Genomic DNA, 44670 nt, shown 5'->3' on the forward strand with positions numbered 1-44670 from the left:
GGCCAGCAAGGCGCAAACCCGATCCCCGACTTGCCAGGACGAACCAGCCCCCACCTCGCTGATTACCCCCGAACACTCAAGACCCAGTACCTGACTGGCTCCCGGCGGTGGCGGATAAAGACCCGCCTTCTGTAACAAATCGGCGCGATTGAGACCCGCAGCCGCCACTCGAATCCGAACTTGTCCTACATCGCATGTAGGACTGGGCTCTTCAAGCCACTCCACTCGACCTTCAACGCCTTGCAATGCTTTCACAGTGCCTCCATAGTGAGTCTGGACTGAGCCCGTAGCTGTAGCGCCGGGCTTTCTTGCATTATGCGACCGGCCCTGGGGCCTATACGAAATCTAGCAGGCAGTTTTCGTATAGAACCTGGTGGTACCGGCGACTTCAAAGACGGCCTAATATGCGTGATCAATTGTCCCCGCGTCGAATCAGCATGAAGCATTTTTTCCCCAGCACCGCCCTAGCCCTATTCATTGGTATCGGTCTGTTGCCGATGTCGACCAATTCGTTTGCAGCCAATAGCTGGGACAAGCTTCAGCCTGATCGTGACGAAGTGATCGCCAGCCTGAACGTCGTCGAGTTGCTCAAGCGCCATCACTACAGCAAGCCCCCGCTCGATGACGCGCGCTCCGTGATCATCTATGACAGCTACCTCAAACTGCTGGACCCGTCGCGCAGCTACTTCATGGCCAGCGACATTGCCGAATTCGACAAGTGGAAAACCCAGTTTGACGACTTCCTCAAAAGCGGCGACCTGAATGCCGGGTTCACCATCTACAAGCGCTACCTGGACCGCGTCAAAGCGCGTCTGGACTTCGCCCTTGCCGAGTTGAACAAAGGCGTCGACAAGATCGACTTCACCACCAAGGAAACCTTGCTGATCGATCGCAAGGACGCCCCTTGGCTCAAGAACACCGCAGAGCTCGACGACCTGTGGCGCAAACGCGTCAAGGACGAAGTCTTGCGGCAGAAGATCGCGGGCAAGGACTCCAAGCAGATTCAGGAAACCTTGACCAAGCGCTACAAGAACCAATTGGCGCGCCTGGACCAGACCCGTGCGGAAGACATCTTCCAGGCGTACATCAATACCTTCGCCATGTCCTACGACCCGCACACCAACTATCTGTCGCCGGATAACGCGGAGAACTTCGACATCAACATGAGCCTGTCCCTCGAGGGCATTGGCGCCGTGTTGCAGAGCGACAACGACCAGGTGAAAGTCGTGCGTCTGGTGCCTGCAGGCCCGGCCGACAAGACCAAACAAGTCGCACCGGCCGACAAGATCATCGGCGTTGCCCAGGGCAACAAGGAAATGGTCGACGTGGTCGGCTGGCGCCTGGACGAAGTGGTCAAGTTGATCCGTGGGCCGAAAGGCACCGTGGTGCGCCTGGAAGTGATCCCGGCCAGCAATGCGCCGAACGACCAGACCAGCAAGATCGTCCCGATCACCCGCGAAGCGGTGAAGCTTGAAGACCAGGCGGTGAAGAAGTCGGTCCTCAACCTGAAACAGGACGGCAAGGACTACAAGCTCGGCGTCATCGAGATCCCGGCCTTCTACCTGGACTTCAAGGCTTTCCGTGCTGGCGATCCGGACTACAAGAGCACCACTCGCGACGTCAAGAAACTGCTGACCGAGTTGCAGAAAGACAAGGTCGACGGCGTGGTCATCGACCTGCGCAACAACGGCGGCGGTTCCCTGCAGGAAGCCACCGAGCTGACCAGCCTGTTCATCGACAAAGGTCCGACCGTTCTCGTGCGTAATGCCGATGGCCGGGTCGATGTGCTGGAAGATGAAAACCCGGGTGCCTTCTACAAAGGGCCGATGGCGTTGCTGGTCAACCGCTTGTCTGCCTCGGCTTCGGAGATTTTTGCCGGCGCCATGCAGGACTATCACCGTGCGTTGATCATCGGCGGCCAGACCTTCGGTAAAGGCACCGTGCAGACCATTCAGCCGCTGAACCATGGCGAACTGAAACTGACCCTGGCCAAGTTCTACCGGGTTTCCGGCCAGAGTACCCAGCATCAGGGCGTACTGCCGGACATCGATTACCCGTCGATCATCGACACCAAGGAAATCGGCGAAAGCGCACTGCCTGAGGCCATGCCGTGGGACACCATCCGCGCGGCCATCAAGCCTGCGATCGACCCGTTCAAACCGTACATTTCGCAGCTCAAATCCGAGCATGACGTACGTTCAGCCAAAGACGCGGAATTCGTGTTCATCCGCGACAAACTGGCCCTGGCGCAGAAACTGATGGCGGAAAAAACCGTCAGCCTCAATGAAGCTGATCGTCGTGCCCAACACGCCGATATCGAAGCCAAGCAACTTGTCATGGAAAACATCCGTCGCAAGGCCAAGGGTGAAGAACCGCTCAAAGAGCTGAAGAAAGAAGACGAAGACGCCATCGCGGCCGAGCCAGACAAGACCAAACCAGAAGACGATGCCTACCTGAGCGAGACCGGGCGGATTCTGTTGGACTACCTGAAACTCAATACCGCGGTAGCCAAGCACTAAGTTGTTACAAGCAAGATGATGGCAATTTAATGCTGACGCTCCCCGGAGCGTCATCAAACAGTCATCATTCTGTCGTGAAATAAAGGACTGGGAGCCCCTCTTCATCCAAGAGAGTGCTCCCAGTCCTTTTTTTATCGCCAGAGAAAGCCATGACCACCACAGAACAGCTGAGTGCCTTGAGTTCCATACTGACTCAAAGCGGTTTGCACAGTCTGTTCCAGCCGATCATTTCCCTCTCTGAACGACGTATTGTCGGTTACGAAGCCCTTAGTCGCGGCCCCTCCAACAGTCCGCTGCACTCACCTCTCGCACTGTTCGCCGTGGCCCGTCAGGCCGGCCGCCTGAGCGAGCTTGAAATCGCTTGCCGTCAAAGCGCCTGCCGACGTTTCAATGAGCAGCAACTGCCCGGCAAACTGTTCCTCAACGTTTCCCCTGAATCCCTGCTCGAAGCCGCCCACCAACCCGGTCGCACCCTGCAACTGCTGCAGGATTTCGGCATACCGCCAAGTCAGGTGGTGATCGAACTGACTGAACAGACCCCGACCGACGATTTCGAGCTGCTGCAAACCGCTCTGCATCACTATCGAGCGATGGGGTTTTCCATTGCTCTGGATGATCTGGGCGCGGGCTATTCGAGTTTGCGGCTGTGGTCTGAATTGCGCCCGGACTACGTGAAGATTGATCGACACTTCATCGACGGCATTCACCAGGACGCCCTCAAGCGCGAATTCGTCGGCTCGATCCTGCAAATTGCCAAGGCCTCACGGGCACAAGTGATCGCAGAAGGTATCGAGCTGCCGGAAGAACTCGCGGTATTGACCGAGATGGGCGTGGACCTGGTTCAGGGTTATCTGCTCTGCCGCCCCCAGGAACATCCACCTCGTGATGCCCGAGCCCTGATGCCCAAACGGGAAAGCACAGCGGTGGCGTTAAATGATGAAGTCAGCGACCTTAGCGCTTTGCTCAACGACCAACCGGCAGTGGGTCGCGATACACCGACCGCCACGGTGCTGGAAGCCTTTCGCCGCCAGGCCAACCTGAACTCCCTGGCAGTACTCGACGAGCAAGGTCAGCCCTGCGGCATCGTCCACCGGCATTCGCTCTCCGATGCACTGCTCAAGCCTTTTGCCACCGACCTGTTCGCCCGCAAGCCGATCAGCCGCTTGATGAGCGATGACTTCCTCGCCGTTGAGATGAGCCAGTCGTTGCAACAAGTGAGTCGCCTGATCACCAGCCGCGCGCGGCAGCGCATCGAAGAAGACTTCATCATCACCCTCAACGGCGGTTACCTGGGACTGGGCCGAGTGATCGACGTACTCAAACTGATTACCGAACTGAAGATCCAGCAAGCCCGTTACGCCAACCCGCTGACCCTGCTGCCGGGCAACGTGCCGATCCAGCAATGCCTGACGCGACTGCTGCAACAGCAACGGGAATCGGTGATCTGCTACGTCGACATCGACAGTTTCAAACCCTTCAACGACATCTACGGCTACGGCCGTGGGGACGAAGTCCTGCTGTGTCTGGCGCAATGCCTGAATGATCGCGTCGACCCTTCCCGCGACTTTGTCGGCCATATCGGCGGCGATGACTTCCTGCTGGTACTCGGCCCGGAAGACTGGCGCAAACGCTTGAACCAACTGCTGGACGACTTCCAGAGCCAATGCCGACGCTTTTATCGCAGCGAACATCTGGAAGCCGGCTGCTTCATTGCTCCAAACCGTCAGGGTGTGCGCCAGGAGTTTGCGTTACTGTCACTGTCGATCGGCGTGGTGCATTTACATCCACAGGCCTGTGGACAACTCGATGCAAGCCAGTTGGCGGAGATGGCATCGCAAGCCAAGCATCACGCGAAGAATGTGCCGGGGTATAGCGTGCATGTGATTGATAGTCTGGCGGTGCCTGGGAAAGAGGATGCCTTGCTGGAAGGTCAACGCTGAATTGTCTGACGCCATCGCGAGCAAGCTCGCCCCCACATTGGATCTGCGTCGTTCACAAATCCCCTGTGGGAGCGAGCTTGCTCCGGGCGGCGTTCCGACGATGGCGTCCGCTCAGACAACACAGGTTTGGGTTATTGCCCATGACCACGAGCCGCCAACTCTTTCAGCTTGAGCTCAGCCAACGGATGCCCGGCCTTCGCAGCCATCTCCCAAAACCGCGCAGCTTCAACCGCATCCGGCGCCTTGCTCGGCGTTCCGGCGAGACTGATCATGCCAACTTGATACGCCGCCTTGCCATCCCCCGCCAACGCCGCCAGGCGCAGCAATCGAACACCTTCCTCACGAGCCCCTAGACCGACGCCGCGAAAGGTCAGGATGTGCCCATAGAAGCTCTGGGCGCCGACATCACCCAGGTTCGCCATGCGTGCGAACTGGCCTTCGAGCCAGCTCCAGCCACGCGGCTGACGTACAAACCATGACCAGTGAAACAAGCGGCGAGCCAGCCAGTAGCTGGCCCGCGCCTTGAGTTTTAAAAACACTCAGGCCTCCGCAGATTCCGGGTACTCATACTCGAACACCCGAACCACTTCCGAGGCATGCCAGGACGCTGCGGCCACCCCATCGGACGGCCCGGAGAAACGCCCCAGACGCTCGACACATTCAAAGAACCCGGTACGCGGCAGGCGACTGGCGCCCTGACTGATCACCAGCGAACTGCGCAATGGCTGCTCGGCCTTGGCGTCCAGCGCGGCCAGATGCTCCAGGGCCGCTGTGAGGGTCAGCATGGCCGGCGTCGGCAATTGCAAACGCTCCAGCAGCGCCCGATAGGTCAAAAGATGTCGCTGACGGCGCGCCTGATCCAGTTCGCCCAGCAACCCGTCCCAATGTTGACGACTGATGCGTACGCTCACGATTCATCCCTCCACCCTGGCACCGTCAATTCCCAGGCCAGGCTGCGGCGAATCGCAGCGTCGGGCAGACGCTCGCCACTTTCGATCAAGGCCAGATAAGACGGGCTGATGCCTACCGTGCGGGCCAACGCCTCGATGGCGATGCCCTTCCCTTCGCGCAAACTGCGTAGTTGATCCAGACCCGGAAGAATCTGGTCTGGTGTTGCCGCCTGACGCTCTGGGGCGACCTGCGGCGGTTGTTCATTGATGCCTGCTGCTTTCAGTAGAGCCTGATATTGAGCCCATGGCAGAACCGCATACTCGGGCTCTCCTTCGCGTGTAATTATCTGAATATCCATGACTACCCCGTAGGACAACAACACTTAGCGAGTCGGCACTTTTCCCTAGAAGTGTAATCCTAACAGCGGCCAAGGTCGCGGGGGTATCAATCTATGGATGAGACTGAATCAGTTCAGTTTTTTTTCGGACCCTGAAGTTGAAGTTGATCCGGGGTATCGGGCAGGCGTTCAACCACTGCAAGCTTTTCCGGCAACTGACGCTTGCGCCAGGCGCGGAAGGCGTTGAGCTCATCGTCGAGAACTTTCATCAGCCAGGCCAGCACCGCGATGTCATCGAGCATGCCGAACACTGGAATGAAGTCCGGAATGGCATCCAGCGGACTGAGGAAGTACATCAGGCCTGCCACCACCGAAATCAACGCTTTGGGGCTGATAGCCCGATACTCACCGCGCCAGTAAGCCAGGCAGAGTGCCTGCAACAGGCGTAGATCATCCTTGAGCTTGCCCAGCCGGTTACCCTGGCTGGCACCTTTGCTGGCTACCGCGAAGAGCAAGGTCGGCAAACGTCCACGCGCGAGCAGGCGTCCGGCCAGAGGCAGGAAACGAGCGAAATTCCAGGGTGTTTTCATTTATTCCTCCCACTGAAATGTTATCCACACAAATTGTGGATAACCTTGTGAACAGAGCTGCTTTTCACGGCTGAAAGCCCCGTTTCATAAGGGCCCAACTCAGATCGGGCGTTTTTTACTCACATAAAAAAACCCAAGATTTCATTGACTTGGCGCTCTGGCGCGGCTAGCACGGGCGCCCTCAATGGCTATGACTCCAGCCTACAGCATCCGTTCGCTTTGTTTACCTTTGCTGAACGCCAGATGCAACAACGCCCCGCATAAGCGAGGCGTTGTTTTAGAGCAGACGCTGATTACTTGGCAGGAGCGTCTTGTTTTGCTGGATCCTTGATCGCCAGCAGTTCCAGGTCGAATACCAGCACCGAGTTGGCTGGAATCGCCGGGCTTGGGCTTTGGGCGCCGTAAGCCAGTTCGCTAGGGATGTACAGTTTGTACTTCTCGCCAACGTGCATCAGTTGCAGGCCTTCGACCCAACCCGGAATCACACCGCTGACCGGCAGATCGATCGGGCTGCCACGCTCGACGGAACTGTCGAAAACGGTGCCGTTGGTCAGGGTGCCGGTGTAGTGAACGGTCACTACGTCGGTCGGCTTCGGCTGTGCGCCATCGGCTTTTTTGACCACTTCATACTGCAGGCCCGAAGCGGTGGTGGTTACACCGGCTTTCTTGGCGTTGTCTTCGAGGAATTTCTTGCCGGCAGCTGCCGACTCTTCGCTCATTTTGGCCATACGCTCTTCAGCACGCTTTTGCAGTGCTGCGAAGGCTTCGACCAGTTCGTCATCCTTCAGCTTCTGTTCTTTCTTGCCGACGGCATCTTCGATGCCTTGGGCTACGGCTTTGGAGTCCAGATCATCCATGCCTTCCTGAGCCAGGCTCTTGCCCATGTTCAGGCCAATCCCGTAGGAAGCTTTTTGCGCCGGGGTTTTCAGCTCTACGCTGGTCTGCGAATCACAACCCGCAAGTACCAGGCTAACCAGGGCCACCGCCGCCGCCAACCGATGCTGTTTCATGCTATTTCCTTGTTCATGCGCCTAAAGGGCAATCGAGTAAAGCCGCGAGCTTATCAGGCGGCCACGACCAATGGCTACCGGCATGAGAGCAGGAAACTTCTGATAAGTTCAGGTGTTTTAACGCATTTCGGGAACGGACTGATGAAGCTTCTGTCATCTTGCGCTCACAGAGACCGATACCGGATCCCCCAACGTCTGGCGTAATGGCCACTTGCCGCACCTCAGGCACTGAGGCATAAGGAAGCTTCAAATCGACAAGGATGTTTATCTTGCGCCTCTTCTTTCGCTTGCTGGTTCTGTTCGCAGTCCTGCTGGGGCTGGGCCTCGCCGTGGTTCTGTACTATGTCGCCAACCCGAAACTGCCGGCCTGGTCACCCGTGCAGCAGGTGCATTACCTGGAGCAATGGAGCGCCAGTGACCGCGAGACTTACTACTTCACGCCCCAGGGTACTCAGGTCAAAGGCTTGCGCTATGACTGGTTCAAGGCCCTCGAACTGCCGTTCTCGCAACAGCGATTCGCCGCCCCCGAATACCTCGCCCGCTTCGGTTTTCTGATCGACCCCAGCCAGCGACCCACGCCCAACAATCCCGGCAATCTGCCCGTGGGCTTTGCCCGTCATCAGAACCCTGGAAGCCAGGACGAGTTTCTGGACATCACCTGCGCCGCCTGCCACACCGGCGAACTGCGCTTTAACGGCCAGGCCGTGCGCATCGATGGCGGTTCGGCGCAGCACGTTCTGCCATCCAGCGTTCCTACGTTGCGCGGCGGCAGTTTCGGACAAGCGCTGGTAGCGAGTCTGACGTCGACTTACTACAACCCGTGGAAATTCGAACGTTTCGCACGCAACGTATTGGGCCAGGACTACGATGCCCGGCGTCAACAACTGCGCAAAGACGTCAAAGTCTCTCTCGACACCTTCTTGAAGGTGGCCTGGAACGACACCCATCGCGGGCTCTACCCGACCGAAGAAGGCCCCGGCCGCACCGACGCTTTCGGGCGCATTGCCAACGCCAGTTTCGGCGATGCTATTTCCCCCGCCAACTACCGTGTAGCCAACGCTCCGGTCGACTATCCGCAACTGTGGGACATGTGGACCTTCGACTGGGTGCAGTGGAACGGTTCGGCGCAGCAACCGATGGCCCGCAACATCGGTGAGGCCTTGGGCGTGGGCGCCACGCTGAACTTCTTCGACGCTAACGGCCAACCGCTTAAAGGAGACGCCCGTTATCCGTCCAGTGTCCGCTTGCGCGATCTGCACCTGATCGAACAAACCCTGCAACGGCTCAAACCACCGGCCTGGCCGGAAGAACTGCTGGGCGCCATCGACAAAACCCAGGCCGCAAAAGGTCGTGAGTTATTTACCGAGAACTGCGCCGGCTGCCATGTACCTCGGTCGGTCCAAAGCGACGGGCGCTGGGTGCAACATCTGAAAATGCTGCCCGTGGAGTACGTCGGCACAGACCCGGGCGCGGCCAATAACATCGCCGACCATCGCTTCGACCTCACAGCCTTGAAATGGGACCCGGCAGAGCTGGCGCAACTGGATGTGCAATTGCAGCCGACGCCCGTTGAATCGCTGGATTTGAGCAAGCTCTCATCGGCTAAAGGGTTGGCCTACATCACCGCTTTCGTCGGAAACCAGGCCTACCGTGAAGCAAAAATTCCTGCGGCCGAACGACCGGGCATGGATGGCTTCGGCCTGCCGATTGGCGTGCGCGAATTGCGCGCCTACAAAGCGCGACCATTGGCGGGAGTCTGGGCGACCGCACCGTTTTTGCATAACGGTTCGGTGCCAAGCATTTATCAGTTGCTCTCGCCCCAGGATGAACGCACAACCACCTTCTACAAAGGCACTTTCGAGTACGACCCGAGGCACCTCGGCTATCGCACCGAGGCCTTCACCAATGGATTTTTATTCGACACGCGAATCACCGGCAATCACAACAGCGGCCACGAATTTCGGGCAGGCAAGCGTGGCAACGGCGTCATCGGTCGCCTGCTGCAACCAGAAGAGCGCTGGGCGCTGCTGGAGTATCTGAAAGTGTTAGGCGGCCCGTTAGAGGCACAATTGCCATGAGCAAACTCTGGATGCGTTTTGGCGCCTTTCTCGGAAAAACCCTGTTGTGGTCGCTGGGTCTTGGATTGCTCGTCTGGGGGCTGGCCACGGCGTGGTTTGCCTGGCAGCACAGCGGCCCGGTCTCGGCTGAAGAACTGGTCCCGGATGGCGAGCCAGCGATGACTCAAGACATCATCCAGACGGCCGTGCGCATCGTCGATCAGCACCGTGAAAGCACCCGCTACCTGCGCGACGCCCATGCCAAGGCCCATGGCTGCGTGAAGGCCGAGGTTCAGGTGCTGCCGGATCTGGCGGACGAACTGCGTCAGGGTGTGTTCAGCGAACCCGGCAAAACCTGGCAAGCGACGATGCGACTGTCCAACGGCAATGCCTACCCGCAGTTCGACAGCATCCGCGATGCACGGGGCATGGCAATCAAGTTGCTCGATGTGCCCGGTAAACAACTGCTGAACGATCAACAGAGTCGTGGCGAACAGGATTTCGTGATGTTTAGCCATCCGAATTTCTTCGTCAGCGATGTCGCCGAGTACCGTCAGAATGTAGCCGCACAGGCTGACGGCAAGAAGGTGATGGCGTTCTTCCCGGGTTGGGATCCACGGACCTGGCAGGTTCGCCATCTGTTTATCGCGCTGGCGACACTTTCACCCGCCCCGGAAAGCCCGACCCAGACGACTTACTTTTCGGTTTCGCCCTACAAATTCGGCGAAGCCAATGCCAAGTTCCGTGTCATGCCCGATCCGGCAAGCTGCCCGACTTACACCCTTCCCTCACAAAACCAGAAGTTGCCGAACTTTCTGCGCAATGCGCTGAACCAGCAACTGTCGACCGAGCGGATGCCGGCCTGTTTCGTCCTGCAGATACAACGCCAGGACCCGGCCAAGTACATGCCGATCGAAGACACGAGCATTGAGTGGCAGCAAAGCGATGCTCTGTTCGAGACCGTGGCGCGGATCAACGTACCCGCCCAGGACTTCGATACGCCTGCGCTGAACGTGCAATGCGATAACCAGTCGTTCAACCCGTGGTTTGGCCTTGAGGCTCATCGCCCCATTGGCGGCATCAACCGGTTACGCAAAGCTGTATACGAAGCCGTGAGCGACTACCGACACAACCGCAACGCCGAACAATAAGAAGGCAGAACGAAAAAAAGCGATCCGAAGGTCGCTTTCTTTCGTTGCGCCTCGGCAGAAGCCAAACCCCAGACAGCAAAAAGCCCGCATTAAGCGGGCTTTCTGTGGTGACCTGGCGTTCAGCGTTCCAGGTGACCGAATATGGCGCAGCGGACGGGACTCGAACCCGCGACCCCCGGCGTGACAGGCCGGTATTCTAACCGACTGAACTACCGCTGCGCGTAGCGTTGAAAGTAAGTGGTGGGTGATGACGGGATCGAACCGCCGACATTCTGCTTGTAAGGCAGACGCTCTCCCAGCTGAGCTAATCACCCTTTACCTTCGTTGCGGGGCGCATTGTGCCACAGATTTTCATAAAGTGTTGATTTAATTGAATAATTTTTCAAAAAAATCTGAAAACCCATAAAACGACGCGACCTGCAGGAACAACGTACAAACTTTTGACAGAAAAAAACCCGCGTTAAGCGGGCTTTTCCGTGGTGACCTGGCGTTCAGCGTTCCAGATAACCGAATATGGCGCAGCGGACGGGACTCGAACCCGCGACCCCCGGCGTGACAGGCCGGTATTCTAACCGACTGAACTACCGCTGCGCGTAACACTGGAAGCGAATGGTGGGTGATGACGGGATCGAACCGCCGACATTCTGCTTGTAAGGCAGACGCTCTCCCAGCTGAGCTAATCACCCTTCACTTTCGGTGTGGCGCGCATTCTACGTAGCGACCACACCTCTGGCAAGCACTTTTTTAATTAATTTTTTCAGGCCTTCCAAAGGCTTAGAGAAGGGTTGGCCTATGGCGCCGCGAAGAGAATAATGCCCCCCTTTGTATAAAGGAGAGACTCGCCCCATGTGGTTCAAAAACCTGCTTATCTATCGCCTGACCCAAGATCTGCCTTTTGATGCCGAGGCGTTGGAAACTGCACTGGCCACCAAACTGGCGCGTTCATGTGCAAGCCAGGAGTTGACCACCTACGGTTTCGTCGCGCCATTCGGCAAGGGCGAAGATGCTCCGCTGGTGCACATCAGCGGCGACTTTCTGCTGATCGCCGCGCGTAAAGAAGAGCGCATTCTGCCGGGCAGCGTCGTGCGTGACGCGGTGAAGGAAAAGGTCGAAGAGATCGAAGCCGAACAAATGCGCAAGGTCTACAAAAAGGAACGCGATCAGATCAAGGATGAAATCATCCAGGCCTTCCTGCCGCGCGCCTTTATTCGTCGTTCGTCGACTTTCGCCGCCATCGCGCCAAAACAGGGCCTGATCCTGGTCAACTCGGCCAGCCCGAAACGTGCCGAAGACCTGTTGTCCACCCTGCGTGAAGTGATCGGTACGCTGCCGGTACGTCCGCTGACCGTGAAGATGTCCCCTACCGCGACCATGACTGAATGGGTCACCACCCAGAAAGCCGCGGACGATTTCTTCGTGCTGGACGAGTGCGAGCTGCGTGATACCCACGAAGACGGCGGCATCGTGCGTTGCAAGCGCCAGGACCTGACCAGCGAAGAAATCCAGCTGCACCTGAGCACCGGCAAAGTGGTCACTCAGCTGTCGTTGGCCTGGCAAGACAAGCTGTCTTTCGTGCTTGACGACAAGATGGTGGTCAAGCGCCTGAAGTTCGAAGACCTGCTGCAAGACCAGGCGGAACAGGACGGTGGCGAAGAAGCCCTCGGCCAACTGGACGCCAGCTTCACCCTGATGATGCTGACCTTCGGCGACTTCCTGCCGGCGCTGGTTGAAGCGTTGGGTGGCGAAGAGACTCCGCAGGGGATCTAAAAGCTGGTGATGTCTAATGTGGGAGCGGGCTTGCTCGCGAAGGCGGAGTGTCAGTCAACATCATTGTTGAATGTCAGCCCCTCATCGCGAGCAAGCCCGCTCCCACATTGGTTTTATGGCGTTACTTAATAACAAGGATCAGGCCATGCGCGCACTGGCTGCATTGAGTCGTTTTGTCGGCAACACCTTCGCTTACTGGGTACTGATTTTCGCCGTCGTGGCGTTCCTGCAACCGACCTGGTTCATCGGCCTGAAGGGCGCGATCGTGCCGCTGTTGGGCCTGGTGATGTTCGGCATGGGCCTGACCCTCAAACTTGAAGACTTCGCCGAAGTCGCTCGCCATCCATGGCGCGTGGCCTTGGGCGTGGTTGCGCATTTCGTGATCATGCCCGGTGTGGCGTGGTTGCTTTGCCAGGCTTTTCACTTGCCGCCGGAGATCGCTGTCGGCGTCATCCTGGTCGGCTGCTGCCCTAGCGGCACCTCGTCGAACGTGATGACCTGGCTGGCCCGCGGCGATCTGGCGCTGTCGGTGGCCATCGCCGCTGTCACCACCCTCCTCGCCCCGCTACTGACCCCGGCGCTGATCTGGCTGCTGGCCTCAGCCTGGTTGCCGGTGTCGTTCATGGAGCTGTTCTGGTCAATCCTGCAAGTGGTGCTGTTGCCGATCGTGCTTGGCGTGGTTGCCCAGCGCTTGCTGGGTGATCGGGTTCGCCATGCGGTGGAGGTGCTGCCGCTGATCTCGGTGGTGAGCATCGTCATTATCGTCACAGCCGTAGTGGCCGCCAGCCAGGCGAAGATTGCCGAATCCGGCCTGCTGATCATGGCCGTAGTGATGCTGCACAACAGCTTCGGCTATCTGCTGGGTTACTTCACCGGGAGGCTGTTCAAGTTGCCACTGGCCCAGCGTAAATCCCTGGCGCTGGAAGTCGGCATGCAGAACTCCGGGCTGGGTGCGGCCCTGGCCAGTGCGCACTTCTCGCCGCTGGCGGCGGTGCCGAGTGCGTTGTTCAGTGTCTGGCACAACATCTCCGGGGCGCTGCTTTCGACGTATTTCCGCCGGATGAGCGAGAAAGAAGATCGGGAGGTGGCGGCTCAACAGGCCACCGACTGATCCGAAAACTTGATCCCTGGGTTAATGATGGGCACTCTATTGCAAAACGCGAGGACGACCTCGCGGCTCGATCGAGTCATTAATCTGGGGACGACCCCGTCAATCGATGGAGGTCTCTCATGTCCTGGATCATTCTGTTTTTCGCCGGCCTGTTCGAAGTCGGCTGGGCCGTCGGTCTGAAATACACCGATGGCTTCAGCCGCCCTCTCCCCACAGCATTGACCGTTGCCGCCATGGCCATCAGCCTTGGCTTGCTGGGCCTTGCCATGAAGGAATTGCCGCTGGGCACGGCCTACGCGATCTGGACGGGTGTCGGTGCGGTCGGGACGGTAATTGCCGGGATCATTCTGTTCGGTGAATCCATGGCGTTGTTCAGGCTCGCCAGTGTGGCGCTGATCATTTCCGGGCTGGTCGGGCTGAAGATCAGCGCCTGACGGTTTGCTGCCATTACGAAAAAACCCGCCCCCCCTATTGATATAGACAGGGGGAGCGGGCTTTTTCAATGGTGTGTATTAACCGATCAGCTCTCGGCCAGCTCCATGCGTTCACGCGCGACCGGGGCCTTTTGCGCATGCTCAAGCTGCATACAGCGCTCCAGGAACAGGAACATGTAGTCGTAGCTCTTGCAGACGGCCTGACGCAATTCCACTTGCAGGGATTTGCTTGGGTTCATCCCCGCCAGCGTGCAGATGATTTCCAGGGCTTCCCACGGATGGGCATCGTCGTACTGGGCATGCATCTTCAACCACTTCATGGCCCGCTTGCGATCTTCCTCAGGGAATGATGCCGCGTAGACGCCACTGGAACAGACCAGCGCCGACCACTCCCCGGTCGCACCTTCAATGGCGTAGTTGGTGGCGGCAATGGCAACGATCAGCGAATCCGACGAACTGGTGTGCCAGCACCAGTGGCTCAAGGCGTGAAGTTCAGGGTCAACCTTTTGCGCTTGCAGATCTTCCAGGCTGACACCGTGAGCACGGCTCCAGTGCACCCAGTAATCGGCATGGTTCAATTCGACGCGTATGTTACGCATCAGCCAGCGACGCGCCATGTCTTCACCTGGGTGGCGGGCAAAACGAGTCTTGCTCAGGTTCTGTGCCATATATAACGCGAACTGTTCGACTACCGGCCAGCCACCAATCAGGTACTGGCGCATGGTCTTTGCGCTGAGTTTGTTATCACGCAGACGCTTATACAGTTCGTGTTCGACAACCCGGCGTTTGCTCTCGCTGCAATCCTGGATCAGGCTTTGAGCCCAGGCGGGATAACTTGCAACGTCCATGAGCGGTCCGGTTCGGTTGAATGTGTCGATCACTGTCGAGCTCCTTTTGATTGTGATTATAAGGATCAGCAAGAGATTTCAACGGAACGTGCCAGGCGCCTTGAATAACAAAGGCTGAGGCCTGGCTGGACGACTTTGTAAACTGTCGCGGGTAAACAAATGCGGGCGTTCAATAACATACCCTTGAGCGTAATCCACCCCGATCTCCAGCAATGCCTGCTCGATCTGGGGTGTTTCAACAAACTCGGCAATCGTACGCTTACCCATAACATGACCGATGTGATTGATCACTTCGACCATGGCGCGGTTAATCGGGTCGTCCAGCATATCCTTTACGAAACTCCCGTCGATCTTCAAGAAGTCTACAGGTAAATGTTTCAAGTATGCGAATGAGGACATTCCGGCGCAAAAGTCATCCAGTGAAAAGTGGCAACCTAAACCTTTGAGTTCATTAATAAATCTGATTGCACTTGCGAGATTGGAAATAGCACTGGTTTCAGTAATTTCAAAACAAATCATTTCAGGCGGTATGGAGTAAGTAACAAACTGTTCACGCAGGAAGTGCAGAAACGCCTCATCTCCGATAGTTGTGCCTGACAGATTAATCGCACACATGGCCAATGGTCCTTTGTGCTGTTCGGCTATGCATTGGGCAATAATTTTGAAAACGTTCTGTACAACCCAGCGGTCTAGGGACGTCATCAGACCATAACGCTCAGCAGCCGGAATAAAACTGTCGGGCAAAATCATGCGTCCGGCTTCGTCATGCAGACGCAACAGAATTTCGATATGTCCACCGCCCTTCTCGATATGACCAAGGGGCGCGATTTCCTGGGCGTACAGACAGAAGCGGTCTTCTTCCAGCGCCATGTGCAAGCGCTGCACCCAAGCCATCTCGCCGAAGCGCAGGGACAGTTCCGAATCATCGGGGTGATAGACCTGAACCCGATTGCGGCCCTTTTCCTTGGCCATGTAGCAGGCCATGTCGGCAGCACGCAGCGAGGCTTCGAGGGTGGTCGGATTCTGAGCGACGTGAACCAGTCCGATGCTCACAGTGGTCACGAACGGTCGGCCTTTCCAGACGAAGTGCAGGTTCTGCACGGTCTGACGCAGGCCCTCGGCGATTTTCTCGGCGGCTTCCGGGGCGCAGTTCTCCAGCAGGATGCCAAACTCGTCGCCACCCAACCGGGCCAGGGTATCGCCTTCGCGTAAACCGGATTGCAACAGAGCGCAGATATGCCGCAGCAACTCGTCACCCGCCGCATGGCCGCAGGTATCGTTGACCAGTTTGAACTGATCCAGATCGAGGAACATCAGGGCATGGCGCCCCGACTGCCGCGCCAGGTTATGCAGCGCCTGTTCCAGGCGATATTCGAATTCGCGGCGGTTGGCGAGCCCGGTCAAGGCGTCATGGGTCGCCTGCCAGGACAGATTGGCAATGTATTGCCGCTCCTGGGTCATGTCGTGCAACACCAGCACGGTACCGCTGACCTTGCCGGCGTTGCGGATCGGCGCACCGACCAGGGTGACCGAAACCGTGCTGCCATCCAGGCGCTGGATCAGTTTTGAGTGTTCGCTGCCACCGCTCAGCTGTCCGCTCAAAATGTGCTCGATCAACGTGAAGCCATCGGCCTGAGCGTTCTCGTCCAGCAGATTGAACAGCGCCGCCAGCGGCAAACCCGTCGCCTGCTCGGCCTTCCAGTGGGTCAACGCCTCGGCGGCCGGGTTCATGTAGGCGATTGCGCCGTCGACATTCGTGGTGATCACGCCATCGCCAATCGATTGCAGGGTGATCTGCGCCCGGTCCTTCTCCAACTGCAGGGCCTCGGCGAACGCATTGCGGTGCTTGAGCAGTTTGTGGGTGCGCATCAGTGCTAATGCAATCAAGCCCAGGGCGGTGGCGAGGTTGGTCACCAGCAATACCCGCAGGATCATCCGCGAGCCTTCGCCCAAGGCATCGCTGAAGGCCTTCGCTGCCGGTGTCACACTTTCGTTGATGACGAATATCTGATCCTTCCAGCGCTTGATATCGGCATCGGTGGCCTGATCGGTGGTGATGCGCTGATGCATCTCCCGCGCAATGGCATCGAGTTGCACCAGATACGCATCGCCCACCTTCCAGAGGTCGATGGCTTTCTCGTGGTATCTGAAGTGCCGGAAATTCAGGTACAGCCAGATCACACTATTGATGTCATCCGGGTGGTTACCTCCCTTGAGGATCGCCACCCGTGCCGCTTCGATATTCGGTGGCCGATGATCCAGCGCCACACGCAGCTCGTGGCCACCCTGAGGTACGGCAATGGCGTTCTGGTATTTGAGGAAAATCGTCTCGTCGCGGTTGTCGGCGTAGAGATTGAGGTAATAGATGGCGTCTTTTTGGCCTTTGGACCACAGGCTTTCACCGGCAACGTAGCCGCGAACCGCCGACAGCACGTACAGGCTGACGCCACCGAGCATCGCCTGAAACAGCACGACAGCGATAAATGGCCAGACGATGCCCAACAACCGTGGCGTTCCGTGAGTCCGCGTTTGATTCATGAGGTCCCTTGTTTTAGCACTACCAGATCAGCATCCCGACGTGATCGCTACAGCTAGACTAGGGTGCGTTCTAAGTCCCGGCAAGTGATCAACAAAAAACACACTGCGGTCCCCTCGCGATACATATATACCGCACGGACTCTCTTCCAGGTCCTTGTAATCGGTACCGATCCCCCTGCTGAACCGCAGGGAACCAACCGAAGCAAGACAAGAGAAGCCGCATCATGCAAACAACCCCTTCAAATGGCGCTTCAAACGCCCCAGGCACTTCATCCCCGACCACCGCTCAGGTCCATCAGGGTCAACTCCAGGACTATGAACTGTTGCGATCGGTTTTACGTGAGGAGGTGGGTTCACTATCTGGTTTTTCCCAAACGCTACTCAGGCCACGATCTTTTTCACCCTTGAATCATGAAAACGAATCTGGCCAGGAAGCGTTACAGCAGTTGCTTGTGGATCCCGACTACCGTGCACTGTGCAAAAAAAACAATGTCTCCCCGCACTATCTGATCGTCACCTTGAAAGAACGGGGCTTTGTTTATGAGACTTCAAATCGCGAAGGTGCAAACAAGATCGAACTGCCCCTGACAGGAAACGAAAACTGGCAAGCACTTCGAACCCGGATCGAAAAGGCTGCCACCTTGCTGGGCGGACAAATTCGCTATGACCGCCTGATCTCGGCACCCAGGATTGCCACGTTTTACGGGTTACACCCTTGGGATCCGGCCAACACCGCTGAACATCAAGCCGCCATCGATACCCTTGAAGAAAAGAACGCAACTTTTCAATTGGGGCTCGAGGACGATTTCAACATACTGGACCTCAAACCAATTCTTAAGAAAGAAGATCGACAGGTTTCTTTTCAAGGTGTCCTGACAACCGAATCCCGTGATGAATTGCAAGGGCAGTTCATTACAGGCGAAATCAAAAGAGTCATCCAATCATTTCTACCTGAAGGAGTTACATCCCCGCTGACCCATTTAGCCAACGACATTCTTGCGTCAGCCATGCCTGAAACGGTTGATGTCCAGCCAACAGTTTTTCTTCAAAAGATCCTGCAAAGTCCGGAAGCCGAAAAATTAGGAACCGTTTTGCTGACAACGATGGATTGGTACGGCGGAAAAGTGGGTGAAGAAACCTCGCCTCATGTACGCACCAAAGTGGTAGCCCAAGCGCTGCAAATCTGGTTCAAATCGCAAACTATTGAATACCCTGACAGGATCGCCGGTTACGACCTGAAATCCAATTTAAACTGGGGAAAAAGCTACAGAGATATATGGAGGGAATTTAAAGATCATTTATTCACATCAAGACGGGCCATCTCAAAAAAAGAAGCCACTGTCATGGCAAGGCTGTTCCTCCACGAGTTCCCCACCGAATTCCGCATCAGCGACATTCCGAAAGATCTGCCTTATAGAAGCTCCGTTGTTTGGGTCAACTTTGTGAGCGGCGTAAACTTCATAAATTTTACCGACTCCAAGGTGCTGTACAGAAAAACCTTCCAACAGCTGGTCAATACACCCTTGAAAATAAACGAGGGCGCGAAAAAAGAGCAACTGCGTGCTGTAGCTCTCGCGAGGCTACTGCCGACAGTGGAGTGGGCGACAACCCAGGGTTTAATTCCACAAAAACAACATGAAGAATATACACAGACCGAAATTGACTTAGCGATATTAGAACTGGACACATACACCAATGCTTTGAGCGACGCGCTCAGCAAACTCAATAAAGCGACGCCCGAACGCCTGTCCATTGCAAAATCCGTCATCGATCATGATTTCCCTAAAGTATCTGACAAAGATTCTGTAATCAATTCCTTCTGGAGTGATCATGAACTGGCGGAGCCCGCCCGATACCTTAACTGGATGAAAAGACACTCGACCATTGACGTCGTCGCGGACAATAATTTTGACGGCAAAAAAACATGGGCAGTTATCAAAAAAAATAGCAACGCCATCAGTTTTTATATTTGGTTAGATGAAGATAGAAAACTACGTACCGGAGACACTTCATCCAGCAAAAAATACAACACCATCTGCAATGTCAAAGAACTATTTGAACAACACTTCAAAGACCATATAATTTCGCAGACTGGCGCCTATAAAACACTAATAAAAAGCTTGCTGTCATCACTTACATTCTCTGACCGGCAGGCGCTGGAATTGGGAACGCTCAAGATATACACCCTGAGAAAGGAAACGTATAAAGTAGAGGCCAAGTACGAAACGCCTGAAAAAATATTACCGCTCCGCGCCCGTAATGGCCTGCTGTTGCTGACTACATACCAAGGTGTTACCAGCACATTTGAACTGCTGCCAAGAGCCGGAGTCATACGTCGCATCGGCAATCTAGACACGGAGCTATTTGGCGGTCTACTCAAGTCCGAGACCTGGCACATAGGCATGAACCCCTACCCCGTCGAAGTCTTGCGCCATAAGACATTAAACTTTGACTGGAAAGCTCACTCAACAGGCAGTAAACCGCTGGATGTAGCGCATTGCGAGGCCATCATCGAACAATTGGGCCATACGTTCATGCCCCCCGGCAGCACTATGGAGAGCGCCGACGGACTAGCCCTGACGATAAACTCAAAACGCAGCCAGGAAATCAGTCACTTCATCGCTACCGAACTGCTGTTCGTTGATCCGGAAGCGCTTCACCACGCTGCTTATGGTCAGACACAGTTTGACCGCGCCGCGGCCTCTCAGAAACGCTTCGAGAATTTCGCCAAGACTCTTGTACCGTTCTGGACGTCTATCGAAGACATAACCTCCGATGATACAGAACGTAAGGTGAACGGTGCATTCGGCCTGTCGATGGACCTGGCTTCATTTGGCCTGCCCATCGGCAAACTGGTCTCCGGCTCGATAAAACTGCTGGGCAATGCAAGCCGGCTGACAATACTCGCCAGGCTCACCGCATTTGCGTCACTGACTAAAGAGGTGTCGATTTTGACCCTGCAAGCATTGAATCCGGTTGACGGAGTCGGCTCGCTGCTCAAGGCACTGGGATCCCGAGGGGTAAAGCTGGGTAGATCCGGCATTTTCAAAATCAAAGCTATGGCGGGCAAGGCCGGCCACTACGAATTTGCTCAGAGCCTGCCACAAATCGGCGGTGCGGGCCGCTGGAGGCCTTTGTCGACCGGTGATCGACTAGCGTCAGTCAAAGGCTTGGAAGATGTACCTGTACGCAATACCGGTTCTGCTGTATCGCCAGCCTTCCATGCAGTCGATCCCGTTTCAGGCAAACCGTTCGGACCCAGTTTGCCCGCGCATGACATATCAATGGGCCCTTCGACATATCAGAAAATAGGCATTACAGATAATGAGGAGCTGTATGTAATTGCCGAAACAGCTCAAGTTAGAACGACATTAGAGGTTGATGGTAGAACAACTGTGTTCATCGACAACGTGCCATACCGAAATCATGAAAATGCTTTGTCGCGAGTCGACAGCCTCGATGCAAGCGAGAGTCTCAAAACTGTTCCTTGTCGTTCTCGCAGGGCCCCCGAAGGAGTCTGCAAAACCAGGTACGTCATCACCGACCATCCTGCTGAGCGCCCCACCGCAGGCACTTTTATGGATGTTGAGGATAGTTGGGCTCCATGGTTCGGGGACGGCAGATTCACCCCCTCTCAATCGACATCAACCCAATCCCGTCAACTACTGGCGTTTGAAGAGAAAATTTACGAGGTCATAGACGGTAAACTCATTACTTACAAGGGCATGCCTAAATGGATCGGTCTTACCAAAAAAAAGCCTATACCCAAGAAAACCATCAACGCCCGCCTCGAATTTCAGCAGGGAATCTATGGAGGATTGAAAGTGACCGGCAGCGCCGAAAAAATCGATGATGTACATGAAGTCGGCGCGCTCGTCGTTTATTCCAAGGACAAAAGCCATCGGTACGTATTCGCCAAGCTGCATATGGATGATTACTACATGGTCAAGCTTTCAGCCAGCGACAGCGTCCAAGGGTCGTTGCAAATGAGCAAGGTGTCCGAACAACAACTTTTGGAAGACACGGTCGAAAAAGAGTTACGACGCATATACATAGGATCCTTGAATGCGAACAACATGGTGTGTATTCATGGAAAAGACAAGGTTCATCAGGCGCTGGATAAACTTGATGAATACGCGGTAGACATTGGAGTAGCGGCGAACCCTATCGATGAATTGAAGTGGGTGAACGTGACAGCCTATTCCGCAACATCACTATTGTTTGATGGCCCAACAAGGGCAATGGCCGCCACACTTTCAGATGGCGCGAGTTTATGGGCCAAAAGTACTATGACATCCATCGAATTACAGCAAGACGTTGCGAATAGATTCGACACCCTTTTTTCAAGGGCTACAAGTGTGGCATCCAACAGCACGAAGATTGACAATGCGATGGAGGATCTACAAAAGCTCATTCAACCCAATCATCGGAAAAAGTTGCGTAATATCGCTTTTGCCGAAGTCAGAACCGCTACAGGAAAGAGTGAAGTTTACGTCAGCGTTTCTGGAACCAGGAACAATACCAGACACCTCCCCCTGTTCGCGGGCAATAAAAGTCAAGTTGAGTACGGTGACTCGGTCTATTTCAACGTCGACCAGTTGAGGAAGTCGACAACCCTTGACTCCTTAACACTATCGAGTGGTGAGGCGTTGCTATCGATCCCTCACCCAATTACCGATCCGACCCGACCCAACGTTATCAAGTGGGCAACATCCGTAGACAGCGAAAGTAAATTGATCGCTTACATCAGTGATAAATACCCAAACACTGGTGACATCAAATCGATCAACGTTGTCACTACCCTGCCGCCGTGCGACTCATGCTCAATCATTCTGAAAGGGTTCGGTTATGACCATGGGGTCGATGCGCTCAACGTGATATGGGGCAAGCGCCCTAATGGACGCCAAGCACAATCCTGACAACCTCAGCAACAAATCCTGCAGCATTGGCAGCTCTTCGAGCAACCCAAACTAAGTTCAACCCGCTCAATGCTGCTGCAAATGCCCATACAGCTTGGCGTACAAACCACCATCAGCAATCAACTGCTGATGGTCGCCATCCTCGGCAATTTGCCCGCCATCAAACACCAGCACCCGGTCGGCCTGCTTCACCGCGGACAACCGGTGCGCAATGATCAGCGTGGTGCGGTTGCTCAAGAACCGCGCCAACGCCTGGTGCAGGTTGTATTCGGTGGCGGCATCCAGCGCTGAGGTCGCTTCGTCGAGGATCACCACTTTTGGCTCGGCCAACACCATCCGTGCAATCGCCAAACGTTGACGCTGGCCGCCGGACAAGCGCACACCGGAACGTCCGACGATGCTGTCCAGGCCATTGGGCAACTCTCGAATCGTGGCGTGCAATTGCGCGATTTCCAGCGCTTGCCAGCAGGCTTCGTCACTGCGTTCGCGGCCCATGGTCAGGTTGGCGCGCACGGTGTCGTTGAACAGCGCCGGATGTTGCAGGACCACGGCGACATTTTCGCGCACGGTTTCCAGGCCGATCTCTTGCTGGGTCGAGCCGCCGAAGCGAATCGTCCCGGCGAGCGGCGTGTACAAACCCAGCAGCAACTGCACCAAGGTGCTTTTACCACCACCGCTGGCGCCGACAATCGCGACCTTTTCGCCGGGGGCGATCGACAGGTTCATCTGGTTCAACACCAGCTCGTCGCCGTAACCGAAACTCAATCCCTGGACTTCGATGCCCACGGTTTCGCGACCGTTGAACGGATCGACACCGCCCGGGTATTCAGGCTCATCGGCCCGGGCCAGCAACTCGTTTATCCGCGACAGCGCGCCGCTCGCCGCGTAATAGGCGTACTGCAGATTCAGCAGCTGTTCCACCGGACCGATCATGAACCACAGGTAGCTGAACACCGCCAGCATCTGGCCGATGGACAGGTCGGAAAACAGCACGGTGAGCATCGCCGCCGCACGGAAAATATCGATGCCAAACTGGAACAGCAAGCCGCTGGCACGGTTCGAGGCATCGGTTTTCCACTGCGAGTTCACCGCGTAATCGCGCACTTCCCGGGCGCGCTGCCCCAGGCGCCCTAGGAAAAAGCCCTGACGGTTGCCGGCACGCACTTCCTGAATGGAATCGAGGGTTTCGGTCAGCGCCTGGGTGAAGCGCGAGGTGCTGTCGTTCTCGAGTTTCTTCAGGTGCTTGACCCGTTTGCCCAACAGTACCGTGGCGTAGATCACCAGTGGGTTGAACAGCAGGATCAGCAACGCCAGCTTCCAGTGCATCCACATCAGGATGGAGGCGGTGCCGACCAGGGTCAGCATGGCCACAAGGAAACGACTGAGGGTTTCGCCGACGAATTTGTCTACGGTGTCCAGGTCGGTGACCAGATGCGTGGTGACCGTGCCGCTGCCCAGGCTTTCGTATTCGCCCAGGGAAATACGCTTGAGCCGTTCGATCAGCCGTGTGCGAATGCGATACACGATGTCTTTGGCCAGTGCCGCAAACAACTTTGCCTGAACCACGTTGAAGAACAAGGCGCCACAGCGTAGCAACAAGGTCACCAGCAGCATCAGGCCGATGTAGCCCGTCGCTTTTTGCCAGTCGTCTGGCAACGCGTGGTTCATGATCTTCAGCGCGGCGTCGCCGTGGCCCAGCAGTACTTCGTCCACCAGCAACGGCAGGAGCAAGGGAATCGGCACGCTACACAGGGTTGCCAACACCGCCACGCCGTTGGCGATCCACAGGGATTTCTTGTGATGCAGCGCCAGGCGACGGATTTCTGCCCAGCTCAGACGGTCGACACGTGAAACAGTTGGCTCGTCGTCGGGCAGATCATGCACAGGCAGCGCGCTCCAGCCAGCGGCCGAGCAACGGAGACAATGCGCTGAGCGGCTGATAGCCATTGGTCAACAGCGCCAATTGACCATTACGCTCCGCCAGCAAGGTAGGGAAACCGGCAATGCCCAGGTCCTGGACCCAGGTGAAATCGGCCGCCGTCGCGGCGTGCTGATCGGCACGGTCGAACGCGGCGGCGAACTCGATGCGCGGCAGACCGGCTTGCTCCGCCAGCTCCACCAGAACGCTGGCATGCGTGACATCGCGACCTTCGACATAAAACGCGTGCTGAATCAGCCCGAGCAGTTTCCACGCGCAATCCGGTGCCAGGCTGCGCGCGGTCACCAGCGCCCGACAGGCAGGTTCGGTGTCGTAGACAAACCCGTCGGGCAACGCGCCTTCCAGCTTGAACGGTTGGCCTGTCGCCTCGTTGACCGCCTGCCAATGCTCAAGGATATAGCGCCGGGTGGTCGGCTCCAGCGCGGAGCCGCTGCCGGTGCGCAAACCACCCACCACCAGGTGCACGTCCACGCCCGCTGCTTGCGCCTGCTCGACCAGCGCGTTGGCCACCGGCGCGAAGCCCCAGCACCAGGAACACATCGGGTCCATCACATAGAGCAGGCGTTGCGCAGACATGGTTCAAACCTCGGAAGGAGTTTGCTTGTAGTTGTAGCCGATCGGATGAGGCAGGTTGCGAGCCTTGGCCAGTTCGATCTGCTTTTGCCGGTCGATGGCACTGCGACGGGTCTTCTCGCTCAGCTTATCCCAGCAATGCGGGCAACTGATGCCGGCCACGTAGTGCTCGGATGTGCGGTCTTCGACGCTGATCGGTGTACGACAGGCATGACATTGATCGTAGTCGCCTTCGCTGAGGTCGTGGCGCACGGTCACACGGTTATCGAACACGAAGCAGTCGCCCTGCCATTTGGTTTCTTCCTGCGGCACCGCTTCGAGGTACTTCAGAATGCCGCCCTTGAGGTGATAGACCTCGTCGAAGCCCTGACTGAGCATATAGCTCGACGCCTTTTCACAACGAATGCCGCCGGTGCAGAACATCGCGACTTTCTTGTGCACGGCGGGGTCGAAGTTGGCTTTGATGTAGTCGGGGAATTCGCGAAAACTGGTGGTCTTCGGGTCGATGGCGCCTTCGAAGGTGCCGATCGAGACTTCGTAATCGTTGCGGGTGTCGATCAACAGCACTTCCGGATCGCTGATCAGCGCGTTCCAGTTTTCTGGATCGACGTAGGTGCCGACCTTTTTGTTCGGGTCCACGCCTTCGACGCCGAGGGTGACGATCTCTTTCTTGAGTTTGACTTTGGTGCGATAGAACGGTTGGTCGTCGCAATACGACTCTTTGTGGTCGATGTCGTCCATGCGCGGGTCGTTCTTGAGCCAGGCCATCAGCCCGTCAATGCCTTCGCGGCTGCCGGACACGGTACCGTTGATGCCTTCTTCGGCGATCAGCAGCGTGCCTTTGATGCCGTTGTCGACCATCGCTTGCAGCAATGGCTCCCGCAGGGCGACGTAATCTTCCAGAGTGACGAACTTATACAGTGCCGCCACGACAATCTGTTGTGTCATGGGTGATTCTCCAGGTGGCTACCCTCGTAAGGGGTGAACCGGATGCGAAAAAAAACGCGCCGGGTGAGCGGCGCGTTGCGGATTCTAGCAAAAAACCGATGCTTAATGCTTGCTGCCGCCAGCACAGGTCGGCGAGGCCGGAGCCGCGTCGATCTGTGCCCATTCCTCTGGCGTGTAGGTATGCAGCGCCAACGCATGGAACTCGCCCATCAGCTCGCCGAGCGTGCCGTAGACTTTCTGGTGACGCTTGACGCGGTTGAGCCCTTCGAACTGCTGGCTGACCACCACGGCCTTGAAGTGGGTCTGCAACCCACGGCTGTGCATGTGGCTTTCATCCAGCACTTGCAGATGCTGCGGCTGCAACAGGCCCAGCGTCGATTCGATGCGTTGTTGCATGGTCATACCGAACTCCGCTTAAGGCTTTTTCTTGGCTGGAGCGGCGGCGCCTTTAGGCTCCAGCTCGGCCGTCATGTCAGCCAGTAGTTTGTTGACAACAGGCACGGCGCTTTCCAGCTTGGCTTGAGTCATCTGGGCCGATTGCTGAGTCAGCTGCGGCATTTTTTCCAGGACTTTCTTGCCCAGTGGCGACTGGTAGAACGCGACCAGGTCTTTCAGCTCGGATTCGCTGAAGTTGGTGGTGTAGAGCTTGACCATGTCCGGCTTCAGCTTGTTCCAGCCAATGGCTTGGTCCAGCGCGGCGTTGGCTTTGGCCTGGTAGGTTTCCAGCAAGGCCTTTTTCGATTCAGGGGCTTTGGTCTGAGCAAAGCGCTGAGCGAACATTTGCTGCACTTGCATGTACACCGGAGTGCCCAATTTGTCAGCGTGCGCCAGAGTCAGGAAAGCTTCGGCACTGGCGTTGTGGCTGGCGGTATCGGCAAAAACAGGGCCGCTGGCGCAAACCAGTGCAACCGCGGTACAGATGGCACGAAGACGAGTCATCGAGTTTCCTTTTCTAGCAGGCGAGGTCATTACCCCAAGGGCGACCATTCTGCACCTAAAAAAGTGTGTCGCTCAACCCCAAGCCTTGTCGGGCCTGATTTAGAGGGGTTGAATGGTCAAAAACCAGACTGATGGAACCACGGCCGGCGATCACGGCCTAAACTGCGCTATCGACCTACAGGAGTGTGCATGATGAGCCGTATCGAAACCGACAGCCTTGGCCAGGTGGAAGTCCCGGATGAAGCCTACTGGGGCGCTCAGACGCAACGCTCGCTGATCAACTTCGCCATCGGCAACGAAAAAATGCCGCTGGCCGTGCTGCATGCCCTGGCGCTGATCAAGAAAGCCGCGGCGCGGGTCAATGACCGCAACGGTGACCTGCCCGCCGACATCGCCCGGCTGATCGAACAGGCCGCCGACGAAGTGCTCGATGGCAGCCACGACGACCAGTTCCCGCTGGTGGTCTGGCAGACCGGCAGCGGCACCCAGAGCAACATGAACGTCAACGAAGTGATCGCCGGTCGCGCCAACGAACTGGCCGGTAATGCTCGCGGCGGCAAGTCGCCGGTTCACCCCAACGATCACGTCAACCGCTCCCAGAGTTCCAACGACTGTTTCCCGACCGCCATGCACATCGCGGCAGCCCAGGCCGTGCAACAGCAACTGCTGCCGGCGATCAACGAACTGTCGGGCGGATTGGCCGAGCTGTCCGCGCGGCACATGAAACTGGTCAAGACCGGCCGCACCCACATGATGGACGCGACGCCGATTACCTTCGGTCAGGAACTGTCCGCATTTATCGCGCAACTGGATTACGCCGAGCGGGCGATCCGCAGCGCGCTGCCGGCCGTCTGTGAACTGGCCCAGGGCGGCACTGCGGTCGGCACCGGGCTGAACTCGCCCCACGGTTTTGGCGAAGCCATCGCTGCCGAGCTGGCCGCCCTCTCCGGCCTGCCGTTCGTCACCGCACCCAACAAATTCGCCGCCCTGGCTGGCCATGAGCCGCTGACCACGCTGTCCGGCGCGCTGAAAACCCTCGCCGTGACCCTGATGAAAATCGCCAACGACCTGCGCCTGCTGGGCTCCGGGCCGCGAGCAGGCTTCGCCGAAGTCAAACTGCCGGCCAACGAGCCGGGCAGCTCGATCATGCCGGGCAAGGTCAATCCGACTCAGTGCGAAGCGCTATCGATGCTGGCGTGTCAGGTCTTGGGCAACGACGTCGCCATCGGGTTTGCCGCGAGTCAGGGCCATTTGCAATTGAACGTGTTCAAACCGGTGATCATCCACAACCTGCTGCAATCGATCCGCCTGCTGGGCGATGGCTGCAGCAACTTCCAGCAGCATTGCATCGCCGGCCTGGAACCGGATGCAGAGAAAATGGCTGAGCATCTGGAGCGTGGGTTGATGTTGGTGACAGCGCTGAATCCGCACATCGGTTACGACAAATCGGCGGAGATTGCCAAGAAGGCTTATGCCGAAGGGCTGACCTTGCGTGAGGCGGCGTTGCAATTGGGGTATCTGACGGATGAAGAGTTTGATGCGTGGGTAAGGCCGGAGAATATGCTGGAGGCCGGTGCCAAGGGCTGAGTTTTGTAGCGCCTGACACTCCGTCTTCGCGAGCAAGCCCGCTCCCACAGGGGACCGCATTCTTCTGATAGAACTCGGTTAAATGTGGGAGCGGGCTTGCTCGCGAAGAACGATGACGCGGTCTAACCTGCCGCCATCCGCACCTTTCGGGCCCTGAGCCCGGCAATCAGCGACGGCCCCAACGCCACCAGCGCCGACCCCAGCACCACCAGCACCGCCCCGCCATACCCCAGACCATTGATCGTCTCGGCATGCACATACTCCGGCCACAACCACGCAGCCACGGCCACCGCAGCGAACGTCACCAACGGCGTAATCGCCAGCGTCGCACTGACCCGCGACGCCTCCCAATGCGCCAAAGCCTCAGCAAACGCGCCATAGGCGATCAGGGTGTTCATGCAGCACGCCAGCAGGAGCCAGCCTTGCAGCGGACTCAGTTGCAGCGCTTCCAGCGGATGCACCCACGGCGTCAGCAACAGCGCGCAGAACAGGTAGATCACCATCATCACCTGCAGCGAATTCCACACCGTGAGCAATTGCTTCTGGCCCAAGGCGTAGAACGTCCAGACCGTGGACGCCAACAGCACCAACAGCACGCCGGTGGTGTACTCGGTCAGCGAGGTCAGCAACTCGGCCAGCCGCTGATTGAAAAACAGGGCAAAGCCGATCAACAGCACCAGCAGGCCGATCCCCTGCCCCACGCTGAACCGTTCCTTGAACACAAACAGACTGGCGATCAGCAACATGATCGGGCCCATCTGCACCACCAGTTGCGCGGTGCCGGGGCTAAGCAGGTTCAGGCCCATCAGGTACAGTACGTAGTTGCCCACCAGACCGAGCACCGCCATCAACACCAACCAGCCACCACGCGGCCCGAGTACCTTGCGGCTCGGCAGGCGTTTGGTCGCCGCCAGATAAATGAACAGGCACCCGCCGGATACGATCAGGCGAAACCAGGTCACTGTCACCGGGTCCATCACCAGCAGCACTTGCTTGAGTTTGATCGGCAGGATTCCCCACAGCAGCGCGGTCACCAAGGCCAGGAACAGACCGTAAACCCAGCGACCCGATGAAATGTGCATTGCGAACCCCGAAGCCAAGTGGCGAGAACGGTCATTCTAGGCTTAGAGCCGTTCGGCACACAGGGACAGTTGGGCGCTGGCCGCGAATGAAACTGTGCAGGTCGCACCATTAAATTGGCGCTCTGCCGTCGATCGGTTGGCCAGGCGTTGCAAGTGGTTCATGCATAAGCTCATGGGATTCGCCAACAGGAACATTCCTCAGGAGATCGCCATGTACGGCAAACGCGCCCAGGACAATGCCCCCGCCACTCACTTTCGCTGTGACCGGATGTGTCGTGTGAATGGGGAATTGTATTTCAGCACCCGGGAAAACACCCTGGAGGGACCGTTTGAAAACCCGGAGAAATTGGCGCGGGAGGTACAGGCTTACATCGAGCGGATGCTGCTTTTGCGGATGAATCTGTAGACCGTGGCGCCTGCATCGCGAGCAGGCTCGCTCCCACAGGGATCTAGTGTGTGGCATAGATCCAATGTGGGAGCGGGCTTGCTCGCGAAGGCGGTTAATCAGCCAATACAAATCTTCCGGATTTAACGCACCGCTTCAAACAGCCCGGTCGCGCCCATCCCGCCACCCACACACATGGTGACGATGCCGTAACGCACGTTGCGGCGCTGCAATTCACGCACGAGATGCCCGACCTGACGCGAGCCGGTCATGCCGAACGGATGGCCGATGGAAATCGAGCCGCCATTGACGTTGTACTTGTCGTTATCGATCTCCAGCCGAATGCGGCTGTACAAACATTGCGAGGCGAACGCTTCGTTGAGTTCCCACAGATCAATGTCGGAAATCCGCAAACCCTTGGCCTTGAGTAATTTCGGCACCGAGAACACCGGGCCGATGCCCATTTCATCAGGCTCGCAGCCGGCCACGGTGAAACCACGGAAGAACGCCTTGGGCTTCAACCCCAGTTCCAGTGCTTTTTCCAGACTCATCACCAGCGTCATCGACGCGCCATCGGACAGCTGCGAAGAGTTGCCCGCCGTCACCGAACCGTCTTCGGCAAACACCGGTTTCAATCCCGCCAGGCTTTCCAGAGTGGTGCCCGGGCGATTGCAGTCATCGTGATCGACGATGCCGTCAAGGATCTGCACCTCACCGGTAGCCTTGTCTTCGACCCGATACTTCACCGCCATTGGTACGATTTCATCGTCAAACAATCTATCGGCCTGAGCCTGAGCGGTACGTTGCTGACTTTGCAGCGCGTACAGATCCTGTTCTTCGCGCCTGACGTCGTAACGACGAGCGACGATTTCGGCCGTCTGGCCCATCGGGAAATAGATGCCGGGCACCTGCTCTTTCAGCAGCGGGTTGATCAGGTTGTCGGTGTTGATGCTTTTCATGGTCAGGCTGATGGACTCGACGCCACCGGCGACGATGATGTCGCTGCAACCCGAGGCGATCTGGTTGGCGGCGATGGCAATCGCTTGCAAGCCCGACGAGCAAAAACGGTTGAGGGTCATGCCGGCAGTGCCGGTGCCCAGGCGCGACAGCACCGCGATGTTGCGACCGATGTTGAAGCCTTGGCCACCTTCGTTGGAACCGGCACCGACGATGCAGTCCTCGACGCTGGCCGGATCGATGCCCGAGCGCGCCAGCAGCGCATTGACGCAATGGGCCGCCATGTCGTCCGGACGGGTCAGGTTGAACTTGCCGCGAAAGGATTTGGCCAGGCCGGTCCGCACGCTGTCGACGATCACCACTTCACGCATGGCATACCTCATTGTTGTTGTCGGTTGAGAGTGGACCGAGCATAAGTCCACTGCATTACCGACCGCGACAATCATTCACCCCGCGTATGCGTAACCATCGCTCACTTCTTGTGCTGTTTCAATTTCCTGTTGTGCTTGTCGGACTTTTCGAACGCCTCTTCCAGCGCCAGATTGATGGTGCGCAGGACTTTGACCCGCGCCCAGCGCTTGTCATTGGCTTCCACCAGCGTCCAGGGCGATATCTCGGTGCTGGTGCGATCAACCATGTCACCGACCGCCGCGCGGTAGTCGTCCCATTTATCACGATTGCGCCAGTCGTCTTCGGTGATCTTGAAACGCTTGAAGGGAATTTCCTCCCGTGCCTGGAAACGCTCCAGTTGCGTCTGCTTGTCGATGGCCAGCCAGAACTTGACCACGATCACCCCGGCCTCGGCGATCAGCTCTTCAAAATCATTGATTTCACTGTAGGCCCGCAACCAGTCCGCCGGTGGGCAGAAGCCTTCGACGCGCTCCACCAGCACCCGCCCGTACCAAGAACGATCGAACACCGTGAACTTGCCCTTGGCCGGGATGTGCCGCCAGAACCGCCACAGATAAGGCTGCGCCCGTTCCTCTTCGGTGGGTGCGGCAATCGGCACGATGCTGTACTGGCGTGGATCGAGGGCCGCCGCGACCCGGCGGATCGCCCCGCCCTTGCCTGCCGCATCATTGCCTTCGAACACCGCCACCAAGGCGTGCCGACGCATGCGTTTGTCGCGCATCAGGCCGGAGAATCGCGCCTGCTCGGTGATCAATTGTTCTTCGTAATCGTCCTTGTCCAGGCGCTGGGTCAAATCCAGGCTATCGAGCAGGTTCATCTGATCGACATGGATGGGCAATGGCGCGGCATTGACCTTGGAAGGATGGACCTTGTGTCGTTTCAGGGCACTTTGCAGGCCTTCGAGCAGAATCTTGCCCACCGCCAGGCTGCGGTAATGAGGGTCCACCCCTTCGATCACATGCCAAGGCGCATAGTCGCGGCTGGTACGGCGCAACACGCGTTCGCCGTATTTCACGAATTTGTCGTAGGTTTGCGATTGTTGCCAGTCCAGCGGACTGATGCGCCAGCTGTGCAGCGGGTCATCCGCCAGGGCCTTGAGCCGCGCCTTCATTTGCTTCTTGGAGAGGTGGAACCAGAACTTGAAGATCAGCGCGCCTTCATCGCAGAGCATTTTTTCAAAGCGCTCGGACTGGTTGATCACCTGATCCAGCACCGGGTCCTTGAACAAGCCATGAACCCGGCCTTGCAGCATCTGGCTGTACCAGTTGCCGAAGAAAATCCCCATGCGGCCCTTGGCCGGAAGCATCCGCCAATAGCGCCAGGCCGGTGGCCGCGCCAGCTCTTCGTCGGTCTGCTGATCGAACGTGCGGACCTCGATCAGGCGCGGGTCCATCCATTCGTTCAGCAACTTGACCGTCTCGCCCTTGCCGGCGCCTTCGATGCCATTGATCAGAATGATCACCGGAAAACGGCTTTGCTGGTGAAGTTCGAACTGCGCTTCGAGCAAGGCTTCACGCAGGGCCGGTTCTTCGGCGTCGTAGGTTTCTTTGTCGATGGCGTGACCGATTTCGGCGGATTCGAACATGGGACGGCTCCTTCCAGGATTGAGCAAGACTAGCGGATTGGGCCGATAGTCAGCAGAGAAAATTCTCTGTGGTTTGGGCTTTTGTGGCGAGGGGCTTGTCGGAACGCCGCATCGCCCCGTTGGGTCGCGAAGCGGCCCTGAGGCCAAACGACTCAGTCTGCCTGGTAAACCGAGTTTGCTGATTTCACGACTGCTACGCAGCCGAACGGGGGCAAGCCCCCTCGCCACAGGCGATCAGCTAGAATGGCCGCCTTGCCGTTGCCGAGCCTGCCATGAAACCTGTATTGCCCCACGCCCAGCTCGACTGGGATGACCAAGGGCTCCCGCGTTCGCGGGTGTTCGATGATGTGTATTTTTCCGATCTGTCGGGGCTGGACGAAACCCGCTACGTATTCCTCGAACAGAACGCTTTGCGTGAACGCTTTGCCGCGTTGCCGGCCAGCGGTCGACTGGTGATTGGCGAGACCGGTTTCGGCACCGGGCTGAATTTCCTTTGCGCCTGGCAGCTGTTCGAACAGCACGCGGTGGCCGGAGCGCGGCTGCATTTTGTCAGTGTCGAAAAGTACCCGCTGAGCCTGCCCGATCTGCAGCGTGCCTTGGCCTTGTGGCCGGAGCTCAAACCGTTTGCCGATCAACTGCTGACGCAATACATCGCAATCCACCCAGGCTTCCAGCGCCTGGTGCTGGACAACGGCCGCGTAACCCTGACCCTGCTGATCGGGGATGCGCTGGAACAATTGCCACAACTGGACGCGCAGATCGACGCCTGGTTTCTCGACGGTTTTGCCCCGGCGAAAAACCCCGACATGTGGACCGCCGAGCTGTTCGCCGAACTGGCACGCCTGGCTGCCCCCGGCTCGACCATCAGTACGTTTACCAGCACCGGCTGGGTGCGTCGCCTGCTGAACGCGGCGGGCTTCAAGATGAAGCGCACGCCCGGCATTGGCCACAAATGGGAGATCCTGCGGGGCGTGTTTCTCGGCTGGCCTGAGGAAGTTCCGGTGCCCGCCGTGGCTAAACCATGGTTCGCGCGCCCGACGCCACTGAACGGCGAGCGTCGCGCGATGGTGATCGGCGCCGGCCTGGCCGGTTGCGCCAGCGCCGCCAGTCTCGCGGCGCGGGGCTGGCACGTCAGTCTGCTGGAGCGTCACGACGCGCTGGCGCAGGAAGCCTCGGGCAATCCTCAGGGCGTTTTGTATCTCAAGCTTTCGGCCCATGGCACCGCGTTGTCGCAGCTGATCGTCAGTGGTTTCGGTCACACCCGACGCTTGCTCGAACATCTGCAACGGGGCGTCGACTGGGACGATTGCGGGGTCTTGCAACTGGCCTTCAACGCCAAGGAAGCCGAGCGTCAGGCGCAATTGGCCGCGGCCTTTTCGCCTGACCTGGTGCACTTGCTCGATCAACCGCAAGCCCAGGCTCAGGCCGGGATTGCCCTGGAACACGGCGGATTATTCTTCCCGGAAGGTGGCTGGGTTCATCCGCCGGCGTTGTGCCATTGGCAGGCATCTTCGGCGAACATCCAGTGGCTGCCCCATCGCGATGTACTGGAACTGCGCAAGGTTGATGATCAATGGCAGGCCTGGGACGGTGATGCTTTGCTGGCCAGTGCCCCCGTGGTGATCCTGGCCGGCGCCGCCGAGATCAAGCGTTTCCCACACAGCGCCGAGCTGCCCCTCAAACGCATTCGTGGCCAGATCACCCGACTGGCGCAAACTCCTGAAAGCCAGAGCCTGGCCACCGTCGTCTGCGCCGAAGGCTATGTGGCGCCGGCACGACTGGGCGAACACACCCTCGGCGCCAGCTTCGACTTCAAGAGCGATGACCTGGCCCCGACCCTCACCGAACACCTCGGCAACCTGGCCTTGCTCGAGGAAATCTCCCCCGACCTGGCCACGCGACTGCATGCTCAGGAACTGGACCCGCAGCAGCTCGAAGGGCGCGCTGCATTCCGCTGCACCAGCCCGGACTACCTGCCGATCGTTGGCCCGTTAGCCGAGCAAGTGGCCTTCGCCGATGCCTACACCGTACTGAGCAAGGACGCCCGGCAAGTGCCGGACATTCCCTGCCCCTGGCTTGAGGGTTTTTACGTCAACAGCGGCCACGGTTCTCGCGGTCTGATCACTGCGCCACTGTCGGGTGAATTGCTCGCGGCATGGATCGAAAACGAACCGCTGCCCCTGCCCAGAACGGTCGCCGAAGCCTGCCATCCCAACCGTTTTGCCGTGCGCCAGTTGATCCGCGGAAAAGTCTGACGACGCGCCTTATAACTTATCGGTCTAAAACTCCGGGGATTCAGCCGGGTCAGTTTCTGAGTACCCGCCATTTTTGGCGCGGTATCGATTGACCCTCCCCAACGGAAAAACCGGTAAGGAATTTATGTGCGGATTAGCTGGCGAGTTACGTTTTGATCATCAACCTGCAGACCTTGCAGCCATTGAGCGAATCACCCACCACCTGGCCCCTCGCGGCCCTGATGCATGGGGCTTTCATGCCCAAGGGCCGATTGCCCTGGGCCATCGTCGCCTGAAAATCATGGACCTGTCGGACGGCTCGGCGCAGCCGATGATCGACAACCCACTGGGCTTGTCCCTCGCCTTTAACGGCGCGATCTACAACTTCCCGGAACTGCGCACCGAGCTTGAAAGCCTCGGTTATGCCTTCTATTCCGGTGGTGACACCGAAGTGCTGCTCAAGGGCTATCACGCCTGGGGCGAAGCCTTGCTGCCCAAGCTCAACGGCATGTTCGCCTTCGCCATTTGGGAGCGTGACGCCCAACGCCTGTTCATCGCCCGCGACCGTCTCGGCGTGAAGCCGCTGTACCTGTCGCGCACCGGCCAGCGCCTGCGCTTTGCCTCGGCGCTGCCGGCGTTGCTCAAGGGCGGCGACATCAACCCGATCCTCGATCCGGTGGCGCTCAATCATTATCTGAATTTCCACGCCGTGGTCCCGGCGCCGCGCACCTTGCTGGCCGGCATCGAGAAACTGCCACCGGCGACCTGGATGCGCATCGAAGCGGATGGCACCACCGAGCAGAAAACCTGGTGGACCCTGCCCTACGGCCCACACGCCGACGAGATGAATCTGACACTCGAAGACTGGCGTGACCGTGTGCTCGACAGCACCCGTGATGCGGTGGCAATCCGTCAGCGTGCGGCGGTCGACGTCGGTGTGCTGCTTTCGGGCGGTGTCGATTCGAGCCTGCTGGTCGGTCTGTTGCGTGAAGTCGGTGTTGAAAACCTGTCGACCTTCTCCATCGGTTTCCAGGATGCCGGCGGCGAGCGCGGCGACGAGTTCCAGTATTCGGACCTGATCGTCAAGCACTACGGGACCCAGCATCACCAATTGCGCATCGACGAAAAAGAGATCATCGAGCAACTGCCCGCTGCGTTCCGCGCCATGAGCGAGCCGATGGTCAGCCATGACTGTATCGCCTTCTATCTGCTGTCCCGGGAAGTGGCCAAGCATTGCAAAGTGGTGCAGAGCGGCCAAGGTGCCGACGAGTTGTTCGCCGGTTATCACTGGTATCCACAAGTCGACGGTGCCGAAGATCCGTACGCCGCCTATCGCGATGCGTTCTTCGACCGCAGCTACGACGACTACGCCGCCACCGTGCAGCCGAAATGGCTGACGGCTAATGACGCTGCTGGTGACTTCGTGAAGGAACATTTCGCACAGCCCGGCGCCGATGCAGCGGTGGACAAAGCCCTGCGCCTGGACAGCACGATCATGCTGGTGGACGACCCGGTCAAACGCGTCGACAACATGACCATGGCCTGGGGCCTGGAAGCGCGTACACCGTTTCTCGACTATCGCCTGGTGGAATTGTCGGCCCGCGTGCCGGGCAAATTCAAACTGCCGGATGGCGGCAAGCAAGTCTTGAAAGAAGCCGCGCGCCTGGTGATTCCGAGTGAAGTGATCGATCGCAAGAAAGGCTACTTCCCGGTCCCTGGCCTGAAGCATTTGCAGGGCGATACGCTGAACTGGGTGCGCGAACTGCTGCTAGATCCGAGTCAGGATCGTGGCCTGTTCAACCCGGCCATGCTCGACCGTCTGCTGACTGATCCGCAAGGTCAATTGACCCCGTTGCGCGGCTCCAAGCTGTGGCAATTGGCGGCCCTGAACCTGTGGCTCAGTGAACAAGGAATCTGATCGATGAAACCCCACGCCACGGCCTACAGCCAACGCTTGTTGCGCGGTCAGGCGCCCTCATACGAACGCTTGCAGGCACGCCTGGCCGAAGACGGCAGTGAACTCGGCACCGCACCGATCGCCGTGCATTGCGGTTGGGGCCGGTTGCTGATCGGCCACACCTTCCCGGATGCGGCGAGCCTGGCCCAAGAGCTGCTCAACGAGCATACCGGTGAGCGCGACATCGCCTTGTACGTGGCTGCGCCTCAGCAAGTGCTGGGGCTGGAGCCGGCACAACTGTTTCTCGACCCGTCCGACACCTTGCGCCTGTGGTTCAGCGACTACCGCCAGTCCACTCGGGTGTTTCGCGGCTTTCGCATCCGCAGGGTCCAGAGCGATGCAGACTGGCAGGCGATCAATCAGCTGTATCAGTTGCGCGGCATGCTGCCGATCGACTCGAGTCTGCTGACTCCGCGCCATCAGGGCGGCCCGGTGTATTGGCTGGCCGAAGATGAGGACAGCGGCGCAATCATCGGCAGCGTCATGGGCCTCAATCACCACAAGGCGTTCAACGATCCAGAAAATGGCAGCAGCCTGTGGTGCCTGGCGGTCGATCCGCAATGTTCGCGACCGGGTGTCGGTGAAGTGCTGGTGCGGCATTTGATCGAGCACTTCATGAGCCGTGGGCTGAGTTACCTGGACCTGTCCGTGCTGCACGACAACCGGCAGGCGAAAAGTCTTTACGCCAAGCTCGGGTTTCGCAACCTGTCGACCTTCGCGATCAAACGCAAAAACTGCATCAATCAGCCGCTGTTTCTTGGTCCAGGTCCCGAAGCCGAATTCAATCCTTATGCACGGATCATCGTTGAGGAAGCTCACCGTCGCGGCATCGAAGTGCAAGTCGATGACGCCGATGCCGGCCTGTTCACCTTGATCCATGGCAGTCGCCGCGTACGTTGCCGTGAATCCCTCAGCGATCTGACCAGCGCCATCAGCATGACGTTGTGCCAGGACAAAAGCCTGACGCACAAAGTACTCAAGGCCGCCGGCCTGAACCTGCCAGCGCAGCAACTGGCCGGCAACGCCGATGACAATCTGGCGTTTCTTGATGAGCACGAACGGGTGGTGGTCAAACCGCTGGATGGCGAACAGGGCCAAGGCGTCGCGGTGGATTTACAGACCATCGAAGAGGTCCAGCAAGCCATCGAGTCTGCTCGCCAGTTCGACAGTCGCGTGCTGCTGGAGAGTTTCCACGAAGGACTCGATTTGCGAATTGTGGTGATCGGTTTTGAGGTGGTCGCCGCGGCGATTCGTCGTCCGGCTGAAGTGGTGGGCGATGGTCAGCATTCCATTGGTGCGCTGATTGAAGCCCAGAGCCGGCGTCGTCAGGCGGCGACCAGCGGTGAAAGCAAAATCCCTATGGATCATGAGACCGAGCGCACCTTGCACGCAGCGGGTTATGACTACAGCAGCATTCTGCCGGCCGGTGAGCATCTGTTCGTACGGCGTACGGCGAATCTTCATACCGGCGGGATTCTTGAGGATGTGACGGCGATCCTGCATCCGACCTTGGTGGATGCGGCGGTGCGGGCGGCGCGGGCGCTGGACATTCCGATGGTCGGGCTCGACCTGATGGTGCCCGCTGCCGATCAACCGGAGTATGTGTTTATCGAAGCCAATGAACGTGCCGGACTGGCCAACCATGAACCGCAGCCGACGGCCGAGCGGTTTGTGGATTTGTTGTTTCCGCACAGTCAGCCGGCGGCCTGACAGGCACCACAGATTCTTTCCCTTCATCGAAACCATCGATGGCCTCAACTCATCAGGAGTTTCCATGACCAGCAAAATTCCAGAACCGGATCTGAACTACCTGCAAAAAGTCCTGCTGGAAATGCTCGCCATTCCCAGCCCGACCGGGTTCACCGACACCATCGTGCGTTATGTCGCCGAGCGGCTTGAAGAGCTGGGCATTCCCTTTGAGATGACCCGCCGCGGCACCATCCGCGCCACCCTCAAGGGCAAGAAGAATAGCCCCGACCGTGCGGTCTCCGCCCACCTCGACACCATCGGCGCGGCGGTTCGCGCAATCAAAGACAACGGCCGTTTGACCCTGGCGCCTGTCGGTTGCTGGTCCAGCCGTTTTGCCGAGGGCAGTCGGGTCAGCCTGTTTACCGACAACGGTGTGATCCGTGGCAGCGTGCTGCCGCTGATGGCTTCCGGGCATGCGTTCAATACTGCCGTGGATGAAATGGCGATCAGTTGGGATCACATCGAATTGCGCCTGGACGCTTATTGCGCTACGCGTGCCGATTGCGACTCGCTGGGGGTCAGCGTCGGTGATTTTGTCGCCTTCGACCCCCTGCCGGAGTTCACCGAAAGCGGCCACATCAGCGCCCGTCATCTCGATGACAAGGCCGGCGTTGCCGCATTGCTGGCGGCATTGAAAGCGATTGTCGACAGCGGCGAAGAGCTGATGATCGACTGTCATCCGCTGTTCACCATCACCGAGGAAACCGGCAGTGGCGCGGCGGCGGCATTACCTTGGGACGTCAGCGAATTCGTCGGCATCGACATTGCCCCGGTCGCGCCGGGTCAGCATTCCAGCGAGCACGCGGTGAGCGTGGCAATGCAGGATTCCGGCGGACCTTATGACTATCACCTGTCGCGCCATCTGCTGCGCCTGGCCAGTGACAACGAGTTGCCGGTGCGCCGTGACCTGTTCCGCTATTACTTCAGCGATGCCCATTCGGCGGTCACTGCCGGGCATGACATTCGTACCGCCCTGCTCGCCTTCGGCTGCGACGCCACTCACGGCTACGAACGCACCCACATCGACAGCCTCGCCGCCCTCAGTCGCCTGCTCGGCGCCTACATTCTGAGTCCGCCGGTGTTTGCCAGCGATGCACAACCGGCCAAGGGGTCGCTGGACCGGTTCAGTCATCAGATCGAACATGAGACGCAGATGGAAAGCGATACGCGGGTGCCGTCGGTGGATAGCCTGGTGGGACAGCGCTCGGAGAGCTAAAGCGAACGCAAAACCGTAGGAGCTGCCGCAGGCTGCGATCTTTTGATTTTCAGCGATGCAACTGACGCCAAAGATCAAAAGATCGCAGCCTGCGGTAGCTCCTACTGGTCCTGTGCGTTCAACCGCCGTAGCATCGCGCCATTGTTTAGCCGAGGTGCCTATGCTGATTCCCCACGACCAACTTGAAGTCGACACCCTCACCCGCCTGATCGAGGATTTCGTGACCCGTGACGGTACGGACAACGGCGATGACACGCCGCTGGAAACCCGTGTACTGCGTGTTCGCCAGGCATTGACCAAGGGCCAGGCGCTGATTGTCTTCGACCCGGAAAGCGAGCAATGCCAGTTGATGCTCAAGCACGATGTGCCCAAGCACCTGTTCGACTGAGGCCTTCAGCGTCCTTTGTTTTTCGCCAGTTTGAGCTGGATGCGGTCGTAGACCTCGGCCCGGTGCACATTGACGTTTTGCGGCGCTTCGACACCGAAGCGCACACTGCCTCCGTTGACGGCAAGAATACGCACGGAAATGTTGTCACCGATGGAAATCAACTCGCCCACAACGCGACTGAGTACAAGCATGGCATTCGTCCTTCAGGGTTATCGAACCCTGAAGATGCCCTGCACTCAGCGGGCCTACAATGCGACAGCAGCAAATCAGTCCCGCCCTACAGCGCACCCCGAACAGATCCTATGGAAACGTCCGACAAACCCATTGAATGAAGGACCGATCCTTCAGGAAGCGGAGAAACGCGGGCCGAAAAGGATGACGCTGGCCCCGATCACACACAGCCCCACGCCGATCCAGTCCGAGCCCAGCGGACGAATCCGCTCGACCACCGCCAGCCAGCCGATCGACGCGATGATGTAGATGCCACCGTACGCGGCATAAGCACGGCCAGCGTAGGTCGCTTCGATCCGGGTCAGCAGCAGCGCGAACAAGGTCAGACTGAGCAGCGCCGGCACGACCCACCAGGCGCTTTTACCCTGGCGTAGCCACATCCAGAAGGCAAAGCAGCCGGCGATTTCAAACAGCGCAGCGAGGAAAAACCACAAATAATTGAGCATGCAAACGTCCCGCGAGGATGGCCGATGGCGGCCACCCTAACGACGGTGTTGCGTACGGGCAAGTTCAGCCTGCGGTTTGTTTGGCCTTGGCGCGCATTTTGTCGGCCATGGCGGTCATTTCGTCGTAGAGCAATTGCGGGTTCTTCTGCTTGAGCGCCCAGGCCATACGGCCCTGTTCGTGAGGCAGAATCATGAATTCGCCAGCGGCAACGTACTGATAGATGTAGTCGGCAATGTCGGTCGCGGTGATCGGCGAGCTTTCCAGCAACTTGCCGACCTGGGCTTTCATGGCCGGCGTCGGACCACGGAACGAGTCCAGCAGGTTGGTCTGGAAGAACGACGGGCACACCACATGCACGCCGATCTCCTGCTGCGCCAGTTCGACCAGCAGGCTTTCGGACAACGCCACCACGCCAGCCTTGGCCACGTTGTAGTTGCTCATGGCCGGGCCTTGCATCAGGGCGGCCATCGACGCGATGTTGATGATCTTGCCTTTGCTTTTTTCCAGCAGCGGCAGGAAGGCCTTGCAGCCCTTGACCACGCCCATCAGGTTGATCGCGATCTGCCAGTCCCAGTCTTCCAGGGACAGTTCACTGAAGAAGCCGCCCGAGGCAACGCCGGCGTTGTTGACGATGACATCGATGCCACCGAGTTTCTCGTCGCAGGCTTGGGCGAAAGCGGTCAGCTGACTGTAATCGCGCACGTCGCAACGCTGGATAAAACCGTCGCCGCCGGCTTCGCGAACCAGTTTCAGGGTTTCCTGCAGACCGGGTTCGCTGACATCCGACAAGGCCAGCTGCCAGCCTTCACGCGCCCAGCGCAGCGCGATTTCGCGACCTAAGCCCGAGCCCGCACCAGTGATCATCATGCGATTTTGCATAGCAAACAGCCTTGTTGTTCCGGGGAAGATGCATCGAGTGTAGCGAAGGACAATGCCCGACCCACGCTCCATCAGATTGCTGAATGGCCCGAGCAAACCGTGACAGCGCCTGAATCAACTTGTGCAATAAAAAAGAAATAAGCCTTTCTTCGAAAAACATTAAAAAAACTTGGAATTTTCCTTCATTCGCCACAGTCGGATTTTGTAAGCAGCCCGGTTTTATAGCAGCCCGGCTGACCAGTAAACGCCAGGTAATTCCAGAACACTTCCAACAAGGAAATAGACATGGGCACAATTCTAATCATTATTCTGATCCTCCTGCTGGTAGGTGGTTTACCGGTCTTCCCGCACTCCAGAAGTTGGGGTTATGGCCCGTCGGGTATCATCGGCGTGGTGTTGGTGGTGCTGTTGATCCTGCTGTTGCTCGGCAAGATATAAAGGTTTAACAGGCAAAAAAAAGAGGCCCTTTTTCAAGGGCCTCTTTTTTATTGCATCAACACTTAGTCCGGCTTGCCATCAACCACACCTGCGGTGTTGTCGATCAGGCTCTTGGTCGCCGTTTGCAGGAACGCTTCGAGCTTGAGCTTCAGCTCAGCGGTACGCGGTGCATCCGGAACGATCTCGGCGTGAGGTGTCGCGCCCAGTTCGTACTGGTACATCTTCGGCGCCATTTCCTTTTCCTTCGGCAGCACCAGAATCTGATCAGCCGTGATGATGGCGGTGGTCTGCTCGCTACCCGACGGCTTGATCACGCCGAAACCAGTGTCGCCTTCAGGCAGATTGAGCAAATCGCGGCCCCAGCACTGATGACGCACTTCGCCACCAATACGACCCATGATGGTCGGCACGATGTCGATCTGCGTGCCCACGGTATGGTCTAGCTCGCCGAACTTTTCCTGGATGCCCGGTGCGATCATCAGCATCGGCACGTTGAAGCGGCCCAGGTCCATTTCGGTGATCTGACGCTCGTTGCCAAAACCGTGGTCGCCGACGATCACAAACAGGGTTTCCTTGAAATACGGCTCCTTGCGGGCCTTTTCAAAGAACTGGCCCAGCGCCCAGTCCGCGTAACGCATGGCGGTCAAATGCTCGTTCAGGCTACCGCGATCGGTCACGCGTTCGACCGGCAACGGGGTCGGCAAAGCGTATGGCGTGTGGTTGGACAGGGTTTGCAGCAACGCATAGAACGGCTTGCCGTTTTCCCGTGCCTTGAGCTCGACCAGACCACGGTCGAACATGTCCTGGTCGGACACGCCCCAGGTCGGATCGGAGAACACCGGGTTCACGAAGTCGTTACGACCAATGAAGTTGGTCATGCCCTGGTTGCTGAAGAAACCCGACTGGTTATCCCAGGCGAAGTCGCCGTTGTAGACGTACACGTCTCCATAGTTACGGGCGCTGAGCAATTGCGGCAGGCCGGACAACTTGTGGCTGCCTTCCGGCGTCTGCATCAGGTATTCGAAACCTGGCAGGTTCGGAAAGCACGCCATGGTGGCGAACATACCCTGGTGGGTATGGGTCCCGTTGGAGAAGAAGCGGTCGAACAGCAGGCCTTCCTTCGACAGTTTGTCGAGGTACGGCGTGATATTGCCCGGTGCGCCCAGGGCGCCCACCGAGTGACCGGCCATGCTTTCCATCAGGATTACGACGACGTTCTTGATCGGCAGGGTCTTGTCGGCTGGCGGCGTGTAGTCGCGACGCACGGCTGCGATGTCGGCATCCACCAGTTTGTCGTCCGCCATCACCAACATGTCACGCACGATTTTCTGCGCTTCAGGCTGTGGCAGGGTGGCCTTCCAGATGTTGTCGCGATCTTCGGACATACGGCTCTTGGCCGCTGCGACCAACGACAAGGTGCCGTTGAGGCCCAACTGGTTAGCGAAGTTAGAGTCGGTGGTGTAGACGTCACCCCAACGCAGTGGCGGGCCCTGACGCAGGGTGCCACGAGCAGCGACCACGCAGACCAGCAGGCAGACGACAAACACCGCGATGCGTGCGTACCACGGGGCGACCTTGCGCGTGCCGATGCTGCCGCCGCTGAAGGGGCCACGAGGCCGGGTGGCGCGGTCGGCGCCCTTGAACGCCAGGGTCAGGATCAACGTGCCCACGGCCCAGGCCAGCAGGTAGCGAACCACCGGAAAACCGTACCAGAGCATGCTCATCACGGTTTTTGGGTCTTCCTTTACATATTGGAAGACCAGGCCGTTGAGACGCTGGTGGAACTCGCGGTAGAAGTCCATCTCCATCAGGCCGAGGAACAGGGCGATGCTCGAGGCAATGGTCAGCCAGAACCGGAAGAACCCGCGTGCGGCCATCGCCCGGGCGCTGAACAGCGCCAGCAGCAATGGAATGCTGAGGTAGACCACCAGGCGCAGGTCGAAGCGCAGACCGTTGGCGAACGCTTCGAGAAAGGTCGAGGCCGGGGTGTCGAGGATCATCTCGCGGTTGTAAACCAGCAGCGCAACGCGCAGCAGGCTGAACATGACCATCATGACCAGGGCACACAGCAGCGTGTAGGCCAGATGCGATTTGACGGTCGGTTGCAGCAGGCGACTAGAAGCTCGCTGCTGACTCAGGGCGTCCGGGTTTGCCATGTCGTTTTAGGACCCATTGGAAGTTGAAGTTTCAAAAATACAGCGGCGCCTTGCCCTCTGTTGGCCAGTACTCGGCCCCGGGGCTTGCGCGGTGCGCAAATGTTGCACGATCAACCGCGGCATTGCCATTGATTACTGCCCGCATGTTGGCGCGGGCGAATTGTCTTGGAGGCTTTGTGAAAATTTCGTGCAACGTATATTCGGAAACAAAATAAAGTCCGCCCTGCTTCTGATGCCGGTTAGTTCGGGGGCGTATCCGTTTTTGCGGTAACGGCGGCTGGCGGTTTCGCTCTTACAGCGAGTCCCTTTTTCAAACGCCAAAAAGGAACCAATGTATGGTCAGCCCATCTTCTGCCACCCAGCATTGATGAACGGTAAATCGAGCTTGCGCTAATGTATTCGGGCTCAGTGTGAGCACGGATAGCGCTCGGCCCTTGATGAGTAGTCGCTCCTGCCT

36 protein-coding genes and 4 tRNA genes are annotated in these 44670 nt (G+C 58.0%); 16 read left to right on the top strand and 24 right to left on the bottom strand.

Annotated elements, in window-relative coordinates:
- Positions 1 to 255 (bottom strand): alcohol dehydrogenase catalytic domain-containing protein (locus tag KGB23_RS25855; RefSeq protein ID WP_223433089.1); only part of this gene is annotated, 255 nt, incomplete at its 3' end.
- A 182-nt stretch (positions 256 to 437) separates the two neighbouring features.
- Between KGB23_RS25855 and KGB23_RS25860 the strand changes: the two genes are divergently transcribed.
- Positions 438 to 2519 carry a carboxy terminal-processing peptidase gene (locus KGB23_RS25860; protein ID WP_223433090.1) on the top strand — a complete coding sequence of 694 codons (2082 nt, stop codon included), beginning with the start codon at positions 438 to 440 and terminating at the stop codon, positions 2517 to 2519.
- 149 nt (positions 2520 to 2668) lie between these two features.
- Positions 2669 to 4459 (top strand): bifunctional diguanylate cyclase/phosphodiesterase, encoded by a 1791-nt coding sequence (locus tag KGB23_RS25865; protein WP_150656999.1) that lies wholly within the window; start codon positions 2669 to 2671, stop codon positions 4457 to 4459.
- A 131-nt stretch (positions 4460 to 4590) separates the two neighbouring features.
- Here KGB23_RS25865 and KGB23_RS25870 read toward each other — a convergent pair whose 3' ends face one another.
- From KGB23_RS25870 to KGB23_RS25890, 5 genes are all read right to left on the bottom strand, one after another.
- Positions 4591 to 4998 (bottom strand): sel1 repeat family protein, encoded by a 408-nt coding sequence (locus KGB23_RS25870; protein WP_223433091.1) that lies wholly within the window; start codon positions 4996 to 4998, stop codon positions 4591 to 4593.
- A complete protein-coding gene (locus KGB23_RS25875; RefSeq protein WP_046049139.1) occupies positions 4999 to 5370 on the bottom strand; it encodes a hypothetical protein in 372 nt (123 codons plus the stop codon).
- Entirely contained in the window at positions 5367 to 5708 is a 342-nt protein-coding gene (locus KGB23_RS25880; RefSeq protein ID WP_150657001.1) for a helix-turn-helix domain-containing protein, read from the bottom strand. Before KGB23_RS25880 ends, KGB23_RS25875 begins: the two co-directional genes overlap by 4 nt.
- A 113-nt stretch (positions 5709 to 5821) precedes the next feature.
- Positions 5822 to 6277 (bottom strand): YkvA family protein, encoded by a 456-nt coding sequence (locus KGB23_RS25885; protein WP_223433092.1) that lies wholly within the window; start codon positions 6275 to 6277, stop codon positions 5822 to 5824.
- Positions 6278 to 6570: 293 nt separating this feature from the next.
- Entirely contained in the window at positions 6571 to 7287 is a 717-nt protein-coding gene (locus KGB23_RS25890) for an FKBP-type peptidyl-prolyl cis-trans isomerase (RefSeq protein WP_046049137.1), read from the bottom strand.
- A gap of 269 nt (positions 7288 to 7556) precedes the next feature.
- Here KGB23_RS25890 and KGB23_RS25895 point away from each other — a divergent pair, with 269 nt between their 5' ends.
- Positions 7557 to 9365: a di-heme-cytochrome C peroxidase gene (locus KGB23_RS25895; RefSeq protein WP_223433093.1), complete on the top strand. Its 1809-nt coding sequence runs from the start codon at positions 7557 to 7559 to the stop codon at positions 9363 to 9365.
- Positions 9362 to 10495 (top strand): catalase family protein, encoded by a 1134-nt coding sequence (locus tag KGB23_RS25900; protein ID WP_223433094.1) that lies wholly within the window; start codon positions 9362 to 9364, stop codon positions 10493 to 10495. The genes KGB23_RS25895 and KGB23_RS25900 overlap by 4 nt, the downstream gene beginning before the upstream one ends.
- A gap of 142 nt (positions 10496 to 10637) precedes the next feature.
- On the opposite strand, the gene KGB23_RS25905 is transcribed toward KGB23_RS25900, so the two are convergent.
- From KGB23_RS25905 to KGB23_RS25920, 4 genes are all read right to left on the bottom strand, one after another.
- Positions 10638 to 10714, bottom strand: a tRNA-Asp gene (locus KGB23_RS25905).
- Between the two features lie 19 nt (positions 10715 to 10733).
- Positions 10734 to 10809 (bottom strand) — tRNA-Val (locus KGB23_RS25910).
- 200 nt (positions 10810 to 11009) lie between these two features.
- A tRNA-Asp gene (locus tag KGB23_RS25915) sits at positions 11010 to 11086 on the bottom strand.
- Between the two features lie 19 nt (positions 11087 to 11105).
- Positions 11106 to 11181, bottom strand: a tRNA-Val gene (locus KGB23_RS25920).
- A 160-nt stretch (positions 11182 to 11341) separates the two neighbouring features.
- Between KGB23_RS25920 and rdgC the strand changes: the two genes are divergently transcribed.
- From rdgC to sugE, 3 genes are all read left to right on the top strand, one after another.
- Complete coding sequence (rdgC, locus tag KGB23_RS25925; RefSeq protein WP_046049133.1) at positions 11342 to 12262, top strand: recombination-associated protein RdgC; 921 nt, start codon at positions 11342 to 11344, stop codon at positions 12260 to 12262.
- 145 nt (positions 12263 to 12407) lie between these two features.
- Positions 12408 to 13373 (top strand): bile acid:sodium symporter family protein, encoded by a 966-nt coding sequence (locus KGB23_RS25930; protein WP_223433095.1) that lies wholly within the window; start codon positions 12408 to 12410, stop codon positions 13371 to 13373.
- A 119-nt stretch (positions 13374 to 13492) separates the two neighbouring features.
- The gene (sugE, locus tag KGB23_RS25935; RefSeq protein WP_008151200.1) at positions 13493 to 13807 is read left to right on the top strand and encodes a quaternary ammonium compound efflux SMR transporter SugE; all 315 of its coding nucleotides are present in this window, start codon (positions 13493 to 13495) and stop codon (positions 13805 to 13807) included.
- A gap of 86 nt (positions 13808 to 13893) precedes the next feature.
- Here sugE and KGB23_RS25940 read toward each other — a convergent pair whose 3' ends face one another.
- Positions 13894 to 14655: an iron-containing redox enzyme family protein gene (locus KGB23_RS25940; protein ID WP_263288741.1), complete on the bottom strand. Its 762-nt coding sequence runs from the start codon at positions 14653 to 14655 to the stop codon at positions 13894 to 13896.
- 78 nt (positions 14656 to 14733) lie between these two features.
- Entirely contained in the window at positions 14734 to 17193 is a 2460-nt protein-coding gene (locus tag KGB23_RS25945; RefSeq protein ID WP_223433097.1) for an EAL domain-containing protein, read from the bottom strand.
- A 224-nt stretch (positions 17194 to 17417) separates the two neighbouring features.
- Here KGB23_RS25945 and KGB23_RS25950 point away from each other — a divergent pair, with 224 nt between their 5' ends.
- On the top strand, positions 17418 to 22112 hold the full coding sequence (locus KGB23_RS25950) for a deaminase domain-containing protein (RefSeq protein WP_223433098.1): 4695 nt from the start codon (positions 17418 to 17420) through the stop codon (positions 22110 to 22112).
- A 66-nt stretch (positions 22113 to 22178) separates the two neighbouring features.
- On the opposite strand, the gene KGB23_RS25955 is transcribed toward KGB23_RS25950, so the two are convergent.
- The 5 genes from KGB23_RS25955 to KGB23_RS25975 all read right to left on the bottom strand — a co-directional run bounded on the left by KGB23_RS25955 (position 22179) and on the right by KGB23_RS25975 (position 26511).
- Positions 22179 to 23996, bottom strand: a complete 1818-nt coding sequence (locus tag KGB23_RS25955) for an ABC transporter ATP-binding protein (protein WP_223433099.1) — start codon at positions 23994 to 23996, stop codon at positions 22179 to 22181.
- Positions 23989 to 24591, bottom strand: coding sequence for a DsbA family protein (locus tag KGB23_RS25960; RefSeq protein ID WP_223433112.1), 603 nt, complete (start codon positions 24589 to 24591; stop codon positions 23989 to 23991). The genes KGB23_RS25955 and KGB23_RS25960 overlap by 8 nt, the downstream gene beginning before the upstream one ends.
- Before the next feature lie 39 nt (positions 24592 to 24630).
- Positions 24631 to 25572 carry a rhodanese-related sulfurtransferase gene (locus KGB23_RS25965; RefSeq protein WP_223433100.1) on the bottom strand — a complete coding sequence of 314 codons (942 nt, stop codon included), beginning with the start codon at positions 25570 to 25572 and terminating at the stop codon, positions 24631 to 24633.
- Between the two features lie 102 nt (positions 25573 to 25674).
- Entirely contained in the window at positions 25675 to 25974 is a 300-nt protein-coding gene (locus KGB23_RS25970) for a BolA family protein (protein WP_008151216.1), read from the bottom strand.
- 12 nt (positions 25975 to 25986) lie between these two features.
- Positions 25987 to 26511 carry a DUF2059 domain-containing protein gene (locus KGB23_RS25975; RefSeq protein WP_134419115.1) on the bottom strand — a complete coding sequence of 175 codons (525 nt, stop codon included), beginning with the start codon at positions 26509 to 26511 and terminating at the stop codon, positions 25987 to 25989.
- 192 nt (positions 26512 to 26703) lie between these two features.
- Here KGB23_RS25975 and KGB23_RS25980 point away from each other — a divergent pair, with 192 nt between their 5' ends.
- On the top strand, positions 26704 to 28098 hold the full coding sequence (locus tag KGB23_RS25980; protein WP_123368995.1) for a class II fumarate hydratase: 1395 nt from the start codon (positions 26704 to 26706) through the stop codon (positions 28096 to 28098).
- A gap of 122 nt (positions 28099 to 28220) precedes the next feature.
- Here KGB23_RS25980 and KGB23_RS25985 read toward each other — a convergent pair whose 3' ends face one another.
- On the bottom strand, positions 28221 to 29180 hold the full coding sequence (locus KGB23_RS25985) for a DMT family transporter (protein WP_223433101.1): 960 nt from the start codon (positions 29178 to 29180) through the stop codon (positions 28221 to 28223).
- Between the two features lie 211 nt (positions 29181 to 29391).
- Here KGB23_RS25985 and KGB23_RS25990 point away from each other — a divergent pair, with 211 nt between their 5' ends.
- A complete protein-coding gene (locus KGB23_RS25990; RefSeq protein WP_223433102.1) occupies positions 29392 to 29586 on the top strand; it encodes a DUF6316 family protein in 195 nt (64 codons plus the stop codon).
- 122 nt (positions 29587 to 29708) lie between these two features.
- On the opposite strand, the gene KGB23_RS25995 is transcribed toward KGB23_RS25990, so the two are convergent.
- Complete coding sequence (locus KGB23_RS25995) at positions 29709 to 30893, bottom strand: thiolase family protein (protein WP_223433103.1); 1185 nt, start codon at positions 30891 to 30893, stop codon at positions 29709 to 29711.
- A 101-nt stretch (positions 30894 to 30994) separates the two neighbouring features.
- On the bottom strand, positions 30995 to 32518 hold the full coding sequence (gene pap, locus KGB23_RS26000; RefSeq protein ID WP_223433104.1) for a polyphosphate:AMP phosphotransferase: 1524 nt from the start codon (positions 32516 to 32518) through the stop codon (positions 30995 to 30997).
- A 272-nt stretch (positions 32519 to 32790) separates the two neighbouring features.
- Here pap and mnmC point away from each other — a divergent pair, with 272 nt between their 5' ends.
- The 5 genes from mnmC to KGB23_RS26025 all read left to right on the top strand — a co-directional run bounded on the left by mnmC (position 32791) and on the right by KGB23_RS26025 (position 40062).
- Positions 32791 to 34773 carry a bifunctional tRNA (5-methylaminomethyl-2-thiouridine)(34)-methyltransferase MnmD/FAD-dependent 5-carboxymethylaminomethyl-2-thiouridine(34) oxidoreductase MnmC gene (gene mnmC / locus KGB23_RS26005; protein WP_223433105.1) on the top strand — a complete coding sequence of 661 codons (1983 nt, stop codon included), beginning with the start codon at positions 32791 to 32793 and terminating at the stop codon, positions 34771 to 34773.
- A 124-nt stretch (positions 34774 to 34897) separates the two neighbouring features.
- A complete protein-coding gene (locus tag KGB23_RS26010; protein ID WP_223433106.1) occupies positions 34898 to 36670 on the top strand; it encodes an N-acetylglutaminylglutamine amidotransferase in 1773 nt (590 codons plus the stop codon).
- Positions 36671 to 36673: 3 nt separating this feature from the next.
- Positions 36674 to 38419, top strand: a complete 1746-nt coding sequence (gene ngg / locus KGB23_RS26015) for an N-acetylglutaminylglutamine synthetase (RefSeq protein ID WP_223433107.1) — start codon at positions 36674 to 36676, stop codon at positions 38417 to 38419.
- Positions 38420 to 38483: 64 nt separating this feature from the next.
- The gene (locus KGB23_RS26020; RefSeq protein ID WP_223433108.1) at positions 38484 to 39674 is read left to right on the top strand and encodes an osmoprotectant NAGGN system M42 family peptidase; all 1191 of its coding nucleotides are present in this window, start codon (positions 38484 to 38486) and stop codon (positions 39672 to 39674) included.
- Between the two features lie 160 nt (positions 39675 to 39834).
- The gene (locus tag KGB23_RS26025) at positions 39835 to 40062 is read left to right on the top strand and encodes a YheU family protein (protein WP_003199186.1); all 228 of its coding nucleotides are present in this window, start codon (positions 39835 to 39837) and stop codon (positions 40060 to 40062) included.
- A gap of 5 nt (positions 40063 to 40067) precedes the next feature.
- Here the strand turns inward: KGB23_RS26025 and csrA are convergent, their stop codons facing one another.
- The 3 genes from csrA to KGB23_RS26040 form a co-directional block, all read right to left on the bottom strand.
- Complete coding sequence (gene csrA, locus KGB23_RS26030) at positions 40068 to 40253, bottom strand: carbon storage regulator CsrA (RefSeq protein ID WP_046049117.1); 186 nt, start codon at positions 40251 to 40253, stop codon at positions 40068 to 40070.
- Between the two features lie 153 nt (positions 40254 to 40406).
- The gene (locus tag KGB23_RS26035) at positions 40407 to 40739 is read right to left on the bottom strand and encodes a YnfA family protein (protein WP_223433109.1); all 333 of its coding nucleotides are present in this window, start codon (positions 40737 to 40739) and stop codon (positions 40407 to 40409) included.
- Positions 40740 to 40803: 64 nt separating this feature from the next.
- On the bottom strand, positions 40804 to 41619 hold the full coding sequence (locus KGB23_RS26040; RefSeq protein ID WP_223433110.1) for an SDR family oxidoreductase: 816 nt from the start codon (positions 41617 to 41619) through the stop codon (positions 40804 to 40806).
- 279 nt (positions 41620 to 41898) lie between these two features.
- On the opposite strand from KGB23_RS26040, the gene KGB23_RS26045 reads away from it, so the two are divergent.
- Entirely contained in the window at positions 41899 to 42057 is a 159-nt protein-coding gene (locus tag KGB23_RS26045) for a DUF3309 family protein (RefSeq protein ID WP_174602692.1), read from the top strand.
- 62 nt (positions 42058 to 42119) lie between these two features.
- On the opposite strand, the gene KGB23_RS26050 is transcribed toward KGB23_RS26045, so the two are convergent.
- Positions 42120 to 44213, bottom strand: a complete 2094-nt coding sequence (locus tag KGB23_RS26050) for an LTA synthase family protein (RefSeq protein WP_223433111.1) — start codon at positions 44211 to 44213, stop codon at positions 42120 to 42122.
- Positions 44214 to 44670 lie beyond the last annotated feature (457 nt).

It is taken from the genome of Pseudomonas sp. GL-B-26, from assembly GCF_019947405.1.
GTDB lineage: Bacteria > Pseudomonadota > Gammaproteobacteria > Pseudomonadales > Pseudomonadaceae > Aquipseudomonas.

Coding starts and splice junctions, on each gene's coding strand:
- KGB23_RS25860 (WP_223433090.1), top strand. CDS start 438: ATGAAGCATTTTTTCCCCAGCACCGCCCTAGCCCTATTCATTGGTATC.
- KGB23_RS25865 (WP_150656999.1), top strand. CDS start 2,669: ATGACCACCACAGAACAGCTGAGTGCCTTGAGTTCCATACTGACTCAA.
- KGB23_RS25880 (WP_150657001.1), bottom strand. CDS start 5,708: ATGGATATTCAGATAATTACACGCGAAGGAGAGCCCGAGTATGCGGTT.
- KGB23_RS25885 (WP_223433092.1), bottom strand. CDS start 6,277: ATGAAAACACCCTGGAATTTCGCTCGTTTCCTGCCTCTGGCCGGACGC.
- KGB23_RS25890 (WP_046049137.1), bottom strand. CDS start 7,287: ATGAAACAGCATCGGTTGGCGGCGGCGGTGGCCCTGGTTAGCCTGGTA.
- KGB23_RS25900 (WP_223433094.1), top strand. CDS start 9,362: ATGAGCAAACTCTGGATGCGTTTTGGCGCCTTTCTCGGAAAAACCCTG.
- rdgC (WP_046049133.1), top strand. CDS start 11,342: ATGTGGTTCAAAAACCTGCTTATCTATCGCCTGACCCAAGATCTGCCT.
- KGB23_RS25930 (WP_223433095.1), top strand. CDS start 12,408: ATGCGCGCACTGGCTGCATTGAGTCGTTTTGTCGGCAACACCTTCGCT.
- sugE (WP_008151200.1), top strand. CDS start 13,493: ATGTCCTGGATCATTCTGTTTTTCGCCGGCCTGTTCGAAGTCGGCTGG.
- KGB23_RS25940 (WP_263288741.1), bottom strand. CDS start 14,655: ATGGACGTTGCAAGTTATCCCGCCTGGGCTCAAAGCCTGATCCAGGAT.
- KGB23_RS25945 (WP_223433097.1), bottom strand. CDS start 17,193: ATGAATCAAACGCGGACTCACGGAACGCCACGGTTGTTGGGCATCGTC.
- KGB23_RS25950 (WP_223433098.1), top strand. CDS start 17,418: ATGCAAACAACCCCTTCAAATGGCGCTTCAAACGCCCCAGGCACTTCA.
- KGB23_RS25960 (WP_223433112.1), bottom strand. CDS start 24,591: ATGTGTTCCTGGTGCTGGGGCTTCGCGCCGGTGGCCAACGCGCTGGTC.
- KGB23_RS25965 (WP_223433100.1), bottom strand. CDS start 25,572: ATGACACAACAGATTGTCGTGGCGGCACTGTATAAGTTCGTCACTCTG.
- KGB23_RS25970 (WP_008151216.1), bottom strand. CDS start 25,974: ATGACCATGCAACAACGCATCGAATCGACGCTGGGCCTGTTGCAGCCG.
- KGB23_RS25975 (WP_134419115.1), bottom strand. CDS start 26,511: ATGACTCGTCTTCGTGCCATCTGTACCGCGGTTGCACTGGTTTGCGCC.
- KGB23_RS25980 (WP_123368995.1), top strand. CDS start 26,704: ATGAGCCGTATCGAAACCGACAGCCTTGGCCAGGTGGAAGTCCCGGAT.
- KGB23_RS25985 (WP_223433101.1), bottom strand. CDS start 29,180: ATGCACATTTCATCGGGTCGCTGGGTTTACGGTCTGTTCCTGGCCTTG.
- KGB23_RS25990 (WP_223433102.1), top strand. CDS start 29,392: ATGTACGGCAAACGCGCCCAGGACAATGCCCCCGCCACTCACTTTCGC.
- KGB23_RS25995 (WP_223433103.1), bottom strand. CDS start 30,893: ATGCGTGAAGTGGTGATCGTCGACAGCGTGCGGACCGGCCTGGCCAAA.
- pap (WP_223433104.1), bottom strand. CDS start 32,518: ATGTTCGAATCCGCCGAAATCGGTCACGCCATCGACAAAGAAACCTAC.
- mnmC (WP_223433105.1), top strand. CDS start 32,791: ATGAAACCTGTATTGCCCCACGCCCAGCTCGACTGGGATGACCAAGGG.
- KGB23_RS26010 (WP_223433106.1), top strand. CDS start 34,898: ATGTGCGGATTAGCTGGCGAGTTACGTTTTGATCATCAACCTGCAGAC.
- ngg (WP_223433107.1), top strand. CDS start 36,674: ATGAAACCCCACGCCACGGCCTACAGCCAACGCTTGTTGCGCGGTCAG.
- KGB23_RS26020 (WP_223433108.1), top strand. CDS start 38,484: ATGACCAGCAAAATTCCAGAACCGGATCTGAACTACCTGCAAAAAGTC.
- KGB23_RS26025 (WP_003199186.1), top strand. CDS start 39,835: ATGCTGATTCCCCACGACCAACTTGAAGTCGACACCCTCACCCGCCTG.
- csrA (WP_046049117.1), bottom strand. CDS start 40,253: ATGCTTGTACTCAGTCGCGTTGTGGGCGAGTTGATTTCCATCGGTGAC.
- KGB23_RS26035 (WP_223433109.1), bottom strand. CDS start 40,739: ATGCTCAATTATTTGTGGTTTTTCCTCGCTGCGCTGTTTGAAATCGCC.
- KGB23_RS26040 (WP_223433110.1), bottom strand. CDS start 41,619: ATGCAAAATCGCATGATGATCACTGGTGCGGGCTCGGGCTTAGGTCGC.
- KGB23_RS26050 (WP_223433111.1), bottom strand. CDS start 44,213: ATGGCAAACCCGGACGCCCTGAGTCAGCAGCGAGCTTCTAGTCGCCTG.